The organism is Stenotrophomonas panacihumi, assembly GCF_001431645.1.
GTDB classification, from domain to species: Bacteria; Pseudomonadota; Gammaproteobacteria; order Xanthomonadales; family Xanthomonadaceae; genus Stenotrophomonas_A; species Stenotrophomonas_A panacihumi.
This window is the reverse complement of sequence record NZ_LLXU01000024.1, coordinates 1-55,744: the sequence shown is the minus strand read 5'-3', so window position 1 is coordinate 55,744 and position 55,744 is coordinate 1. Positions and strand designations below refer to the sequence as shown.

At 68.1% G+C, this 55,744-nt stretch carries 50 protein-coding genes and 1 pseudogene (1 of these 51 cut by a window edge); 18 read left to right on the top strand and 33 right to left on the bottom strand.

Annotated elements, in window-relative coordinates; genetic code table 11:
- From ARC20_RS01270 to ARC20_RS01260, 3 genes are all read right to left on the bottom strand, one after another.
- On the bottom strand, positions 1-2,049 hold the 5' portion of the coding sequence (locus tag ARC20_RS01270; RefSeq protein WP_057643140.1) for an arylsulfatase. 252 nt of this gene lie to the left of the window's left edge; the window shows 2,049 of its 2,301 coding nt (coding positions 1-2,049); the start codon lies at positions 2,047-2,049; its stop codon lies off the left edge, out of view.
- A 171-nt stretch (positions 2,050-2,220) separates the two neighbouring features.
- On the bottom strand, positions 2,221-4,596 hold the full coding sequence (locus ARC20_RS01265; protein ID WP_057643137.1) for a Tex family protein: 2,376 nt from the start codon (positions 4,594-4,596) through the stop codon (positions 2,221-2,223).
- Between the two features lie 99 nt (positions 4,597-4,695).
- Positions 4,696-4,917, bottom strand: coding sequence for a hypothetical protein (locus ARC20_RS01260; protein ID WP_057643134.1), 222 nt, complete (start codon positions 4,915-4,917; stop codon positions 4,696-4,698).
- Between the two features lie 184 nt (positions 4,918-5,101).
- Here ARC20_RS01260 and ARC20_RS01255 point away from each other — a divergent pair, with 184 nt between their 5' ends.
- Positions 5,102-6,313: an NAD(P)/FAD-dependent oxidoreductase gene (locus ARC20_RS01255; protein WP_057643130.1), complete on the top strand. Its 1,212-nt coding sequence runs from the start codon at positions 5,102-5,104 to the stop codon at positions 6,311-6,313.
- On the opposite strand, the gene ARC20_RS01250 is transcribed toward ARC20_RS01255, so the two are convergent.
- The 6 genes from ARC20_RS01250 to ARC20_RS01225 are packed head-to-tail and all read right to left on the bottom strand — an operon-like array spanning position 6,271 to position 10,254.
- Complete coding sequence (locus tag ARC20_RS01250) at positions 6,271-6,720, bottom strand: hypothetical protein (protein ID WP_057643201.1); 450 nt, start codon at positions 6,718-6,720, stop codon at positions 6,271-6,273. The two genes, ARC20_RS01255 and ARC20_RS01250, sit on opposite strands and share 43 nt — an antisense overlap.
- Before the next feature lie 47 nt (positions 6,721-6,767).
- Complete coding sequence (locus tag ARC20_RS01245) at positions 6,768-6,971, bottom strand: PspC domain-containing protein (RefSeq protein WP_057643127.1); 204 nt, start codon at positions 6,969-6,971, stop codon at positions 6,768-6,770.
- A 41-nt stretch (positions 6,972-7,012) separates the two neighbouring features.
- The gene (locus ARC20_RS01240) at positions 7,013-7,387 is read right to left on the bottom strand and encodes a DUF5329 family protein (RefSeq protein WP_057643125.1); all 375 of its coding nucleotides are present in this window, start codon (positions 7,385-7,387) and stop codon (positions 7,013-7,015) included.
- Positions 7,377-8,450, bottom strand: coding sequence for a class III poly(R)-hydroxyalkanoic acid synthase subunit PhaC (locus ARC20_RS01235; protein ID WP_057643121.1), 1,074 nt, complete (start codon positions 8,448-8,450; stop codon positions 7,377-7,379). The genes ARC20_RS01240 and ARC20_RS01235 overlap by 11 nt, the downstream gene beginning before the upstream one ends.
- Positions 8,447-9,598, bottom strand: coding sequence for a class III poly(R)-hydroxyalkanoic acid synthase subunit PhaE (gene phaE, locus ARC20_RS01230; RefSeq protein ID WP_057643119.1), 1,152 nt, complete (start codon positions 9,596-9,598; stop codon positions 8,447-8,449). Before phaE ends, ARC20_RS01235 begins: the two co-directional genes overlap by 4 nt.
- Before the next feature lie 41 nt (positions 9,599-9,639).
- A complete protein-coding gene (locus tag ARC20_RS01225; RefSeq protein ID WP_057643117.1) occupies positions 9,640-10,254 on the bottom strand; it encodes a CDP-alcohol phosphatidyltransferase family protein in 615 nt (204 codons plus the stop codon).
- A gap of 103 nt (positions 10,255-10,357) precedes the next feature.
- Here ARC20_RS01225 and ARC20_RS01220 point away from each other — a divergent pair, with 103 nt between their 5' ends.
- Positions 10,358-11,116 carry a 3-hydroxybutyrate dehydrogenase gene (locus ARC20_RS01220; RefSeq protein WP_057643113.1) on the top strand — a complete coding sequence of 253 codons (759 nt, stop codon included), beginning with the start codon at positions 10,358-10,360 and terminating at the stop codon, positions 11,114-11,116.
- A 169-nt stretch (positions 11,117-11,285) separates the two neighbouring features.
- Here ARC20_RS01220 and ARC20_RS01215 read toward each other — a convergent pair whose 3' ends face one another.
- The 3 genes from ARC20_RS01215 to ppsR form a co-directional block, all read right to left on the bottom strand.
- Entirely contained in the window at positions 11,286-11,771 is a 486-nt protein-coding gene (locus ARC20_RS01215) for an NUDIX hydrolase (protein ID WP_057643107.1), read from the bottom strand.
- Positions 11,772-11,840: 69 nt separating this feature from the next.
- On the bottom strand, positions 11,841-12,332 hold the full coding sequence (locus ARC20_RS01210; RefSeq protein WP_057643103.1) for a DUF1249 domain-containing protein: 492 nt from the start codon (positions 12,330-12,332) through the stop codon (positions 11,841-11,843).
- A 103-nt stretch (positions 12,333-12,435) separates the two neighbouring features.
- Positions 12,436-13,257 carry a posphoenolpyruvate synthetase regulatory kinase/phosphorylase PpsR gene (gene ppsR / locus ARC20_RS01205; protein WP_057643099.1) on the bottom strand — a complete coding sequence of 274 codons (822 nt, stop codon included), beginning with the start codon at positions 13,255-13,257 and terminating at the stop codon, positions 12,436-12,438.
- Between the two features lie 143 nt (positions 13,258-13,400).
- Here ppsR and ppsA point away from each other — a divergent pair, with 143 nt between their 5' ends.
- Together ppsA and ARC20_RS01195 are read left to right on the top strand one after the other, a co-directional pair.
- Positions 13,401-15,779, top strand: a complete 2,379-nt coding sequence (gene ppsA / locus ARC20_RS01200; RefSeq protein ID WP_057643095.1) for a phosphoenolpyruvate synthase — start codon at positions 13,401-13,403, stop codon at positions 15,777-15,779.
- A gap of 90 nt (positions 15,780-15,869) precedes the next feature.
- Positions 15,870-16,790, top strand: coding sequence for a mechanosensitive ion channel family protein (locus ARC20_RS01195; protein WP_057643092.1), 921 nt, complete (start codon positions 15,870-15,872; stop codon positions 16,788-16,790).
- A gap of 74 nt (positions 16,791-16,864) precedes the next feature.
- Here the strand turns inward: ARC20_RS01195 and orn are convergent, their stop codons facing one another.
- The 3 genes from orn to mntR are packed head-to-tail and all read right to left on the bottom strand — an operon-like array spanning position 16,865 to position 18,459.
- On the bottom strand, positions 16,865-17,440 hold the full coding sequence (orn, locus tag ARC20_RS01190) for an oligoribonuclease (RefSeq protein ID WP_057643089.1): 576 nt from the start codon (positions 17,438-17,440) through the stop codon (positions 16,865-16,867).
- 60 nt (positions 17,441-17,500) lie between these two features.
- Positions 17,501-17,950: a tRNA adenosine(34) deaminase TadA gene (gene tadA / locus ARC20_RS01185; RefSeq protein ID WP_057643200.1), complete on the bottom strand. Its 450-nt coding sequence runs from the start codon at positions 17,948-17,950 to the stop codon at positions 17,501-17,503.
- A gap of 47 nt (positions 17,951-17,997) precedes the next feature.
- Positions 17,998-18,459, bottom strand: coding sequence for a manganese-binding transcriptional regulator MntR (gene mntR / locus ARC20_RS01180; RefSeq protein WP_057643083.1), 462 nt, complete (start codon positions 18,457-18,459; stop codon positions 17,998-18,000).
- Between the two features lie 135 nt (positions 18,460-18,594).
- Here mntR and ARC20_RS01175 point away from each other — a divergent pair, with 135 nt between their 5' ends.
- Both ARC20_RS01175 and ARC20_RS01170 read left to right on the top strand, forming a co-directional pair.
- Positions 18,595-19,929: an Nramp family divalent metal transporter gene (locus tag ARC20_RS01175; protein WP_057643075.1), complete on the top strand. Its 1,335-nt coding sequence runs from the start codon at positions 18,595-18,597 to the stop codon at positions 19,927-19,929.
- Positions 19,930-19,983: 54 nt separating this feature from the next.
- Positions 19,984-21,171 (top strand): low temperature requirement protein A, encoded by a 1,188-nt coding sequence (locus ARC20_RS01170; RefSeq protein ID WP_108143326.1) that lies wholly within the window; start codon positions 19,984-19,986, stop codon positions 21,169-21,171.
- A 22-nt stretch (positions 21,172-21,193) separates the two neighbouring features.
- On the opposite strand, the gene ARC20_RS01165 is transcribed toward ARC20_RS01170, so the two are convergent.
- Genes ARC20_RS01165 through ARC20_RS01155 form a run of 3 tightly spaced genes read right to left on the bottom strand, consistent with a single transcriptional unit; the run spans position 21,194 to position 22,406 of the window.
- On the bottom strand, positions 21,194-21,610 hold the full coding sequence (locus ARC20_RS01165; RefSeq protein ID WP_057643070.1) for a GFA family protein: 417 nt from the start codon (positions 21,608-21,610) through the stop codon (positions 21,194-21,196).
- A 14-nt stretch (positions 21,611-21,624) separates the two neighbouring features.
- Positions 21,625-22,089 carry an SRPBCC family protein gene (locus ARC20_RS01160; RefSeq protein ID WP_057643068.1) on the bottom strand — a complete coding sequence of 155 codons (465 nt, stop codon included), beginning with the start codon at positions 22,087-22,089 and terminating at the stop codon, positions 21,625-21,627.
- Positions 22,090-22,091: 2 nt separating this feature from the next.
- Positions 22,092-22,406, bottom strand: a complete 315-nt coding sequence (locus ARC20_RS01155; protein WP_057643064.1) for an ArsR/SmtB family transcription factor — start codon at positions 22,404-22,406, stop codon at positions 22,092-22,094.
- A gap of 366 nt (positions 22,407-22,772) precedes the next feature.
- Between ARC20_RS01155 and ARC20_RS18105 the strand changes: the two genes are divergently transcribed.
- Positions 22,773-23,048 (top strand): hypothetical protein, encoded by a 276-nt coding sequence (locus ARC20_RS18105; RefSeq protein WP_146165799.1) that lies wholly within the window; start codon positions 22,773-22,775, stop codon positions 23,046-23,048.
- A gap of 154 nt (positions 23,049-23,202) precedes the next feature.
- On the top strand, positions 23,203-23,547 hold the full coding sequence (locus tag ARC20_RS01150) for a hypothetical protein (RefSeq protein WP_146165800.1): 345 nt from the start codon (positions 23,203-23,205) through the stop codon (positions 23,545-23,547).
- A gap of 230 nt (positions 23,548-23,777) precedes the next feature.
- Here ARC20_RS01150 and guaA read toward each other — a convergent pair whose 3' ends face one another.
- The 3 genes from guaA to folD all read right to left on the bottom strand — a co-directional run bounded on the left by guaA (position 23,778) and on the right by folD (position 27,993).
- Positions 23,778-25,343, bottom strand: a complete 1,566-nt coding sequence (gene guaA / locus ARC20_RS01145; protein WP_057643060.1) for a glutamine-hydrolyzing GMP synthase — start codon at positions 25,341-25,343, stop codon at positions 23,778-23,780.
- Positions 25,344-25,525: 182 nt separating this feature from the next.
- Positions 25,526-26,983, bottom strand: a complete 1,458-nt coding sequence (guaB, locus tag ARC20_RS01140) for an IMP dehydrogenase (RefSeq protein ID WP_057643059.1) — start codon at positions 26,981-26,983, stop codon at positions 25,526-25,528.
- Between the two features lie 125 nt (positions 26,984-27,108).
- Positions 27,109-27,993: a bifunctional methylenetetrahydrofolate dehydrogenase/methenyltetrahydrofolate cyclohydrolase FolD gene (folD, locus tag ARC20_RS01135; protein WP_057643055.1), complete on the bottom strand. Its 885-nt coding sequence runs from the start codon at positions 27,991-27,993 to the stop codon at positions 27,109-27,111.
- A 47-nt stretch (positions 27,994-28,040) separates the two neighbouring features.
- On the opposite strand from folD, the gene ARC20_RS01130 reads away from it, so the two are divergent.
- The gene (locus ARC20_RS01130; protein WP_057643051.1) at positions 28,041-28,343 is read left to right on the top strand and encodes a DUF1244 domain-containing protein; all 303 of its coding nucleotides are present in this window, start codon (positions 28,041-28,043) and stop codon (positions 28,341-28,343) included.
- Here ARC20_RS01130 and ARC20_RS01125 read toward each other — a convergent pair whose 3' ends face one another.
- The 9 genes from ARC20_RS01125 to cmk form a co-directional block, all read right to left on the bottom strand.
- The gene (locus ARC20_RS01125; protein WP_057643050.1) at positions 28,344-30,188 is read right to left on the bottom strand and encodes a monovalent cation:proton antiporter-2 (CPA2) family protein; all 1,845 of its coding nucleotides are present in this window, start codon (positions 30,186-30,188) and stop codon (positions 28,344-28,346) included. It abuts the gene before it with no gap.
- Positions 30,189-30,309: 121 nt separating this feature from the next.
- Positions 30,310-31,197, bottom strand: coding sequence for a UTP--glucose-1-phosphate uridylyltransferase GalU (gene galU, locus ARC20_RS01120; protein WP_057643047.1), 888 nt, complete (start codon positions 31,195-31,197; stop codon positions 30,310-30,312).
- On the bottom strand, positions 31,197-33,104 hold the full coding sequence (locus ARC20_RS01115) for a polysaccharide biosynthesis protein (RefSeq protein ID WP_057643044.1): 1,908 nt from the start codon (positions 33,102-33,104) through the stop codon (positions 31,197-31,199). Before ARC20_RS01115 ends, galU begins: the two co-directional genes overlap by 1 nt.
- An 11-nt stretch (positions 33,105-33,115) precedes the next feature.
- Complete coding sequence (locus ARC20_RS01110) at positions 33,116-34,084, bottom strand: MraY family glycosyltransferase (RefSeq protein ID WP_057643041.1); 969 nt, start codon at positions 34,082-34,084, stop codon at positions 33,116-33,118.
- Between the two features lie 107 nt (positions 34,085-34,191).
- Complete coding sequence (lapB, locus tag ARC20_RS01105) at positions 34,192-35,370, bottom strand: lipopolysaccharide assembly protein LapB (protein WP_057643039.1); 1,179 nt, start codon at positions 35,368-35,370, stop codon at positions 34,192-34,194.
- A 6-nt stretch (positions 35,371-35,376) separates the two neighbouring features.
- The gene (locus ARC20_RS01100) at positions 35,377-35,670 is read right to left on the bottom strand and encodes a lipopolysaccharide assembly protein LapA domain-containing protein (protein WP_057643037.1); all 294 of its coding nucleotides are present in this window, start codon (positions 35,668-35,670) and stop codon (positions 35,377-35,379) included.
- 36 nt (positions 35,671-35,706) lie between these two features.
- On the bottom strand, positions 35,707-36,018 hold the full coding sequence (locus ARC20_RS01095) for an integration host factor subunit beta (RefSeq protein WP_057643035.1): 312 nt from the start codon (positions 36,016-36,018) through the stop codon (positions 35,707-35,709).
- Positions 36,019-36,116: 98 nt separating this feature from the next.
- The gene (gene rpsA / locus ARC20_RS01090; RefSeq protein ID WP_057643034.1) at positions 36,117-37,796 is read right to left on the bottom strand and encodes a 30S ribosomal protein S1; all 1,680 of its coding nucleotides are present in this window, start codon (positions 37,794-37,796) and stop codon (positions 36,117-36,119) included.
- A 201-nt stretch (positions 37,797-37,997) separates the two neighbouring features.
- Positions 37,998-38,672, bottom strand: a complete 675-nt coding sequence (cmk, locus tag ARC20_RS01085; RefSeq protein WP_057643031.1) for a (d)CMP kinase — start codon at positions 38,670-38,672, stop codon at positions 37,998-38,000.
- A gap of 179 nt (positions 38,673-38,851) precedes the next feature.
- Here cmk and ykgO point away from each other — a divergent pair, with 179 nt between their 5' ends.
- The 9 genes from ykgO to ARC20_RS01040 all read left to right on the top strand — a co-directional run bounded on the left by ykgO (position 38,852) and on the right by ARC20_RS01040 (position 48,353).
- Complete coding sequence (gene ykgO, locus ARC20_RS01080; RefSeq protein ID WP_036206164.1) at positions 38,852-38,977, top strand: type B 50S ribosomal protein L36; 126 nt, start codon at positions 38,852-38,854, stop codon at positions 38,975-38,977.
- Positions 38,978-39,129: 152 nt separating this feature from the next.
- Complete coding sequence (locus tag ARC20_RS01075; protein ID WP_057643028.1) at positions 39,130-39,456, top strand: hypothetical protein; 327 nt, start codon at positions 39,130-39,132, stop codon at positions 39,454-39,456.
- 64 nt (positions 39,457-39,520) lie between these two features.
- Positions 39,521-40,558 carry an agmatine deiminase family protein gene (locus ARC20_RS01070; RefSeq protein WP_057643023.1) on the top strand — a complete coding sequence of 346 codons (1,038 nt, stop codon included), beginning with the start codon at positions 39,521-39,523 and terminating at the stop codon, positions 40,556-40,558.
- A gap of 72 nt (positions 40,559-40,630) precedes the next feature.
- On the top strand, positions 40,631-41,515 hold the full coding sequence (locus ARC20_RS01065; RefSeq protein ID WP_057643022.1) for a carbon-nitrogen hydrolase: 885 nt from the start codon (positions 40,631-40,633) through the stop codon (positions 41,513-41,515).
- 25 nt (positions 41,516-41,540) lie between these two features.
- Entirely contained in the window at positions 41,541-42,077 is a 537-nt protein-coding gene (locus tag ARC20_RS01060; protein WP_057643019.1) for a GNAT family N-acetyltransferase, read from the top strand.
- Positions 42,077-43,297, top strand: coding sequence for a TraB/GumN family protein (locus ARC20_RS01055; RefSeq protein WP_057643015.1), 1,221 nt, complete (start codon positions 42,077-42,079; stop codon positions 43,295-43,297). Before ARC20_RS01060 ends, ARC20_RS01055 begins: the two co-directional genes overlap by 1 nt.
- Before the next feature lie 186 nt (positions 43,298-43,483).
- The gene (locus ARC20_RS01050) at positions 43,484-45,637 is read left to right on the top strand and encodes a type I secretion system permease/ATPase (protein WP_057643013.1); all 2,154 of its coding nucleotides are present in this window, start codon (positions 43,484-43,486) and stop codon (positions 45,635-45,637) included.
- 3 nt (positions 45,638-45,640) lie between these two features.
- Positions 45,641-47,032, top strand: coding sequence for an HlyD family type I secretion periplasmic adaptor subunit (locus tag ARC20_RS01045; protein WP_057643010.1), 1,392 nt, complete (start codon positions 45,641-45,643; stop codon positions 47,030-47,032).
- 115 nt (positions 47,033-47,147) lie between these two features.
- On the top strand, positions 47,148-48,353 hold the full coding sequence (locus ARC20_RS01040; protein WP_057643007.1) for a calcium-binding protein: 1,206 nt from the start codon (positions 47,148-47,150) through the stop codon (positions 48,351-48,353).
- Between the two features lie 55 nt (positions 48,354-48,408).
- Here ARC20_RS01040 and ARC20_RS01035 read toward each other — a convergent pair whose 3' ends face one another.
- The 3 genes and pseudogenes from ARC20_RS01035 to ARC20_RS01025 form a co-directional block, all read right to left on the bottom strand.
- Entirely contained in the window at positions 48,409-51,504 is a 3,096-nt protein-coding gene (locus ARC20_RS01035) for an efflux RND transporter permease subunit (RefSeq protein ID WP_057643003.1), read from the bottom strand.
- The gene (locus ARC20_RS01030) at positions 51,501-55,025 is read right to left on the bottom strand and encodes an efflux RND transporter permease subunit (protein ID WP_057643001.1); all 3,525 of its coding nucleotides are present in this window, start codon (positions 55,023-55,025) and stop codon (positions 51,501-51,503) included. The genes ARC20_RS01035 and ARC20_RS01030 overlap by 4 nt, the downstream gene beginning before the upstream one ends.
- Positions 55,022-55,732, bottom strand: a pseudogene (locus ARC20_RS01025) (efflux RND transporter periplasmic adaptor subunit); the annotation flags it as partial. The pseudogene ARC20_RS01025 and the gene ARC20_RS01030, both read right to left, overlap by 4 nt.
- Between the last annotated feature and the right edge of the window lie 12 nt (positions 55,733-55,744).

The following is a 55,744-nucleotide window of genomic DNA, read 5'->3' as shown; positions in this document are numbered from 1 at the left end:
ACGGCCCTTGGGTATCGCGGCCTCCGCGGCGAACGTCGGCCGCTCCACGCCGAGGAAGTTGTAGACGAACGTGGGCTTGCCCTCGCGCAGGTACAGCCCGTAACCGCCTTCCGAACCACCCTGGGTAATCAACATGCCCTCGCCCTTCTCCGGCACTTCGATGTCGGCGGTGATCTTCCACGACTTGTTGAGCATCGGCAGGCAAGCCGCGTCCGGCAGGGCGAGCATCCCCTCGTGGTAGGTCACCTGCGTGCGCTTGCCCACCAGGCTGGGCCGCCCCATCGCTTCGGCATTCATGCGGATCGTGCCGCGCCAGTCCAGCGGCAGCACGCTGTACTTGGAGGCTTCGGCCCACCACAGGTCCTGCAGCTCGCGCAGCTTCTCCGGGTGCTCGGCGGCCACGTCGTGCGCCTGCGAGAAATCACCGTCCAGCTTGTAGAGCTCCCACACCTGCTTGTCCGGCGACCAGTCCTCCGGCCGGGTCGGAATCCACGGCGCGAACGACGGCGCCGAGGCCATCCAGCCATCGTGGTAGAGCCCACGGTTGCACGCCAGTTCGAAGTACTGCGTGCGCCGCCGGCTGTCGGCCTTCCCGTCCTCGAAGGTGAAGGCGAAGCTGATCCCTTCGATGTCTTTCTGCGGCACGCCATTGAGTTCGCGCGGCGCGGTGATGCCGCAGGCTTCGTACAGCGTCGGCACGATGTCGATCACGTGCAGGAACTGCTCCCGAAGCGCGCCCTTGTCCTTGATGCGCTCCGGCCAGCTGATGATCATCGGGTTGCGGGTGCCGCCGAAATGGCTGGCCACCTGCTTGGTCCACTGGAAGGGCGTGTTCATCGCATGCGCCCAGGACGAGGGGAAGTGGTTGAAGTGCTTCGGCCCGCCCAGCTCGTCGATGACTTTGAAGTTGTCCTCCCACTTTTCCGGGAAGCCATTGAAGAACAGGTTTTCGTTGAGCGACCCTTCCAGCCCGCCCTCGGCGCTGGAGCCGTTGTCGCCAGCGATATAGACGATGATCGTGTTGTCGGCATCAGGCAGCGCCTTCACCGCGTCGATCACCCGCCCCATCGCGGTATCGACCTGCGCGCCGTAAGCGGCGAAGACTTCCATCATCCGCGCGTACAACCGCTGCTGGTCCGGGGCCAGCCCTTCCCAGGCCGGCAGGCCCGGCGAACGTTCGGTAAGGTCGGTGCCTTGCGGCACCACGCCCAGCTTCTTCTGCCGTTCCAGGGTCTGTTCGCGATACGCGTCCCAGCCCATGTCGAACTGACCCTTGAACTTGTCGATCCACGACTGCGGCGCCTGGTGCGGCGCATGCGTGGCGCCCGGCGCGACATACAGGAAGTACGGACGGTCCGGCGCGATGCTCTTGACCTTGCGCACCCAGGCGATGGCCTTGTCGGCGAGGTCTTCGGTGAGGTGGTAATCCGGATCGTCCGAAGCCGGCACGAGGTCGCGGTTCTCGAACAGCAGCGGGTTCCAGTGGTTCATGTCGCCGGCATTGAACCCGTAGAAATAGTCGAAGCCCAGGCCATTGGCCCAGCGATCGTAGGGGCCAGCCGCGCTGAGCTCCCAGGTCGGCGTGTTGTGGTTCTTGCCGATCCACGCGGTCATGTAGCCGTTCTGGCGCAGCACCTCGCCCACCGTGCCGCAGTTGCGCGGCAGCACGCAGCTATAGCCGTCGTAGCCGGTGGCCAGCTCGGTGATGCCGGCAAAGGAGGCCGAATGGTGGTTGCGCCCGGTGATCAGCGCCGCGCGCGTGGGGCTGCACAGCGCGGTGGTGTGGAAATGGTTGTAGCGCAGGCCTTCCTCGGCGAGGCGATCCATCGTGGGTGAAGGCACGCCACCCCCGAAGGTGCTGAACTGGCCGAAGCCCACGTCATCGAGCAGGATCAGCACCACGTTGGGCGCCTTGGCCGGCGCCTGCACCGGCTGGGGGAACTGCGCGGGGTCCGAATCGGCGTAGGTGCGCCCTACTTCACCGCGGAAATGAAAGTCCGGACGGGGGAGGATGTCCGGGGTACCGCGCTTTTCGTCTTCGAGCGCCATGGCGTCGCCCTGCAGTTCGGGTCAGAGCCATGAGGGTAGGAGCCGGGTCGCTGCGAAGCGTCGGAAAAAGCACTGCCCGTGTCTGCGTAGTTTTACTGGCTTCCCGAGGCGACTCCCCGGAAAGCACGAAGGGGCCGCAGCCCCTTCGTGGTGAACGCTTTAACCCGTACCTCAGTTCTTGCGTGCGCGCGCGAAGGCGTCGGCCAACGCGCTGTTCGCCGGCGGCGGCGCGCTCACCTGGCGCGGCTTGCCCTGCCCACCGCCGCCATTCGGACCCCGGCCACCCGGGCCACGTCCGACATCACGCCCGCCCGGCTGCGCCGTGCGCATATCACGCGCGGCCGGTGCCGGCGCATCCTCCAGGCGACGGGTCAGCGCGATGCGCTTGCGCGCCACGTCCACCTCCAGCACCTTCACCTTGACGATGTCGCCGGCCTTGACCACGTCGCGCGGGTCCTTGACGTAGGTGTCGGACAGCGCGGAGATGTGGATCAGGCCGTCCTGGTGCACGCCGATGTCCACGAACGCACCGAACGCGGCCACGTTGCTCACCACGCCCTCCAGCACCATGCCCGGGCGCAGGTCCTTGATCTCCTCCACGCCTTCGGCGAAGCGCGCGGCCTTGAACTCCGGGCGCGGGTCGCGGCCGGGCTTTTCCAGCTCCTTGAGGATGTCGCGCACGGTCGGCACGCCGAACTGTTCGTCGGTGTACTGCTCGGCGCGCAGGCCGCGCAGGAAACTGCCATCGCCGAGCAGCGCTTTGATCGGCTTGCCGGTCGCCTCGACGATGCGCTCCACCACCGGGTAGGCCTCCGGGTGCACGGCCGAGACGTCCAGCGGCTCGTCGCCATCGGCGATGCGCAGGAAGCCGGCGCACTGTTCGAAGGTCTTGTCGCCCAGGCGCGCGACCTTCAGCAAGTCCTTGCGGCGCTTGAACGGGCCGTTGTCGTCGCGATGGCGCACGATGTTCTCGGCCACCGTGGACGAGAGACCCGACACGCGCGACAGCAGCGCGGCCGAGGCGGTGTTGACGTACACGCCGACCGCGTTCACGCAGTCCTCCACCTTCGCATCGAGCGCGCGCGCCAGGCGGAACTGGTCCACGTCGTGCTGGTACTGGCCCACGCCGATCGCCTTGGGCTCGATCTTCACCAGTTCAGCCAGCGGGTCCTGCAGGCGCCGCGCGATGGACACCGCGCCACGCAGCGAGACGTCCAGGTTCGGGAATTCCCTGGCTGCGAATTCGGACGCCGAATACACCGACGCGCCCGCCTCGCTCACCACGATCTTCTGCACCTTGGCCTCGGGCATCGCCTTGATGGCCTCGCCGGCCAGCTTGTCGGTCTCGCGGCTGGCGGTGCCGTTGCCGATGGCGATCAGCTCCACGTTGTGCTGCATGCACAGCTTGCGCAGGACCGCCAGCGACTGGTCCCACTGCCGCTTGGGTTCGTGCGGGTAGATGGTGTCGGTCGCCACCAGCTTGCCGGTTGCATCGACCACCGCCACCTTGCAGCCGGTGCGGATGCCCGGGTCCAGGCCGAGCACGGTCTTCGGGCCGGCCGGAGCCGCCAGCAGCAGGTCCTTGAGGTTGTCGCCGAACACGGCGATGGCCTCGGCCTCGGCCTTCTCGCGGGCCTGGTTGAACAGGTCCAGCAGCAGGTGCATGTGCAGCTTGGCGCGCCAGGTCAGGCGGCAGGCGGTGAGCAGCCACGCATCGGCGGCGCGGCCCTTGTCGGCGACGCCGGCGGCCAGGGCGACGCGACCCTCGCAATACTGGTGACCCGGCTCGGCTTCGTTGCCGGGGTCCAGGTCCAGGAACAGGATTTCCTCGCGGCGCGCGCGGAACAACGCCAGCAGGCGGTGCGAGGGAATCTTCGCCAGCGATTCGGCGTGCTCGAAATAATCGCGGTACTTGGCGCCGGCTTCTTCCTTGCCTTCGGCCACGCGCGCACGGATGACACCGTGCTCACCCAGCCACTGGCGCAGTTCGCCGACCAGCTTGGCGTCCTCGCCCCAGCGCTCCATCAGGATCGCGCGGGCGCCTTCCAGCGCGGCCTTGGTGTCGGCCACGCCCTTCTCCGCATCGACGAAACCGGCGGCGAAGGCCTCCGGCACCTGCGAAGGATCACCCAGCAGGCCGTCGGCCAGCGGCTCCAGCCCCGCCTCGCGGGCGATCTGCGCGCGCGTACGGCGCTTGGGCTTGTACGGCAGGTAGAGGTCTTCCAGGCGCGATTTGGTATCGGCGGCCACGATCTCCGCGCGGAGTTCGTCGCTGAGCTTGCCCTGCTCCTCGATGCTGGACAGCACCGCGGCGCGGCGCTCTTCCAGTTCGCGCAGGTAGGTCAGGCGCACTTCCAGGTTGCGCAGCTGCGTGTCGTCCAGCCCGCCGGTGACTTCCTTGCGGTAGCGCGCGATGAAGGGAACGCTGGCGCCTTCGTCGAGCAACGCGATGGCCGCGCGGGCCTGGGCGGTCTGGGCGCCGATCTCGTCGGCGATGGTCTGGGCGATCTGCTGGGCGAGCCGGGAATCGGACTTGACGTCGTGCATGCGGTCAACGGTACTGCGGCGGCAACGGGAGGCGGCATTCTGGCAGCGCCCGCCCGGCACGGAAACCCGTTGACAGCACCGGCCCGGGCGCGGTGCGTTTCAGGCCCGGGCGTAGTGGTCGGCCAGGCGCTCGGCCACCCAGGTGTCCTGCAGCGATTCCAACGCCATGACCCGCACCTTCCCGACGCGCTCCAGCGACAGCGTGCGTTCCACGTAGAACTCCGGGCCTTCCTCGGTCATCGCCATCGAGCGGCTGAAGCCGTAGGGCACCAGGCCCTTCTCGCCATCCTTGCTGCCACCGACATAGAGGAGGATCGACATGTTTCACCTTGTTGCGTGATGCTTGAACCGGCGCGCAGCTTACGCAGGTGCGTGTTAGGGCCTTCTCACCCAAGTTAACGCCAGCTGTTTGCGGTTCGATGACTTCACATGAAGGCTCCGCAACTCACTATTTCTTAACTCGCTGCTCGCTAGATCACCGGTTCGTTTCCGACAGCGGTGAGGCATGGATCTCAAAAGCGGCTATCCCTTCTGGTCGATCCGCAACGGGTTGATGCATGCGTTCCCGCGGCTGGAAGAAGACATCCGCTGCGACGTGGCGGTGATCGGCGGGGGCATCACCGGGGCGCTGATCGCCGACGAACTGGTCGCGCACGGGCACGAGGTGGCGGTGCTGGAGCAGCGCGAAATCGGCTGGGGCAGCACCTCGGCCAGCACGGCCCTGCTGCAATACGAGATCGATACGCCGCTGGTGGATCTGGCGCGACGCTACGGCAAGGAAAAAGCCGGCCTCGCCTACCTGGCCTGCGCCGAAGCCATCGACCTGCTGCACGAACGCGCCCGCACGCTCGGCCAGGTGGATTTCCGACGCAACGACAGCCTCTACTACGCCAGCCGCCGCCGCGACCTGCCGGCCTTGCGCGAGGAACTGCGCGCCCGCCGCGACATCGGCCTGGAACTCGAGTGGCTGGAGTCCGCGGCGCTATGGCAGGACTACGGCGTGCGCGCGCCCGGGGCCCTGCTCAGCCGGCAGGCGGCGCGGGTGGACCCCTACCGCATGACCTACCGCCTGCTCATGGCCTGCCAGCGCGCCGGCGCGGCGGTGCACGACCGCACCGCGGTGGTGGACGTCGCCCCCACCACCCGCGGCGTGGTGCTGCGCACCGAAGACGGCGCGCAGGTGCGGGCGGGCCATGTGGTGGTGGCCGCCGGCTACGCGGGGCAGCAATGGCTGCGCCAGCGCGTGGCGCGCAACCGCAGCAGCTACGCCTTCGTCACCGACCCGCTGCGCGACGAGGAAGCCGGCGCGCTACGCCACACGATGATGTGGGAGACCGCCCGCCCCTACCTTTACCTGCGTGGCACCGCGGATGGTCGGGTGATCGCCGGCGGCGAGGACGACGATATCGACCTGCCCGCCCGCCGCGACCGTCGCGTGCTCGCCAAGGCGAACACCCTCCAGCGCAAGATCGCCCGCGCCATGCCGGACCTGCGGCTGCGCCCGGTGTTCGCGTGGGGCGGCACGTTTGCCGAGACCGCCGACGGCCTGCCCTTCTTCGGCGCGCATGCCGAACACGGCGCGCGCGTGCTATTCGCGATGGCCTACGGTGGCAACGGCATCACCTACAGCATGCTCGGCGCGGGATTGCTGCGGGCGGTGATCGAGCGCCGCGCTCACCCGTTGGCGGCGCTGTTCGGCTTCGGCCGGCTCGACTGAGCGCGGCGCCGCCACGGGAACCAGCCGTGCCCGTGCAGCGCGTAGTGGTCGGCGGCGCGCTCGAACGGGTTGCGCACGCTGATGCCGCCGCACAGCAGGTATACCGGCAGGAACAGCGGGCCGAGCAGCAGGTACTGGTAGACGTGCGCGCGCTCGTGGTCGCCCAGCCGCACCGGCGGGTGATGCTCGCGGCCGGCCTGGTGCTCGTAGGTGAAGCAGGCCACGTCCAGCGATTCGCCCTTGAGCAGGATCACGTTGCCCAGCGTCATCGCCCCGCCCGGCCCCCAGGGCCAGTGTTCGACGACCAGCGCCAGTTCACGCGCGTGCCAGCGCGGGCGGGCGCCGGCGGCCATCCCGGCCAGGCCGGCGGACAGGCCGACCAGCGTATTGGGCAGCGTCCACGCCATGCCAAGCAGCTGCGCGAGGCGCAGCGCCGGCAGGGCGAGCCGCGCGGTCAATCGGCCTCGTTGGGGATCAGCAGCCACAGCAGCAGGTAGACCAGCAGGCCCGGGAAAGCGGCCGAGGCGATCGAGACGATCACGTAGATCACCCGCAGCAGGGTCGAGCTCCAGCCGAAACGATGCGCGATGCCGCCGATGACGCCGGCGATCATGCGGTCGTTGAGCGAACGGGACAGCGTGCGCGGCGGGGTGCTCATGCAACGGCTCCTGGATCGGGATGCCGCCAATATAGCCGGCTTCAGGTGCCCGCGCGGTGACGGCGCTGAGCCTGCAGTTGCTGCTGGAACCACGCGGCGGCGTCTTGTTCGGGTTGCCCCGGGCAGGCGACGCGATAGGCGCGCCCGCTGACGCTGCTGCGGCTGGCCGCGCGCTCGATGAACTGCTCCGGCGTACCGGCCTGGTCGCGCTGTCGCAGGTAGTCGTACTTGCGCTGCAGGTGGGCGGCGGCGCGTGCGCCGTCGTACCAGCTGCCGTTGCGCTGGAACTTGCACGGCGAAGTGGCCAGTGCGTCGATCAGTGCGTGGATGCCGGCATCGGCATCGGCAGGGGCTGCCGCGGCCACGGGGGCGATGCCGCCCAGCAGCAGGAAGAGCGCGAGCGCTTCAGCCCGCATCGCGCTCGCGCAGCCAGCGATGGATCGCCACCGGCACTTCGCGCTGCGCGCGGCCGGAGACGTAGATGCCGATGTGCCCGCCGCGAAAACCCAGTTCGCTGTAATCCTGGCTGCCGGTGCGTCCGGCCAGGGCACGCGAGGCCGCCGGCGGGACGAGGTGGTCCTGCTCGGCGTAGATGTTGAGCAGCGGCATGTCCACCGCCGCCAGGTCCACCGCTTCGCCGCCGATCTCGATGCCGCCCTCCACCAGCCCGTTGCGCTGGTAGAACTGCTTGACGAACTCGCGGAACGCCTCGCCGGCCAGGTCCGGTGAATCGAAGATCCACTTTTCCATGCGCAGGAAATCTTCCAGCGCCTGCTTGTCGTCGAGGATGTCGAGCAGCCCGACGTACTTCTGCAGGTTGAGCCGGAACGGCTTGAGCATCAGGTAACTGGCATTCATCAGGTCGGCGGGGATGTTGCCGACGGTGTCCACCAGCAGGTCCACGTCCAGCGTGCGTGCCCAGCTGGAGAGCATGTTGTCCGGGGTGTGGAAATCCACCGGCGTCACCATGGTCACCAGGTTGCGCAGCTTGTGCGGACGCAGCGCGGCGTAGCACAGCGAGAACGTGCCGCCCTGGCACACGCCGAGCACGTCGATGGCCGGCACGCCGGCCTCGCGCCGCAGCGCGTCCACGGCGCCGTCGAGGAAGCGCAGCAGGTAGTCCTCCAGCGTGAGGTAGCGCTCGGAGCGATCCGGGTAGCCCCAGTCGAGCACGTAGACGTCCTCGCCCTGCGCGAGCAGGCCGCGCACCAGCGAGCGGTCGGCCTGCAGGTCCACCATGTACGGGCGGTTGACCAGCGCGTAGACGATCAGCAGCGGCACGCGCGCGGTCGGCGGCTTGTCGCCGACGAAGCGGTAGAGCACCACGCGGCCGTCGCGCCACACTTCCTGGCGCGCGGTGGCGCCGTAGTCCACCGCCTCCACGCCCGGCAACACCTTCAGGCCCTCGGCGAGCTTGCGCTGGAAGGCGAGGCTTTCCTGCAGCAGGTCGTCGGCGCTGAAACCCAGCGGGCCTTTCATCGACGCGTCCTCTTCGCCGGCGCGGATTTGCGGGCGGCTGCTTTGGCGGGTGCCTTCTTCGCGGGTGCCTTCTTCGCGGGTGCTTTCTTCGCGGGCGCCTTCTTGGCGGCGGCCTTCTTGGCGGCGGCCTTCTTGACGGCGGCCTTCTTCGCAGGCGCCTTCTTCGTGGGCGCCGGCGATGCAGGCTTCCTCACCGACTCCGCGCGCGTCGGCGCGGCGCGCGAGGCGCCCTCGCCCATCGCCGCGACCAGCCGGCGCACCGTGCGCTCCAGTTCGGCGATGCGCTTGTGCGCGGCATCCATCTCCGAGCGGGTCGGCATGCCGTACTGGCTGGCGATCTGCTCCACCTCTTCCTGCAACGCGCCACGCAGGCGCATGTGCGCATTGGCGAACGCGCCGTAGATCTCGCGGAACTCGTCCGACAGCGCGATCGCGTTGTAGGCCTCCTCGGCCGCCTCGATCCACAGGTCGAACATCGCCCGCGCGCTGGTGAGCTGGCTGCCGAGCTGCTCGTGCTCGGCCAGCTTGGCTTCGAAGCGGTCGAACGCCTGCTCCAGCGCGGCACGCAGCTGCTGCAGGTACGCCTGCGACTGCGCCTGGTAGTCCTGCTGCAGCCGCACCAGCGCCTGCCAGCGCGACTGGTGGTTGCGGCCCAGTCCCATCGCCGGCATGTCCAGCCACGGCGCGCTGTCGCGGCGCCACTGCTCCAGCGTCTGCGCGGCCTGCTGCAGCCACGGGTCGAAGCCGCCGGCGGTGCCGCCGCGCATTGCGCCCAGCACCCACTGCAGCATGTCGTCGCCCTGGCCTTGCACGGCTTCGCGCCACGCGCCGGCCACTTCGGCACTGCTGGTGTCGCGGCCGGCGAAACGCGCGGCGACGTCGCGCATCATCCCGAGCCAATCGCCGGCCTGCTGGCTGGCGCGGTCCACCGGCCCCTGGGCGTCGGCCGGGACGCCTTCGCCCAGCAGCGTGCGCCACCAGCCCAGCGCCTGCGACCAGCCGGCGGCCGCCGGGTCTTCCCCGGCAGGCGCGGCACTGCCGCCGACGGGCGCGGCCGCACCGTGCTGCATGGCCTGCTGCCACGCCTCCCAGTAGCGGCGCGCCTGCGCCTCGGCATCGCGGGTGGGATCGTCACCGTGGGCGGTCATGCGGTTCTCCTCGTCGCGTGGCGGTCATCGTGCCGCACGCGTCACGGCTTGGGAATGTGCAGGGTCTTGCTGATCATCAGCGAGCCGGAGAGGGCGTACAGCAGCACCAGCGGGTGCAGCAGCCACGGCCCCAGGCGCCATTCGCCCCACCACAGCGCATCGCCGATGCGGCCGCTGGCGGCGGCCACCACCAGCACGATCACCAGCAGCAGGCTGGTCGGGATCGGCGTGCCCTCGAAGTACTTGACCTTGTCGTCCTCGCCGGAGAGTTCCACCGCGGTGACGTTGTAGCGCGCCAGGCGGCTCACGCCGCAGCACACGAAGTAGCTCAGCACCAGCCAGTCCCAGCCGCCCTGCAGGCCGCAGGCGTAGCCCAGCGCGGCCGGGGCCACGCCGAAGGAGATGACATCGGCCAGCGAGTCCAGCTCGCGGCCCAGCGTGGAAGAGGATTTGCGCCAGCGGGCCACGCGGCCGTCGAGCGCGTCGAAGATGAAGGCCAGCGGGATCAGCGCCATGCCGAACAGCAGGTCGCCGCGATGCCCGTCCTGCAGGAAGCGCATCGCCGCGAAGATCGCGCCGGTGCCGCAGAACGCGTTGGCCAGGGTGAACCAGTCGGCCAGCTGGAAGTCGCGCAACATCGAGAAATGGCGTTTCATGCAAACTCGGGACGGAGGCCGATGCACAGGTTAGCGCGACCGGCGCGCCGCGGCGACGGCTCTCCCCTTCCCCTCCCCAGCCCTTCCCCTACAGGAGACCCGCATGCACCACGTCCTGATCACCGGCGCCGGCAGCGGCATCGGCGCGGGCATCGCCGCCGAGCTGGCCGGCACCGGCCGCCACATCATCGCCAGCGACCTGGATCTCGCCGCCGCAGAGGCGGTCGCCGCGGCGATCCGCGCCGACGGCGGCTCGGCCCAGGCGCTGGCGCTGGACGTCACTTCCGAGGCCAGCGTGGCCGAGGCACTCGGCCGGCTCGCGCGCGGGCCCGACGTGCTGGTCAACAACGCCGGGCTGCAATATGTCTCGCCGCTGGAAACCTTCCCGATGGAGCGCTGGGACCTGCTCGTGCAGGTGATGCTCACCGGCGTGGCGCGGCTCACCCGGGCGGTGCTGCCGGGCATGCGCGAGCGCGGCTTCGGGCGCATCGTCAACATCGGCAGCATCCATTCGCTGGTGGCCAGCCCCTACAAGAGCGCCTACGTGGCGGCCAAGCACGGCCTGGTCGGTTTCTCCAAGGTGCTGGCGCTGGAGACCGCGCACGACGACATCACCATCAACACGCTGTGCCCCAGCTACGTCAAGACGCCGCTGGTGGACAGGCAGATCGCCGACCAGGCCAAGTCGCGCGGCATCCCGGAAGCGGAGGTGGTCGACAAGGTGATGCTGGCGCCGATGCCGAAGGGGCGCTTCATCGAGTACGACGAACTGGCCGGGACCATCGCGTTCCTGTCCTCGCCGTCGGCCCGCAACATCACCGGGCAGACGCTGGCGATCGACGGCGGATGGACCGCGCAATGACGTGAAAAAAAGTGAAAAAAGCGTGGCCAATTATTCGCCAAGCTACTTGACAGCCAGGCGGGCCGGGGGCTGCCGGCGATTATCCAAACAGTTGTCCACATCCCATGTGGATAGTCTGAACGGTTGACAAAACCCGCGGGGCGCGTCGTCCGGCGCCCGCCGCCCGCGCTCAGCGCGAGAACGACCAGGACTGCATGCGGCCATCGCGATACGGCATCACCCCGTGGAACGGACGCGGGTCGCCATCGAACACCAGCGGCAGGAAGTGGCGGTCGCCTTCCCACATCGGCAGCTCGTGCAGGCGGTCCAGCGGCACCCATTCCAGGGTGCCTTCCGGATTGGAGGCCAGGGTGTCGCCGCGGTAGCGGTCGATCACGAACACGAAGCCCAGCCAATCCTCGCCGTGCTTGCCGAAGCCCGGCCAGCTCACCGTGCCGCGCAGCTGCATCGACTCGCACTCGATGCCGGCCTCCTCGCGCAGCTCGCGGCGCATGCCGGCCATGACGTCCTCTTCCGGCTCGACCTTCCCGCCCAGGCCGTTGTACTTGCCCAGGTGGTGGTCACCGGGGCGGGCGTTGCGGTGGATCATCAGGACCTGGCGGCCATCGGCGGACAGCACATAGCCGAGGGTGGCGACGATGGGGGTGTAAGGCATGGGCGGTCGAACAGGCGAAAGGGCGGCAGTATGACCCAAGCCGCCGGGCCGGCGCCGCGCCGGGGTGGCTCAGCCGGCCTGCAGCGCGGCCAGGCCCGGTTCGACCGGGCGCAGGCGCGCCACGCCGTGGCCGCGTTCGGCCAGGTATTCCAGCCACTTGCCGAGGAAGGTGTTCATCCGCATGCGGTGGTTGATGAGCTCGTCCGGCGGCGGGTACAGGCCCATGACGTCCTGCCAGCGGCGGCCGACATAGCAATGCGTGGTCTCGGCCTGGCGGGCGTCGCGGTACACGCGCACGTACGCCGAAGGGTCCGGCTCGCCGGTGACCGGGTCGCACAGGTCGTAGGTCAGCCGCATCTCCACCGTGTAGGGGTGGCGCTCGAGCACTTCCAGGCGCAGGTCCAGGCCGTCGCCGACGCTGGAGAGGTAGCTGCCGGTGGCCAGGTCGGCCGGGGCGAACAGCCGGGTCAGGTGGACGTAGTTCTCCGCATACAGGCCCATCAGCCAGCCGAAACGGCTCAGCCGGGGGATGCGTTCGTGGCGGGCATGGACGTGCTGCATGGGGCCGATCCTACACGCTGCGCCGCAACAGCGGCAGCATTGAAAAGCGGCCGCCGCGACCCTATCTTGAAGGCTCCCCGACGCCCTCCCCGCCCGGCCCGCGCTAGAACATTTCGCGCTGCAGGCCGAAGGTCGTCAGCACCTTGCTGGAAATCTCCTCGATGGAGGTATGCGTGGTGCTCAGCGTGGGGATCCGCTCCATCTGGAACATCTGCTCGGCGGCGGCCACTTCGCGCCGGCAGGTCTCCGGCGCGCAATAGCGCGAGTTCGGGCGGCGCTCCTGGCGGATCTGCTGCAGGCGCTCCGGGTCGATGGTCAGGCCGAACAGCTTGCGCCGGTACGCGCGCAGCCGCGGCGGCAGGCGGTCCGATTCCAGGTCCTCGTCGGTGAGCGGGTAGTTCGCCGCCTTCACCCCGTAATGCAGCGCCAGGTAGATGCACGTCGGCGTCTTGCCGGCGCGCGACACCGCCACCAGGATCACATCGGCCTCGTCGTAATCCAGCGCCACGCCGTCGTCGTGGCTGAGCGCGAAGTTCATCGCGTTGATGCGGCGGTGGTAGGTCTCGAAATCGACCATGCCGTGCGCACGGCCCACGCGCGAATGGCGCGGGCTGTTGAGCTCGCGCTCCAGCGGCTCGATGAAGGGCGCGAACACGTCCAGCATCAACGCCCCGCTCTCGGCCAGGATCAGGCTCAGCTGCGGGTCCACGCAGGAGTTCACCACGATCGGGCGCACCTGGTAGCGCTCACCGGCGGTCACGATCCGCTGGCAGGCCTCGCGCGCCTTGTCTGGATCGTCGATGAACGAAAGACGGTCGGTGACGAAGCTGAAACCGGTGAACTGCGTGAGCAGGCTATGCCCAATGGTTTCAGCGGTGATACCGGTTCCATCGGACACATAGAACACCGGCCGGGACGTGGACATGGGCTTCACTCGCGGGTATGGAACGGGTTTATCGCAAATCTGCAACCTTGTGCGGGATTGCTTGCGCACTGCATCATAGTGGCTTCTTCCTACGGACGCGGCCATGCAGCCCGCTCGGGCGATGGCCATACGGAGCATCGCGCTTGAACGAGAATATCCTGTGGTTGCATGAGCTGCGCCTGGCCGACCTGGCCCGCGTGGGTGGCAAGAACTCTTCGCTGGGCGAAATGATCGGCAACCTCGCCGGCCTGGGCGTCTCCGTCCCGGGCGGTTACGCCACCACCGCGCAGGCCTTCAAGGCCTTCATCGCGCACAACGACCTCTCCAAGCGCATCTTCGACAAGCTGGCCACGCTGGACGTGGAAGACGTCAACGCCCTCACCGTGGCGGGCCGCGAGATCCGCGGCTGGGTCATCGACGCGCCGCTGCAGCCGGACCTGGACAAGGACATCCGCGACGCCTACGCCAAGCTGTGCGCCGAGAACGGCGGCGGTGAAGTGGCCGTGGCCGTGCGCTCCTCGGCCACCGCCGAGGACCTGCCGGATGCCTCCTTCGCCGGCCAGCAGGAAACCTTCCTCAACGTGACCGGCGCCGACGATGTCGTGCACAAGGTCAAGGAAGTCTTCGCCAGCCTCTACAACGACCGCGCCATCGCCTACCGCGTGCACCACGGCTTCAAGCACGAGGACGTGTTCCTCTCGGCCGGCGTGCAGCTGATGGTGCGTTCGGACGTCGGCGCCTCCGGTGTGCTGTTCACCCTGGACACCGAGTCCGGCTTCCGCGACGTGGTGTTCGTCACCGCCAGCCTGGGCCTGGGCGAGATGGTCGTGCAGGGCGCGGTGAACCCGGACGAATTCTATGTCTACAAGCCCACCCTGCAGGCCGGCAAGCCGGCGATCCTGCGTCGCACGCTCGGCAGCAAGGCCCTGCGCATGGTGTATTCGGACAAGCCGGGCGAGCGCGTGCGCACCGAGGACACGCCGGTCGAGCTGCGCGGCAAGTTCTCCATCAGCGACGCCGACGTGCAGGAACTGGCCAAGCAGTCGCTGGTGATCGAAAAGCACTACGGCCGCCCGATGGACATCGAGTGGGCCAAGGACGGTGTCAGCGGCAAGCTGTTCATCGTGCAGGCGCGCCCGGAAACGGTGAAGTCGCGCAGCCATGCCACGCAGATCGAGCGCTACGCGCTCTCGCAGCGCGGCGAGGTGCTGTCCGAAGGCCGCGCCATCGGCCAGAAGATCGGCGCCGGCGTGGCCCGCGTGGTGCGTTCGCTCGATGACATGAGCCGCGTGCAGCCGGGCGACGTGCTCGTGGCCGACATGACCGACCCGGACTGGGAGCCGGTGATGAAGCGCGCCAGCGCCATCGTCACCAACCGCGGCGGCCGCACCTGCCACGCGGCGATCATCGCGCGCGAGCTCGGCGTGCCCGCCGTGGTCGGCACCGGCAACGCGCTGGAGCTGATCAAGGACGGCACCGAGGTCACCGTGAGCTGCGCCGAAGGCGATACCGGCTACATCTACGCCGGCAAGCTGGACTTCGAGCGCACCACCACGGACCTGGGCAACATGCCGCCGGCGCCGCTGAAGATCATGATGAATGTCGCCAACCCGGAACGCGCGTTCGATTTCGGCCAGCTGCCCAACGCCGGCATCGGCCTGGCGCGCCTGGAGATGATCATCGCCAGCCACATCGGCATCCATCCGAACGCGCTGCTGGAATATGACAAGCAGGACGCCGAGACGAAGAAGAAGATCGACGCGAAGATCGCCGGCTACGGCGACCCGGTGGATTTCTACGTCAACCGCCTGGCCGAGGGCATCGCCACGCTGACCGCCTCGGTGGCGCCGAACACCGTGATCGTGCGCCTGTCGGACTTCAAGTCCAACGAATACGCCAACCTGGTCGGTGGCAACCGCTACGAGCCGCATGAAGAGAACCCGATGATCGGCTTCCGCGGCGCCAGCCGTTACGTCGACCCGTCGTTCTCGGCCGCGTTCGCGCTGGAGTGCCGCGCGGTGCTGAAGGTGCGCAACGAGATGGGCCTGGACAACCTCTGGGTGATGATCCCGTTCGTGCGCACGCTGGAAGAAGGCCGCAAGGTGCTGGAGGTGCTGGAGAAGAACGGCCTCAAGCAGGGCGAGAATGGCCTGAAGATCATCATGATGTGCGAGGTGCCGTCCAACGCGCTGCTCGCCGATGAGTTCCTGGAGATCTTCGACGGCTTCTCCATCGGCTCCAACGACCTCACCCAGCTTTCGCTCGGCCTGGATCGCGATTCGTCGATCGTCGCGCACCTGTTCGACGAGCGGAACCCGGCGGTGAAGAAGCTGCTCTCGATGGCGATCAAGGCCGCGCGCGCCAAGGGCAAGTACGTCGGCATCTGCGGCCAGGGCCCGTCCGATCACCCGGACCTGGCCGAATGGCTGATGCAGGAAGGCATCGAGTCGGTGTCGCTCAATCCCGATACCGTCGTCGATACGTGGCTGCGCCTGGCCAAGCTGAAAGCCGCCACGGCCTGACGTCACCTTGATCCATCGGCCGTTACATTGGCCTTACGCAAGCCCCGCCCTGCGGGGCTTGCTGTTTTCAGCGACAGGAGAACATGCACGATGACCCAGGCCGCCCCCGCTGCCCCGACTTTCCTCGAACCGCTCGCGCCCTCCTCATGGCTGCATGGCGTGAACTGGCAACACTTGCTGGAGACCTACGGCGTGCCCGCGCTTGCGGCGCTGGTCGTGCTGCTGGTCGGCCTGTGGCTCGCCAAGCGTGTCTCCAACCTCGTGCCGATCGCCACCGGGCGCGTCGGCGCCGACCCGATGCTGGGCAATTTCCTGCGCAACGTGGCCTACGTGGCGGCGCTGGTGATCGTGGTGGTGGTGGCGATCGCCACGCTGGGCGTGCCGGTCTCGCCGCTGCTCGCGGTACTGGGTACCGCCGGCCTGGCCGTGGGCCTGGCGCTGAAGGATTCGCTGTCCAACATCGCCGCGGGCGTGATGCTGGTGACGCTGCGGCCGTTCCATGTCGGTGACGTGGTGACGGTCGCCGGGCAAACCGGCACGGTGGAATCGGTGCGCATCTTCCAGACCGTGCTCAACGGCGCGGACCTGCAGCGCTTCACCATTCCCAACAACCTGATCACCGCCGCGCCGATCATCAACCTCACCGCGCAGCCGAACCGCCGCGTCGAACTGGTGGTGGGCATCGGCTACGAGGACGACATCGCGCACGCGCGCGAGATCGTGATGGGGCTGATCAAGGCCGAGCCGCGCGTGCTGCAGCAGCCGGCGGCCGACGTGGTGGTCTACGAGCTGGCTACGAATTCGGTGAACCTGGGCATCCGCTGCTTCGTGAAGGCCGGTGACTGGTTCGGCGTGAAGGTGACGCTGCTCGAGCAGATCAAGGGCGCCTTCGACAAGGCCGGCATCAACATCCCCTACCCGCAGCAGGACATGCACCTGTACCTGCATGGCGGCGACGGCAAGCAGATCGACTTGAAGGCGCTGGTGCGCGACGCGCCGCAGGGCAGCTGAAGGGTCAACGGGTCGCGGCTGACGCCGCGCCCGCGCGGGTCATCCCATCGCGACGACGGTGGGATGGCCGCGGCTTACGCCTCGCCCGGCAGGCCGGCCAGTTCGCCCATGAAGCGGCGGTAGTGGCGCAGTTCGTCGATCGAATCGTGCACGTCGCTCAGCGCGGTGTGGTTCGAAGTCTTGGCAACGCCGGCCAATACCTGCGGCGACCAGCGGCGCGCGAGTTCCTTGATCGTGGACACGTCGAGGTTGCGGTAGTGGAAGTAGCGCTCCAGGCGCGGCATCTGGCGATGCAGGAAGCGGCGGTCCTGGCAGATCGAGTTGCCGCACATCGGCGAAGCACCGGCGCCGATCCACTGCTGCAGGAACGCGATCGTCTGCGCCTCGGCCTGGCCGAGCGTGATGTCGCTGTCGAGCACGCGCTGCCACAGGCCCGAGCGGCGGTGCTGGTTGCGGTTCCACTCGTCCATCGCTTCCAGCGTGGCCAGCGGATGGGAGATGGCGTACTCGGGTCCCTCGGCAAGCACGTTGAGCTGGGCGTCGGTGACGACGGTGGCGATCTCGATGATGGAGTCGCGATCCGTATCCAGCCCGGTCATCTCCAGATCGATCCAGATCAACCGGTCATTGCCCGCCGTGATTGCCGCCATGTCCCTTCCGTGCAGTCCCATAGTGAGAACTGCATCATACCCCGCAACTTCCGCCCGCGGTCAGAGCGCCGGCTTGCCGCGCTTGGCGCGGAAGTAGTTGGTGAGCCGTCGGCTGGCTTCTTCGGCCATCACGCCGCTGTCCACCTGCACGCGATGGTTGTGGCGCGGGTCGGCGAGCAGGTCGAACACGCTGCCGGCGGCGCCGGTCTTCGGGTCGGGGGCGGCATACACCACGCGTGCCACGCGCGCATGCACGATCGCCATGGCGCACATCGCGCACGGCTCCAGGGTCACGTAGAGGGTGCAGCCGACCAGGCGATGGTTGCGCAGCCGCTGGCCGCCTTCGCGCAGCGCCATGATCTCGGCATGCGCGCTGGGGTCGTGGCTGGCGATGTTGTAGTTCCAGCCCTCGCCCAGCCGCTCGCCGCCGGGGCCGACCAGGATCGCGCCGACCGGGATTTCGTCGAACTCGCGCTCCGCGCGTTCGGCCAGCGCCAGGGCCTCGCCCATCCAGTAGGCATCGGCCTGCGGGCCGGGCGGCGGCGCGGGCGCCGCGCTCACTGGCCTTCCTGGCGGCGCACGAACGCTTCGAACGCCGCCAGCGTGGCTTCGCTCACGTGGTGCTCGATGCCCTCGGCGTCGCGCCGCGCGGTGTCGATGTCGATGCCCAGCGCCAGCAGGAAGCGCTCGACCGTCTGGTGGCGCTGCCGGCATTCGGCCGCCAGCTGCTCGCCGGCCGGGGTGAGGAACACGCCGCGATACGGGCGCTGGACCACCCAGCCGTCGCGAACCAGCCGCTTGAGCATCTTGGCTACCGTCGGCTGGGCCACGCCCATGCGCGCGGCGATGTCGACCTGCCGCGCCTCGCCGCCATCGACCAGCAGGTCGGAGATCAGCTCGACGTAGTCCTCCACCAGCTCGGTGCGATGCGCTTCGCGGACCTGGCGGAAACGGTCCAGGTGCACGTGCGCGTCGACCAGCGCGGGCGCGGGGTCGGCGGGTTTGTCGGTCTTGCCCATTCATCGGTCCTGCGCGCGGCGATGCGCCGCCCCGCTATTTTGCGGCACGGCGCCTATGAAGACGATCCAAATTGCCAATGCTCAACAATATAGCGAATGCTATATGATGCGGCCGTACCCATCCCGGGCTGCCCGATGTCCCATGACGCCACCCCGCTGAAGACCCGTTGGCCGGCCTCCGCGCCGAGCCTGGGCGAGATGCACCGCAGCGTGCCCGTGCCCAACGGGGGGCGCTGGTGGCATCGGCTGTTCGCGTTCCTGGGGCCGGGCTACATGGTGTCGGTCGGCTACATGGACCCGGGCAACTGGGCCACCGACATCGCCGGCGGCGCGCATTTCGGTTACCTGCTGCTTTCGGTGATCCTGCTCTCCAACGTGATGGCCATCGTGCTGCAGGCCCTCTCGGCGCGGCTGGGCATCGGCAGTGGCCTGGACCTGGCGCAGGCCTGCCGCGCGAACTACTCGCGCCCGGTGAATCTCGGGCTGTGGGGCATCTGCGAGGCGGCGATCATCGCCTGCGACCTGGCCGAAGTGATCGGCACCGCGATCGCCTTGAAGCTGCTGTTCGGCATCCCGCTGCTGTGGGGTGCGGTGATCACCGCGGTGGACGTGGTGCTCGTGCTCTTCCTGATGAACCGCGGCTTCCGCGCGCTGGAGGCGTTCGTCATCGCGCTGCTGGCGATCATCTTCGCGTGCTTCGCGGTGCAGATCGCGCTGGCCGCCCCGCCGGTGGCCGAGGTACTCGGCGGCTTCATCCCGCGCGCGCAGGTGGTGACGGACCCGACCGCGCTGTACATCGCCATCGGCATCCTCGGCGCCACGGTGATGCCGCACAACCTCTACCTGCATTCGTCCATCGTGCAGACGCGCGCCTTCCCGCGCACGGATGAAGGCCGCCGCTCGGCGCTGCGCTGGGCGGTCACCGACAGCACGCTCGCGCTGATGCTGGCGCTGTGCATCAACGCGGCGATCCTGATCCTGGCGGCGGCGGTCTTCCATGCCAACGGCCGCTTCGACGTGCAGGAGATCGAGCAGGCTTACGAGCTGCTCGCCCCGATGCTCGGTGTCGGCCTGGCGTCTACCCTGTTCGCCGTCGCGCTGCTCGCCTCGGGCATCAACTCGACCGTCACCGCCACGCTGGCCGGGCAGATCGTGATGGAAGGCTTCCTGCACCTGCGGCTCAAGCCGTGGATGCGTCGGCTGCTGACGCGCGGCATCGCCATCGTGCCGGTGGTCATCGTGGCCGCGCTGTACGGCGATGCGGGCACCGCGCGGCTGCTGGTGCTGAGCCAGGTGATCCTGTCGATGCAGCTGCCGTTCGCCGTGGTGCCGCTGGTGCGCTTCGTGTCGGACCGCAAGCTGATGGGCGTGCTGGTCGCCCCGCGCTGGCTGGTGCGCATCGCGTGGGGCATGGCCGCGCTGATCATCGCGCTCAACCTCAAGCTGCTGACCGATACGTTCCTGCACTGAATCGCGACGTCCGGCTAGAGTAGGCCGGCCTTCTCGATGGCCGGAGTGACCCGGATGCCCGCCCCGCTGCCCGCCGACGCCCTGCTGCGCCACCGTGACGGGCACCATGCCCGGGTGACCTACGTCGAGCTGTTCTTCGACCTGGTCTACGTGTTCGCGGTGACGCAGGTCAGCCACCTGCTGCTGCACCATCTCGACGCGCTCGGCGCGCTGCAGACGCTGATCGTCTGGTTCGCGGTCTGGCTCGGCTGGCAGTACACCTGCTGGGCGAGCAACTGGTTCGACCCGGACAAGCCCGCGATCCGCGGCCTGATGTTCACCATGATGCTGCTGGCCATGTTGATGGCCGCGGCGATTCCCGAGGCGTTCGGCGAACGCGCGCTGGTGTTCGCCGGCAGCTATGTGGCGATCCAGTTCGGGCGCACCGTCTACTTGCGCTGGCTGCTGCGCGGCGGGCACGCGCTGGCCCCGAACTACAGCCGCATGGTCGGCTGGCTGGGGATTGCGGCCGTGTTCTGGATCGCCGGTGCGCTGGCGCCATCGCTGCCGTGGCGGATGGGGCTGTGGATCGTGGCGATCCTGTGCGAATACGGCTCGCCGATGTTCGGCTTCGCCCTGCCCGGCCTGGGACGCTCGCGCACCGCGGAGTGGACGATCGAAGGCGGCCACCTGGCCGAACGCTGCCAGCTGTTCGTGATCGTCGCGCTGGGCGAAACCCTGCTCGCCAGCGGCGCCACGCTGGCCGACAGCACGCAGTGGCGGCCGGACGTCCTCTCCGCGTTGGCGGCGACCTTCTTCGGCACGCTCGCCTTGTGGTGGCTGTACTTCGGTACGTCCAGTGACGCCGCGACGCGCCGCATCACGCATTCCGATGACCCGGGCCGGCTGGGCGCGCAGTTCCACTACGTCCACGCGATCCTGGTGGCCGGCATCATCGTCAACGCGGTCGGCAACGACCTCGTGCTGGCGCACCCGCATGGGCATCCGGAGGCTGGGCAAATCGGCGCGCTGCTGGCGGGGCCGGCGATCTACCTGCTGGGCAGCGCGGTGTACAAGCGCGTGGTGTACGGCAGGTGGCCGCGCTCGCACCTGCTTGCCGCGCTGCTGCTGGTGGTCATCGCGCCGTGGGCGTCGCGTTTCGAGTTGCTGACGCTGGGCTGGTTCACCACCGTGCTGCTGGCGATGACCGGGCTATGGGAGATGCGGGCCGCGCGCACGCACGCCCCGCCAACGCGTGCATGAGTGCTTGAAACGGCCGACCGCTTCAGCCCGGCGGCATGTGTTCGAACACCGTCAGCGATGCCGACTGGGCATCCCAACTCGGCGCGGCGGCGTGGTAGGTCAGCACCTGCGGCGCGAAGCGCTCCGGCATGTCCAGGCTGCCCGCGTGCACCGCGATGAGATCGGGCATCGCGACGAAGCGAAGGAACACCGGACAGCCGCAGGCTGGGCAGAAACCGTGACGCTTGATCCGGCCGCTATCGCCCGCGACATCCCACCACGTCGCTTCGCCGGCAAGCGTCATCCCTGCGCGACCGGCGAAGGTCAGGTAAGACCCATGACCGGTGCCGCTGCGTCGTTGGCAATCGCGACACTGGCAGTGGTTCTGGAAGATCGGCGCCTGCGGGGTCTCGTAACGCAGCGCGCCGCATGCGCAGCCGCCGCTATAGAGCGTGCTCATCGCAATCTCCCGCGTCAGGCGGCCTTGGGCTTGGCGAACACATCCATGCCCTGCCCGGTTTCCAGCAGCGACTTCAGGCTCGACAGCACGATCGGCCAGCCCTGCTGGATGCCCTTTGCCATGCCGCTGCCGGCTTCCAGCTCACTGTGGGTGACCGTGAGCCGCACCATGTCTTCATACGGCACGATGTCGAAGGCGACGCGGCTGTAGGCCTGCGGATCCTCCGCCTGCGATGCGTTGGCCCAGGTGATGACCAGCCGCGACGGCGGCGAATGCTCCACCACCTTGCCGACGAGCTGCACCGTGCGCTGCGCGTCGTCGCGCACATGTTGCCATTGGGCGCCAGGCTGCCAGTCGGACACGTTCTCGTGGCCCCAGTAGCGGCGCGCGATCTCCGGACGGGTAATGGCGTCGAACACCTTCTCCGGCGTGGAACGGATATAGGTGACGTAGACGAAACTGATCTTCTCGGGGTTCATGGTCACGTTCCTTCGAGTTCCTGTTTCAGGTCATGCAGCAGGCTCAGGCGCTGCTGTTCGAATTTACGCACCCACCGTTCGTAGACCTCGTGCAGCGGCACGGGGTTGATGAAATGCAGCTTCTCGCGGCCGCGGCGCACCGTGCTCACCAGGTGGGCGTCTTCGAGAATCCCGATGTGCTGGGTCACTGATTGCCGCGCCATGTCCAGGTGCTCGCACAACTGGCCGAGGGTCTGGCCGTTGCGCTCGCACAGCAGGTCCAGCACGCGGCGGCGGGTGGGATCTCCCAGTGCCTTGAAAACCTTGTCGGCGTCCATTCGATGCGGTGGTGGGTGGGATGGACTATAGGCAGGTAAATGCCTGCATGTCAAGCAGGCCATTTCCACGAGCCATGGCGGTGCCGGACAGGCTGACCCACGCTCGCTCCTGGCGTAGAGCGGACGCCGAGATCGATCGGGCGCATGCTCGAGTGCTAACGTCGGCTTCCCGACCCGTAGCGGACATGCGTATGTCCCGGTCACCGAGTCCAATTGGCGCTAGGGGAATAGATGCCGTCATGCATACTTCGAGTTTCAGGATCGACAAGAAAGGTCCGCAAATTTCTTGCCGCCTCGTCAATTAAGCCAATCCGAGTATTTTGGAAAGGCGAGCCGAGCAGCCCGAAGAGTCGCGGCCTCATTAAAATGTCTGGCTTCAATATGAGATTGTCGGCTGCTGAAGGTTTGGTTGCTCAATCAACACAAGTCGTCAAATTCATCCGAAAGCACAAGGACGACATACTTCTTATTAGAAGCCTTAGTTTCTCTTCGGTCACCATAGATTTCGGCTTGTATGACCTTGCTAATGAGGACCGACCTTGGCCGTCCTATCGGCTTCCCGCCGCCATCGTCAAGCTGGCTGCTGATTTGGGTGGCGACATTGAGCTTTCTTTCTATGGGGCGCAGCCGGATGCTCCCTAACAGCTCGTTCAAGCCGAACCCGCTTCGCGGCTCAGCGTAAACGCCCGCTTGTGGCCGGGAGCAGTCGTGGGGTTGATCGAGCCGCCAGGCCGGTCACCGGCGTCCTGTTACGCCTCACTGTGGGCTTAACTCAGGAATTGGGAGCGATATGACAGTGTCGAAGAGTCTCACGTCCTACCTTCTGCTCGTTGGCGCCTGCCAGATCATTGTCGGTGTGCTTGCACTCTACTGGGCTTTGCCGTTGTTCGGAGATCCACCATTCCTTGGAAACGGCCTGGTAAAGGAGTACATCCCGATCAGGGCCGCATTGTCGGATAACGCCTCATTACGTGAAGCACTACCAGCACTCCGGTCAAAGCTTGAATGGCTTTTCGCCCGGCACACCGAGGGCGTTTTGGTCGCCATGTTCCTTGGCGCCACGTCGCTTGCTCTGGGTGTGATCTCGGTCTTAATCGGCATTCGTCCGCACGTTGCGATGGTCAATCGCCGTGACGAGTAATGTCCGCGTCCGAACCTGACCCTTGCTCCCGGCGCAGTAGCCGGCGCACCGTCCTCCATCCACGAGATCAATAGGATCGGCGGAGCTGTGTCAGGCACAGGAGCAACATCGCCGTTTCCAGCGAAAAAAAATCGGGCCCAGCATCCCGGGCCCGATTCCTTGAAAGTAAGCCACGTACCGACCACCCAACATCCCGGGGTCATTCCATCACGGCGCCCTTCCCTATCAACTCACTCCCACTCGATCGTCGCCGGCGGCTTGCCGGAGATGTCGTACACCACGCGCGACACGCCACGCAGTTCGTTGATGATGCGGTTGCTCACCGTACCCAGGAACTCGTACGGCAGGTGCGCCCAGTGCGCGGTCATGAAGTCGATGGTCTCCACCGCGCGCAGCGCGATCACCCACTCGTAGGCACGCGCGTCGCCCACCACGCCCACCGACTTCACCGGCAGGAACACCGCGAACGCCTGGCTGGTCTTGTCGTACAGGTCGGCCTTGCGCAGTTCGTCGATGAAGATCGCATCGGCGCGCGCCAGCAGTTCGGCGTACTCCGGCTTCACTTCGCCCAGGATGCGCACGCCCAGGCCCGGGCCCGGGAACGGATGGCGATACACCATCGTGCGCGGCAGGCCCAGCTCGACACCCAGGCGGCGCACCTCGTCCTTGAACAGCTCGCGCAGCGGCTCGACCAGGCCGAGCTTCATGTGCTCCGGCAAGCCGCCCACGTTGTGGTGGCTCTTGATGACGTGCGCCTTGCCGGTCTTGCTGCCGGCCGATTCGATCACGTCCGGGTAGATCGTGCCCTGCGCCAGCCACTTGGCGTTCTTCAGCTTGTTTGACTCTTCCTCGAAGATCTCGACGAACAGGTTGCCGATGATCTTGCGCTTGGCTTCCGGGTCGCTGACGCCTTCCAGCGCCTTGAAATAACGATTGGCCGCGTTGACGCGCACGACCTTCACGCCCATGTGCTCGGCGAACATCGCCATCACCTGGTCGCCTTCCTGCCAGCGCAGCAGGCCGGTGTCGACGAACACGCAGGTCAGCTGCTCGCCGATCGCCTTGTGCAGCAGCGCGGCGACCACCGAGGAATCCACGCCGCCGGACAGGCCGAGGATCACCTCGTCGCTGCCGACCTGCTCGCGCACGCGGGCGATCTGGTCGTCGATGATGTTGGCCGCGGTCCACAGCGTGGCGCAGCCGCACACGTCCACCACGAAGCGACGCAGCAGCGCCTGGCCTTGCAGCGTGTGGGTCACCTCCGGATGGAACTGCACGCCGTACCAGCGCTTGTCCTCGTTGGCGAAGGCGGCCACCGGGATGCGGTCGGTGACGGCGGTGATGGTGAAGCCCGGGGGCGCCTGGGAGACGTGGTCGCCGTGGCTCATCCACACGTTCAAACGCGGCGCGCCGCCGTGATCGCTCAAGCCGGAGAACAGCGCATCGGCGTGCACCACCTCGACCTCGGCGTGGCCGAACTCGCGCTGATCCGCCGCTTCGGTCGCGCCGCCCAACTGCGCGGCCATGGTCTGCATGCCGTAGCAGATGCCCAGCAGCGGCAGGCCCGAATCGAAGACCTGCTGCGGCGCGGCGGGCGCGCCCGGCAGCGTGGTCGATTCCGGGCCGCCGGACAGGATGATGCCCTTGGCGCCATAGGCGGCGATCTCGGCCGGATCGTGGTCCCATGCCCAGATCTCGCAGTAAACGCCCAGCTCGCGGATGCGGCGGGCGATCAGCTGCGTGTACTGCGCACCGAAATCGAGGATGAGGATCTTGTCGTTGTGGATGTTGGTCATGGGGCCGGCCACCTTCGGGTTCCTGATACGGAAACGCGCGCCATCTCCAGATCGCGCGCGTCACTTCGATTACTCAACGTCTGCCATCCTGGCGCCACATTTCCGGCTTCGGAAACTCCGGCCCGGCCATCCATGGCCGGGCGTGCGGCGACGCGCGAGGCATGCCTCGCAAACGCGTCGCCTTACCCCGCGCGGTAGTTCGGCGGTTCCTTGGTGATCTGCACGTCGTGGACGTGGCTCTCACGCTGGCCGGCGCCGGTGATCTTCACGAACTTCGGCTTGCTGCGCATGTCCTCGATGGTGGCGCAGCCGACATAGCCCATGGTCGCGCGCAGGCCACCGATGAGCTGGTGGACGATGCTGCTGACCGGGCCGCGGTACGGCACGCGGCCTTCGATGCCTTCCGGCACCAGCTTGTCGGCGTCGGAGGCGTCCTGGAAGTAGCGGTCCTTGGACCCCTTCTCCATCGCCGCCAGCGAGCCCATGCCGCGGTAGCTCTTGTAGCTGCGGCCCTGGAACAGTTCGACTTCGCCCGGCGCTTCCTCGGTGCCGGCGAACAGGCCGCCGATCATCACCGTCGACGCGCCGGCGGCCAGCGCCTTGCCGATGTCGCCCGAATAACGGATGCCGCCATCGGCGATCAGCGGGATGCGGTCCTGCAGCGCCTCGGCCACCATGTCCACGGCGGTGATCTGCGGCACGCCGACACCGGCGACCACGCGGGTGGTGCAGATCGAGCCCGGACCCACGCCGACCTTCACCGCGTCGGCACCGGCGTCCATCAGCGCCAGCGCGGCGTCGCCGGTGACGATGTTGCCGCCGATGACCTGCAGCTGCGGGAACTGCTTCTTGGCCCAGGCCACGCGGTCGAGCACGCCCTGCGAATGGCCGTGCGCGGTGTCGACGATGATCACGTCCACGCCGGCGGCGGCCAGCGCCTCGATGCGGCGCTCGGTGTCGCCACCCACGCCGACCGCGGCGCCGACCAGCAGGCGGGTCGCGGCGTCCTTGGCGGCGTTCGGGTAGTCGGACTTCTTCTGGATGTCCTTCACCGTGATCAGCCCGCGCAGCGCGAAGTCGTCATTGACGACCAGCACCTTCTCGATGCGGTTCTTGTGCAGGAGCTTGAGCACTTCCTCGGAGGCTTCGCCTTCCTTGACCGTGATCAGGCGATCCTTCTTGGTCATGATGTGGCGGACCGGATCGTCCAGCTCGGTCTCGAAGCGCATGTCGCGGTGGGTAACGATGCCGACCAGCTGGCCGCCATCCACTACCGGCACGCCGGAGATGTTGCGCGCGCGGGTCAGCGCAAGCACGTCGCGGATGGTGGTTTCCGGGCCGACGGTGATCGGGTCGCGGATCACGCCCGATTCGTACTTCTTGACCGAGGCGACTTCCGCCGCCTGCTGCTCCACCGTCAGGTTCTTGTGGATGATGCCGATGCCGCCCATCTGGGCCATGGCGATGGCCAGGCGGGCTTCGGTCACCGTGTCCATGGCGGCCGAGACGATCGGCAGCTTCAGCCGAAGATTGCGCGTCAGCCGGGTTTCCAGGCTGACGTCCTTCGGCAGGACGGTCGAGTGGGCGGGGACGAGCGAAACGTCGTCGTACGTGAGAGCTTCAGCCTGGATGCGCAGCATCGGCGGACCCGAGTGTTCTAGGAGAAGCGCGACATTTTACCCTGAAACACGCGCCGTTGACACCCGTCCACGACACGCCGCGTGCAATGCAGCGTTACGTCGCAACGCCGCCGGGCGGATGCCGTTCAGCCGGCGGCGTCGGCCGCCTCGAGGGTGTTCTGCATCAGCGTGGCCACGGTCATCGGGCCCACGCCGCCCGGGACGGGCGTGATCCAGCTGGCCCGGGCAGCCGCGGCCTCGAAGCCGACATCGCCGACCAGGCGGCCGTCGTCCAGGCGGTTGATGCCCACGTCGATAACCACCGCGCCCGGCTTGACCCACTCGCCCGGGATCAACCCCGGCCGGCCCACCGCCACCACCAGGATGTCGGCATTGCGCACCGAGGCCTCCAGCACCTCCGGCGGGGTGAACTTGTGGCAGCTGGTCACCGTGCAGCCGGCGATCAGCAGCTCCAGGCCCATCGGCCGGCCCACGTGGTTGCTGACGCCCACGATGGTGGCGTTGCGGCCCCGCACCGGCTGGTCGGTATGGCTGAGCAGGGTCACGATGCCGCGCGGCGTGCACGGGCGCAGGCCGAACTCGCGCAGCGCCAGGTGGCCCACGTTCTGCGGATGGAAGCCATCCACGTCCTTGCGCGGGTCGATGCGCTGGATCAGCCGGTTGGCGTCCGGGATGCCCGGCAGCGGCAGCTGGATCAGGATGCCGTGGATCTTCGGGTCGGCATTGAGCTGGTCGATCAGGCGGCTCAGCTCGGCCTCGGTGGTGCCGGCCGGCAGGTCGTAGTCGAACGCTTCGATGCCGACCTTCTCGGCGGCGCGGCGCTTGTTGCGCACGTACACCGCCGATGCCGGATCACCGCCCACCAGCACCACCGCCAGGCCGGGCCGGGACTTGCCGGCGGCCAGGCGTGCATCCACCCTCGCCTGCAGCTGGTCCAGCAGCTCCTCGGCAATGCGGCGTCCATCGAGGATGCGGGCCGGGGCGGCAGTGGCGGGCACGAAGGCGGTCATGGGCGGCGGTGTAAAGTCGGGGGCCGCCTATTGTCCCCGATTCCGCCATGAACGACACCACCGCGCTTGAGGCCGCCGCCTTCCGCCGCCTGCTCCAGCACCTCAACCAGGACCGCGCGGACGTGCAGAACATCGACCTGATGATCCTGGCCGGCTTCTGCCGCAACTGCCTGGCCGACTGGTACCGCGAAGCGGCCGACGAGGCCGGCGTGCCAATGGACAAGGCGCAGGCCCGCGAGGCGATCTACGGCATGCCGTTCGAGGATTGGAAGCGCCTGCACCAGCGCGACGCCACGCCGGAGCAGCTGGCCGCGTTCGCCCAGGCGCAGGCGGCCCACCCGAAGGCGTGATCAGCCGGCGTCGTCGTCCACGGTATCGGCCGGCACTTCTTCCGGGTTGAGCGTGCGGCTGCGCCGCTTGGGCGGCGTGAACGGCGTCGGCCGCGGCACGCCGGGCTGGTTGCCGAACACCATCTTCGCGCCGGCCATCAGGTTGCCGCCGGCCATCTCCAGCTCGAAGCGTTCCGCATCGCGCTTGCGGATTTCCTCGGCGATGGTCGCCGCCTCGTCTTCGTCCACGCCCAGCTCGATCAGTGCGGCGCTGCCGAACTGCACGGCCGATTCGAAGGTTTCGCGGATCTGGAAATCGACGCCGGCGTGGATCAGGCCCAGCGAGTGCTCGCGGTCGTACGAGCGCACCAGCAGCCGGGCCTGCGGGAATTCGTCACGCACCAGCTCGACGATGCGATCGGTGGCTTCCTTGCGGTCGGTGCACACGGCGATCGCCCGCGCGGTGCCGGCGCCGGAGGCACGCAGCACGTCCAGCCGCGTGCCGTCGCCGTAGTAGATCTTGAAACCGAATTCCTCGGCGCTGCGGATCATCTCGATGTCGTTGTCGATGATGGTCACGTCCACGTCGCGCGCCAGCAGCGACTGGCTGGCCACCTGGCCGAAACGGCCGAAGCCGATCACCAGCACGCTGGCGCTCTGCCCGGACACGGCTTCGATGCCCTCCAGCGAAGGCTTCGCCGCCGGCGTCAGGCGCCGCTGCAGCAGCACGAACAGCGGCGTCAGCGCCATCGACAGCACCACGATGGCGGTGAGGCTCGCATTGACCCGCGCTTCGATCACCCCGACCGCCGCGGCGGCGCCGAACAGCACGAAGGCGAACTCGCCGCCCTGCGCCATCAGCACGCCGCGGTCGATCGCCTGGTGGTGGTCGCTGCCGGTGAGGCGCGCGACGACGTAGATGCACACCGCCTTGCCCACCATCAACGTGAGCACGCCCATCGCGATGAAGCGCCAATCCTGCAGCACCACCGACACGTCCAGCGCCATGCCCACGCCGAGGAAGAACAGCCCGAGCAGGATGCCGCGGAAGGGTTCGATGTCGGCCTCGATCTGGTGGCGGAACGTCGATTCGGACAGCAGCACGCCGGCCAGGAACGCGCCCATCGCCATCGACAGCCCGCCCAGCTGCATCAGCAGCGCCGCGCCGAGCACCACCAGCAGCGCGGCGGCGGTCATCACCTCGCGCGCGCCGGCCTGGGCCAGGATGCGGAACAGCGGATTGAGCAACCAGCGCCCCGCCGCGAGCAGGCCGATGATGCAGCCAGCGCCAATGGCGATCGCCTTCCAGCGTTCGGCCGGCGAGACCTCCATGCCGGCCGGCGCCATCAGCGCGACGATCGCCAGCAGCGGCACGATGAGCAGGTCCTCGAACAGCAGGATCGAGACGATCTTCTGGCCCGAAGGCAGCGTCAGGTCACCGCGTTCGGACAGCAGCTGCATCACCACGGCGGTCGAGGTCAGCACGAAACCGGCCGCGCCGATGAACGCCACCGGCGCGCGCAGGCCCAGCACGTACATGCCCAGCAGCGTCAGGCCGGCGGCGCACACGGCGATCTGCAGCGTGCCCAGCCCGAAGATCTCGCGGCGCAGGCTCCACAGGTGCGAGGGCCGCATCTCCAGGCCGATGACGAACAGGAACATCACCACGCCCAATTCGGCGACGTGGAGGATGGACTGCGGGTCGTTGAACCAGCCGAAGCCGAACGGGCCGATGACCAGGCCGGCGGCCAGGTAGCCGAGCACGGAACCCAGGCCCAGCTTGCGAAAAATGGGAATGACCACCACCGCCGCGCCGAGCAGCGCGACGACGTTGACCAACTGGTGGGTATCGGCAGGGGCGCTCATGCCCGGATTCTAGCCTGCCCTCGCCCGCGCCTCGCCGGATTGCGCACACCCGTGCCATCGGCGGAAATGAAAAGGCGGCGCTCGCGCGCCGCCTTCCCGGTCAAGCCATGGCGGAGCGACCTCAGGCGGTCGCGCCCTCCAGCGCCGCGCGCAGGACGTCGCGGGCCGGGCCACGCAGCTTCTCGTGCTCGAGCGCGAAGTGGATCGTCGCCTCGATCAGGCCCAGGTGCGCGCCGCAGTCGAAACGACGGCCCTGGAAGCGATAGGCGTCGACCTGCTCGGTCTTGAGCAGCTCGGCGATGGCGTCCGTCAGCTGGATCTCGCCGCCGGCGCCCGGCTTGACGTTCTCCAGCAGGTCGAAAATGCGCGGGCTGAGCACGTAGCGGCCGACGACGGCCAGGTTGCTCGGCGCCACTTCCGGCTTGGGCTTCTCGACGATGGCATTGATGCGGCCGCGGCTGCCGTCGAAGGCATCGGTGGCCACGATGCCGTAGCTGGCGGTCTTCTCGTGCGGCACGTCTTCCACGGCGATCACGCTGCCGCCGGTCTGTTCGGCGACATCGGCCATCTGCTTCAGCGCGCCGGGACCCCGGTTCCACATCAGGTCGTCCGGCAGCAGCACCGCGAACGGCTCGTCACCGACGATCGGCTTGGCACACAGCACCGCATGGCCCAGGCCCAGCGCTTCGGCCTGGGTCACGAACACGGCGCGAACGCCGTTGGGCAGCACGTGGCGCACCAGTTCCAGCTGCTCGTTCTTGCCGGCGCGCTCGAGCTTCTGCTCCAGCTCGTAGGCCTTGTCGAAGTAATCGGCCACCGCATGCTTGTAGCGGTTGGTGACGAAGATCAGGGTATCGCAACCGGCCTCGATGGCCTCGTCGACCGCGTACTGGATCAACGGCCGATCGATGATCGGCAGCATCTCCTTGGGAACCGTCTTGGTCGCCGGCAGGAACCGGGTGCCAAGACCTGCCACCGGGAACACGGCCTTGCGGATGCGCTTGTTCATCAAATTCTTCTGACCTCGCGTGCGGGGAAAGGAACCACGGTGGCCGAGCGCTCGCTTTGGCTATCGCGCGCGGCCGAGAAATCGGGCAGGAAATTGCCGAGGATCGCCTCCATGGCGTCCATGTCGTAGCGGTCCACCGCCTCGCGCAGGCGCGCGACATGCTGCAGCACCTGCTCTTGCGGGAACTGCCGGGCGTCGGCTTCCAGGATCTTGGGGTGCAACGTCGGGCGGTAGTTCTCGTCGGCGTAGAACAGCGTCTCGTGCAGCTTCTCGCCGGGGCGCAGGCCGGTGTAAACGATCGCCACTTCCTGGCCCGGCTGCTTGCCGGCCAGGCGGATCATCTGCTCGGCCAGCAGGCGGATCGGCACCGGCTCGCCCATGTCCAGCGTGTAGATCGCGCCATGCGACGCCGAGGCGGCCGCCTGCACGATCAGCTGGCAGGCCTCGGGGATGGTCATGAAGTAGCGCGTCACTTCCGGGTGGGTCACGGTGACCGGCCCGCCCTGGCGGATCTGCTCGCGGAACAGCGGCACGACGCTGCCCGCCGAATCGAGCACGTTGCCGAAGCGCACGGTGACGAAGCGCGTGGTGGCGTTCCGCGCATCCAGGCTCTGGCAGATCATCTCGGCGTAGCGCTTGGTCGCGCCCAGTACGTTGACCGGCTCGACCGCCTTGTCGGTGGAAATGAAGAGGAACGTGCCCACGCCGGCCTGCACGCAGCTGGTGGCCACGTTGTGGGTGGCGAGCACGTTGTTGCGCACGGCCTCGCGCAGCTGGCCTTCCAGCAACGGCACCTGCTTGTAGGCGGCGGCATGGAACACCGCGTCCGGGCTGGCGCTTTCCAGCGCATAGCGCATCACCGCCGGGTCGCCGCAGTCGCCGAGCACGCGCACGACTTCCACCTCCGGGAACAGGCGGCGCAGGTCCGAGTCGATGGTGAGCAGTGCCAGTTCGTCCACTTCCAGCAGCACGACGCGCCGCGCACCGTGGCGCGACACCTGGCGGCAGACTTCCGAACCGATCGAGCCACCGGCGCCGGTGACCAGCACGGTCTTGCCGGTCAGCCAGCTGCGCACGAGCTTCCAGTCCGGCGTCACCGGCTTGCGGTTGAGCAGGTCCTCGATGGCCACCTCGCGCAGCTCGCCGGGCAGCGAACGGCCTTCGAGCACGTTCGTCAGCTTGGGCACCATGCGGAACGGCAGGCCGGTGCTCTCGCAGATCGCCACGACGCGCTGCAGGCCCGGGGCGTCCAGCGAAGGAATGGCGATGATGATCAGCTTGGCCGCGGTCTCGCGCGCGATGGACGGCGCGTTGGCGATCGACCCCAGCACCGGCAGGCCCTGGATGTTGGCGCCGTGCAGCTGGCTGGCATCGTCCAGAAAGCCGACCGGCAGGAATGCGCCAGTGCGGCGCAGGTCGCGCACCAGGGCTTCGGCCGCGCGGCCGGCGCCCAGGATCAGCACGCGCTGGTTGACGTCGGCCGAGTGGGCAATCTGGTAGTCGCGCCAGGCGCGGTACAGCAGGCGCGGCGTGCCCAGCAGCGCCGACAGCGCGAACGGATACACCACCAGCACCGACATCGGTACGCCCTGGAAGCGATCCACCGCCAGCGCCAGCACGATGGCAACCATGCCCAGGAAGCTGGCCTTGAAGATGTTCCAGAGGTCGGGAACGCTGGCGAAGCGCCACAGGCCGCGATACAGGCCCACGCGCCAGAACACCAGGCCCTGGGCGATCAGCACGACGGCGGTACGCCAGTCCCACATCGGCAGGTCCGGGGCGTCGCGCAGCATCGAATAGCGGCCGGCGTGCAGAAGCTGCCAGCAGATCCACACCATCAGCAGGTCGTGGAAGACGACCGCGACTTTGGGCATGGAGCGGGTGAAACGGTCACGCCAAGATGTCATGTATCGATCCGTCAATGGTCGCGTAATCCTTTACGCAGGAGGAGCCAGATCGTCGATGCCACAACCAGCCAGACGATCGATCCAACAGCCTCCCACCTCGGCTGCAGTGCTTGCAGGCGGAAGAATAAGGCAATCGCGATACCGCTGAAAACTGCATACCCCAACGTGACCGGGGCGTGACCGAACCGACGTGCCAGCCGCTGGTAGACATGCTGCGCATGCGGCTCCCACCAACGCTGACCGGAGAGCATGCGGGCAGCCAACGTGAAGCCTGCGTCTACGAGAAAGGTGCCCAGCGGCAGCCACAACGACCAGGGGCCGAGTCCTGCCACCAGCCCCAGCCCGAACAGCACGGCCAGCGCGAACCCCAGGCCACCACTGCCGCCATCGCCGAGGAAGATGCGTGCGCGCGGGAAGTTGAAGGGCAGGAAACCCAGGCATGCCGCGGCCAATGCCCAGCCCAGCCAGGACAGCGGGACGGGCAGCACCCACGCATAGGCCACCGCGGCCAGCATGGCCTGCGTCACGGCCAGCCCGTTGATGCCGTCCATGAAGTTCCAGACGTTGACCAGGCCCACCGCGAACAGCCCTGCCAGCACGCCCATCCACACCTGCCCACCCAGATGCCAAACGAGCAGGCTCCATCCGGCCGCGGCCAGCAGGTGCACCAGCAGGCGCCAACGGGCCGACAGCGGGCGATGGTCATCCCACCAGCCGATCCCCGCGACGAGCGCGAAGCCGGCGGCAGCCCCTGCCATGGGCAAGCGCTGCACCGGCCATTGCCACAGTGCCCATGCCACGGCGACCAGCAAGGCACCCACGATGGCCATGCCGCCGCCACGCGGCGTGGCGACCTGGTGGCTGCGCCGCTCGCCCGGCTGGTCCACCAACTGGCGACGCAGCGCATAGCCGCGCGCGGCCCAGGTGCCCAGCGCGGACAAGGCGCACACGATGGCGCAACCGCCCCACAGATCGATCATCGAGTCCTCATGCTTTCGGGCCCGCGCGAGCGGGCACGCGTGGCGCGCCCGTCACCCCCCTGCCCTCCACGCACAAAGGTAGCGCGAGGCCATCGAACCGTGCCCGGTCAGACGACGGCGTAATTCAGCAGCGGTTTGACCGTGCCCCATTCCTTGCAGCTAGGGCACTGCCAGTGGTGGGTCTTGGCGCCGAAGCCGCAACGCGTGCAGCGATAGCTCGGGTTGCGCACCAGCAACTGGTCGGTGATGTGCTTGAGGTCGTGCAGCGTGGACTGCGGGTCGCTGCCTTCGGCCAGGGTCAGGTCGATCAGCGCCGCCTCGCCACGCACCGACGGCCGGTCCTTGAGCTGGCGGCCCAGGTAGGTGCGCGCCGGGCCGGGGCCGTCCTGCGCTTCCATCAGCTGGGTGAGCGCCAGCACCGGGGCGATGCCGCGATAGTGCTCGGTCATTTCCGAAAGGAAATTGCGCGCGCCGGCGATGTCGCCGACCCGGCGATACGCCGCCAGCAGCGCCGGAATGATTTCCGGCAGGTAATCCGGGTCGTGGCGCGCGGCGCGCTCCCAGGCGCGCACGGCGGCCTCGTCGTTGCCGCGATCCACCTCGATGCGGCCTTCCAGGATGCCCGCGCGCACGGACGTGGCGTCGGCCTGGTAGGCACGCGCGACCGCTTCCAGGGCGAGGTCCGGCTTGCCGGCGCCGCGATGGCGGTCGGCCAGTTCGCACTCGAACTGCGAGATCAGCTTGCCCATCGGCTCGCCGGTGACCTGCTCGTAGCGGGTGGCGTTGTCGATGGCCTTTTCCCAGTCGCGCTCGGCCTGGTAGATGCCGATCAGGTGCTTGAGCGCCTGCGGGGCGCGCTGGTCGATCTGCGCCAGTTCGGTGAACACCGTTTCGGCGCGGTCCAGCAGGCCGGACTTCATGTAGTCCTCGCCCAGTGCCAGCAGGGCCTGCACGCGCTGCTGGTCGGTCAGGTCACTGCGCTGCACCAGGCCCTGGTGCAGGCGGATGGCGCGATCGACCTCGCCACGGCGGCGGAACAGGTGGCCCAGCGCGACCTGGGTCTCGAAGGTTTCCTTGTCCAGCTCGGCGATGTGCAGGAACAGCTCGATCGCCTTGTCCGGCTGCTCGTTTAGCAGGTAGTTCAGGCCGCGGAAGTAAGTGCTCGACAACCGGCTGACCTGGGTATCGCCGTGGCGCTGTCCGCCACGTCGGCCGATCACCCAGCCGCCCAGCGCCGCCAAGGGCAGGAACAGGAAAAACCAGAACCACTCGGTCAGGAAGTCCATCGTCGGTCAAATTCCATCAATGGGGCGCGGCTCGACCACCGGAGGGGCGGCGACACGCGCGGCGGCGACCTGCTTGTTGGCCAGCCGCAGTTTCGAATAGAGAGGAAGCACCATCACCGCCAGCACCAGGGCGCCGCCAATCAGCACGCCCGCCAGGAGGGACACGATGATGGCCACGCCGGAGGTCGTGGCGATGCTGGAGAAGGCGAAGTCGATCAGGATGGGCTGCGAGTTGAGCGCACCAATGATCAGGCCGACCAGCAGGAAGGCCAGCATCAACAACAACTGGAAGACTTTCATGGCGCGACTCCTGTCAGGGTGCGCCTAGCTTAACCGTCACTCGGCCGTATCGGCCATGTCGACCGGCACCACCGAACTGACGCGCTCGCGCAGTTCCTTGCCGGGCTTGAAGTGCGGCACATGCTTGCCGGGCAGCGCGACCGACTCGCCCGTCTTCGGGTTGCGACCCAGGCGCGGCGGACGGTAATGCAGCGAAAAACTGCCGAAGCCCCGGATCTCGATGCGGTCGCCCTGCGAGAGCGACTCGCCCATCATTTCCAGCAGCGACTTGACCGCGAGGTCGACGTCGTCCGCTTTCAGGTGGCCCTGACGGCGCGCCAGGATTTCGATCAGTTCCGACTTGGTCATGGGCAGCGTGCGCGGGGACGGGATCGCATCATGTGATCGGCCCGGACATGCGTCCGGGCCGATCGCTTACTACACAGGGCTTGCGCCCCTTCAACCCATTACTCGGACTTGTTGCCGTTCAGCTGCGCGCGCAGCAGCGCACCCAGCTGGGTCGTGCCGCCCGACGCGGACTGGTATTCCTCCAGCACTTCGCGCATTTCGGCATCGTCCTTCGCCTTGATCGACAGCTGCAGGGTGCGGCCCTTGCGGTCCATGCCCACGAACTTGGCTTCGACCTTGTCGCCGACCTTCAGGTGCTGGGTGGCGTCGTCCACGCGCTCGTTGGCGATGTCGCGCGCCGAGACGTAGCCCTCGATGCCGTCGGCCAGTTCGATGGTGGCGCCCTTGGCGTCCACTTCCTTCACCGTGCCTTCGACCTTCGAACCCTTCGGATGCGACGCCATGTACTGGCCGAACGGATCCTGCTCCAGCTGCTTCACGCCCAGGCTGATGCGCTCGCGCTCCGGATCGACCGCCAGGACGACGGCGTCCAGGGTGTCGCCCTTCTTGAAGTTGCGAACGACGTCTTCGCCGGTGGTGTTCCAGCTGATGTCCGACAGGTGGACCAGGCCGTCGATGCCGCCGTCCAGGCCGATGAAGATGCCGAAGTCGGTGATCGACTTGATCTGGCCCGACACCTTGTCGCCCTTCTTGTGGATGGCCGCGAAGGTCTCCCACGGATTGGCGGCAACCTGCTTCATGCCCAGCGAGATGCGGCGACGCTCTTCATCGACGTCCAGCACCATCACTTCGACTTCGTCACCGACCTGCACGACCTTGGACGGGTTGACGTTCTTGTTGGTCCAGTCCATCTCCGAGACGTGCACCAGGCCTTCGACGCCCGGCTCGATCTCGACGAACGCGCCGTAATCGGTGACGTTGGAGACCTTGCCGTACACGCGGCTGTTGGCCGGGTAACGACGGGCGATGTTGTCCCACGGATCCTCGCCCAGCTGCTTCAGGCCCAGCGAGACGCGGTTGCGCTCACGGTCGAACTTCAGCACGCGCACGTCCAGCTCGTCGCCGACGTTCACGACTTCGGACGGATGGCGCACGCGCTTCCAGGCCATGTCGGTGATGTGCAGCAGGCCGTCGATGCCGCCCAGGTCCACGAACGCGCCGTAATCGGTCAGGTTCTTGACGACACCCTTCAGGATCGCGCCTTCCTGCAGCTTGTCCATCAGCTGCTCGCGCTCTTCCGAGTGCTCGCTCTCGACGACAGCGCGGCGCGAAACCACGACGTTGTTGCGCTTGCGGTCCAGCTTGATGAGCTTGAACTCAAGCTCCTTGCCTTCCAGGTAGGCCGGGTCGCGCACCGGGCGCACATCCACCAGCGAACCGGGCAGGAACGCGCGGACATCCTTGATGTCCACGGTGAAACCACCCTTGACCTTGCCGCTGATGCGGCCGGTGATGGTCTCGTTCTTCTCCAACGCTTCTTCCAGCTCGTCCCACACCATCGCGCGCTTGGCCTTCTCGCGCGACAGGACGGTTTCGCCGAAGCCGTTTTCGATGGAGTCCAGCGCGACCTTGACCTGGTCGCCCACGCCCACATCGATCTCGCCAGCGTCGTTACGGAACTGCTCGATCGGCACAATGCCTTCGGACTTCAGGCCGGCGTTGATCACCACCACGTCGCCGCGGACTTCCACGACGGTACCGGTGACGATGGCGCCCGGCTTCAGCTTGGCCAGGTTGGCTTGGCTGGCTTCGAACAGTTCGGCAAAAGATTCGGTCATTTGAAATTACTCAGTTGAACACACGGACAGCCAGCCGCTCAGCGGTTGCACTGCCCACCCAGTTAGTCGACCCCGGGAAAGCAGGTCGGGTGTGAAGTGGAAATACCGTCGCGCACCTTGCGCGACGGAGCCTGTTGCTTACGACGATTTGAAACAACGCATTGCAATGCCGCGAAGGACATCCACTGCCCGCCACCTGCCTCAGGCGGCGCCTGCCAGCTTGATCACGCGCTCGACGACTTCCTCGATGCCGATGCCCGTGGTGTCGATGAGCACGGCGTCTTCGGCCGGCCGCAAGGGCGCCACGGTGCGCTGGGCATCCCGGGCGTCCCGGGCCATGATCTCGCGCAGCAGGTCATCGAATATAACCGAAACACCCTTTTCCATCAACTGCTTATGGCGCCTGTCCGCGCGCTCCTCGGCGCTGGCCGTCAGGAACACCTTGTGGGCGGCGTCCGGGAAGATCACCGTCCCCATGTCGCGGCCGTCGGCCACCAGCCCCGGGGCGCGACGGAACGAGCGCTGGCGCTCCTTCAGGGCCGAACGCACCTCCGGGATGGCGGCAATCGCCGAGGCCAGGGCGCCGGCGGTCTCCAGGCGCAGCTCGTCGGTGGCGTCCACCCCGTTGAGGATCACCCGCAGGCCGGCCGGCCCCTGCTCGATGAACTCCACGTGGGTATCGAAGGTGCAGCGGACCAGCGCCGCGGCGTCGGAGACGTCAATGTCGGCCCAGCTGGCGGCCACGCCCACCGCGCGGTACAGGGCGCCGGAATCCAGGTAGTGCCAACCCAGGCGGGCGGCGACGATACGGCTTACCGTCCCCTTGCCGGCGCCGGAGGGGCCATCGATGGTCAGGACGGGCGACAGGTCGGTCATTCAGCTTCCAGGGCACGGGGAATCCGGCATTGTATGCGCCCGCCGCCCCTCGCGGATGCAAGCAGTTGAAAGGCCGGGGAAAAGCAGGATAGAATGCGCGGCTTACTGACCCGTGGGCACGCCGCTTAGTGGAAACGGCGCGCCCCTTCCCGAATTCCACGTTTACGCCGAGGTGTGCCATGAAAGTCCTGTCCTCCCTGAAGTCGGCGAAGAACCGTCACCGCGACTGCAAGGTGGTCCGCCGCCGCGGCAAGGTCTTCGTGATCTGCAAGTCCAACCCGCGTTTCAAGGCTCGCCAGCGCTAAGCCGGCGGCCGGCCCGCCTTCGTGCGTGGCCCGCGCATCAGAAAGCCGCCTTCGGGCGGTTTTTTGTTTCTGCTTTGCTGTCATCATGGGGTGTCTGCTGTAATCGCATCCCGCATCCCGCCCATTTCTTTCGTCCGCTGGGGAGTAGTCGAATGAAGACCCGCCTTTCCGTGTTGCCCCTGCTCGCCGTGCTCGTCGCCGGCAGCGCCTGTGCCGAGACCCTGCTGGTCGACCGCGCCAACGAAAAACCCGCCGTCGCCATGCCGGTGCGCGGCCAGTCGATGGCCCAGGTCGAATCGCAGTACGGCGCCCCGCAGCAGAAGCTCGACCCGCGCGGCGGCCAGAAGCGCCAGTGGCCGACCATCAACCGCTGGGTGTACCCGGCTTTCACCGTCTACTTCGAAAAGCAGAAGGTGATCGACGTGGTCGCCAACCAGGCCGGTGCCGACGAGATCGGCCCGAAGCCGCCGATCCGCTGATTCCCGCCCCACCCCGCTCCCGGCACCGCGCCGGGGGCGACGCACCACAGAGCCAGACCCCGCGATGACCGAACAACTCCGCTTCCCGGCCGAATGGGAAGGCCAGTCCGCCGTGCTGATCGCATGGCCCCACGCCGAGACCGACTGGGCGCAGCGCCTGGGGGAAGTGGAGGAGACCTACATCGCGCTGGTCGCGGCGATCACCCGCTTCGAACGCGCGGTGATCTGCGTGGCCGACGAAGACCTGCAGACCTACGCCGAAGCCCGCCTGCGCTCGGCGCGCATCGACATGGACCAGGTTCGCTTCGTCGCCGCCGAATACGACGACACCTGGCTGCGCGACTCCGGCCCGATCACGTTGCGCCGCGCCGATGGCGGCTTCCGCCTGCTGGATTTCCGCTTCACCGGCTGGGGCGGCAAGTTCGAGGCCAGCCGTGACGACCAACTGGTCGGCGTGCTGCACGATGCCGGCCTGTTCCATGACGCCGAGGTCCAGAGCATCGATTTCGCGCTGGAAGGCGGCGCCATCGACACCGACGGCGCCGGCACCCTGCTGACCACCTGGCAGTGCCTGCACGAGCGCCATCCGCAGCGCTCGCGCGAATCGCTCACCACCGACCTGGCCACCTGGCTGGCCCAGGACCGCGTGCTGTGGCTGGACCACGGCTACCTGGAAGGCGACGACACCGACGCCCATGTCGACACCCTGGCCCGCTTCGCCGGCCCGGATGCCATCGTGTTCCAGTCCTGCGACGACCCGACCGACTCGCACTACGCCGAACTGCAGGCGATGGGCGCCGAAATCGCCGCGCTGCGCCAGGCCAACGGCCAGCCGTACCGGCTGTTCCCGCTGCCGTGGGCCGAGCCGATCCTCGACGAAGGCCGCCGCCTGGCCGCCTCCTACGCCAATTTCCTCATCGTCAACGGCGCGGTGCTGATGCCGGCCTACGGCGATGCGGCCGACGCGAAGGCCCAGGCCGTGCTGGCCGAGGCCTTCCCCGACCGCGAGATCGTGCCGGTGCCGTGCCGTGCGCTGATCTGGCAGAACGGCAGCCTGCACTGCATCACCATGCAGTTGCCCGCCGGCCTGCAGGCCGACTGAACCGCCCGGCCGCGTCGCGGCCGGCCTCGCTCCCGGCGCGCTACCCTGTGCGCCCCCCAGCGGATCGATCCCATGACCCGTCACACCCTTCCCGTCGCGCTCATCCAGGAGCGCAACCATGGCGATGCGCAGGCCAACCTGGCCGTGATCGAGGCGCGCGTGGCCGAGGCCGCCGCGCAGGGCGCCAAACTGGTCCTGCTGCAGGAACTGCATAACGGCCCCTACTTCTGCCAGCACGAGTCGGTGGGCGAATTCGACCTGGCCGAATCGATCCCCGGCCCCAGCACCGAGCGCCTCGGCGCGCTGGCCAAGCAGCACGGCGTGGTGATCGTCGGTTCGCTGTTCGAGCGCCGCGCCGCCGGCCTGTACCACAACACCGCCGTGGTGCTGGAGAAGGACGGCACGCTGCTGGGCAAGTATCGCAAGATGCACATCCCGGACGACCCGGGCTTCTACGAGAAGTTTTACTTCACCCCGGGCGACATCGGCTTCAAGCCGATCGACACCTCGGTCGGCCGCCTCGGCGTGCTGGTGTGCTGGGACCAGTGGTATCCGGAAGCCGCGCGCCTGATGGCGCTGGCCGGCGCGGAGCTGCTGCTCTACCCGACCGCGATCGGCTGGGACCCGGAAGACGCGCAGGACGAGAAGAACCGCCAGCGCGACGCCTGGGTGCTGAGCCATCGCGGCCACGCCGTGGCCAACGGCCTGCCGGTGCTCTCGTGCAACCGCGTCGGCCACGAGCCCTCGCCGCTGGGCGCCTCCGGCATCCAGTTCTGGGGCAACAGCCACGTGCTCGGCCCGCAGGGCGAGTTCATCGCCGAAGCCGGGACCGAGGCCACCGTGCTGACCTGCGAGATCGACCTGCAGCGCAGCGAGCACGTGCGCCGCATCTGGCCGTTCCTGCGCGACCGCCGCATCGACGCCTATGGCGACCTGCTCAAGCGCTACATCGACTGACCCGGACCCGAGGGAAGCCGCGCCCGTGACCGTGCAACTGCGTGAGGCCCTGGCCTCGGACATCCCGGCCATCACCGCGATCTACGCGGTCGAGGTCACCGACTACGTCAACACCTACGAGTACGAGGTGCCCGACGAGGCGGAAATGCACCGCCGCATGGACGACATCAAGGGCCGCGGCTTTCCCTACCTCGTGGCCGAACTCGACGGAAAGGTCGTCGGCTACGCCTACGCCAACACCTACCGCACCCGCGTCGCCTACCAGTGGACCGTGGAGAACTCGGTCTACGTCGACTACGGCTGCCAGGGCCGCGGCGTCGGCAGCGCGCTGATGCAGGGCCTGATCGACGCCTGCGTGGCGCGCGGCTACCGGCAGATGGTGGCGGTGATCGGCGAGCCCACCAACACCGCCTCGATCAAGCTGCACGAGCGCTTCGGTTTCCACCTGGTCGGCATCTTCAAGGGCCTGGGCCGCAAGCACGGCCGCTGGCTGGACACGGTGCAGATGCAACGCCCGCTCGGCCCCGGCGCCGACCAACCTCCCGCGGAAGAAGTGAAGTAATGGAACATTCGTTCAACGCCGAGCACGACGACCTGCTGTCGGGCCAGCCGCACCGCATCGTCGAACGCGACGGCGTGCGCTACACCCTGCTGGGCACCGCGCACGTTTCCCAGGCCAGCGTGGCCGCCGTGGAGAAGGCCATCGACAGCGGCCGCTTCGACGCCGTGGCCGTGGAGCTGGACACCCAGCGCCTGCAGGCCATGACCGACCCGGACGCGCTGTCCAAGCTCGACCTGGTGCAGGTGATCCGCAAGGGCCGCGTGGCGCTGTTCGCCGCCAACCTGGCGCTGGCCGCCTACCAGCGGCGCCTGGCCAAGCAGCTGGGCATCGAGCCGGGGGCTGAGCTCAAGCAGGCCGTCGGCCTGGCCAAGGCGCAGCACCTGCCGGTCTACCTGATCGACCGCGAAGTGGGCACTACCTTCAAGCGCGCCTCGGCGCGGCTGGGCCTGTTCGGCAAGCTCAAGCTCGCAGGCGGGCTGCTGACCGGCCTGTTCGCCAGCGACGATGTCGGCGAGGAGGAGATCGAGAAGCTCAAGCAGGGCGACATGCTGGAAGCCAGCTTCGGCGATTTCGCCAGCGAAAGCCCCGAGCTGTACGACACCATCATCGCCGAGCGCGACCGCTACATGGCCACGCGCCTGCGCGAGGAAGCCGGCCAGGGCCCGCGCGAAGTGCTCGCGGTGGTGGGCGCCGGCCATCTCGCCGGCCTGGCGCGCCACCTCGGCGAAGACACCGAGGACCCGGGCGTACTGCGCGAGCAGCTGGAATTCGTGCAGCAACGCCGGCGCATCCCGTGGATCACGCTGGGCATCCTGGCGGTGATCATCGCCGGCATTGGCCTGGGCTTCTGGCGCGGCGGCCTGTCGATGGGTACCGACCTGCTGCTGCAGTGGGCGATGTACACCGGCGGCCTGGCCGCGCTGGGCGCGTTGATCGCCGGCAGCCATCCGCTGAGCATCCTCACCGCCGCGGTGGTCGCCCCCTTCAAGCCGTTCCGGCTGAGCGTGCCGACGGGCGCGTTCGCCGCGCTGGTGGAAGTGCACATGCGCAAGCCGGCCTATGGCGATTTCCTCACCCTGCGCGACGACGCCCAGACGCTTCGTGGCTGGTACCGCAACCGCGTCTCGCGCGTCGTGCTGACCTTCCTGCTGACCAACCTGGGAAGCATGACCGGCGTCTGGTTGGCGGGTTTGCAGATCCTGCATCGCCTGCAAGGCTGAGCGTCAACGAAAGCCCTCCGGAAAAGGCCCGCGATCGAAAAATCGCGGGCCTTTTCCTTTCCTTGCGCGATGTTCGCCGCGCCATGCCCGGTGCGTCGTCGCCCCGGCCGCGCGGCTGAGAAATATCCAATATCGGTGAACACACTACGTTCCTAGCATGCGAGCTCTCCTCCTGGCCGCATCCCCGTGAACGCCCCCGCTGCATCTACTCCCTCGCCTTCCGATGCCCGCCTGCTTTCCGGCGCGGCGAGTTTGGCGACGCTGGCGCAGCTGCACGGCGTGACCACCTCCTACGAAGCACTGCTGCGCGAACTGGACGTCGCCGCAAGCCGGGACGGCCTACCCGCCGCGGAACTCGTCCTCGCCGCACGCCGCCTGGGCATGAAGTGCCGGGCGGTCGATATCCTGCCCGAACGCCTCCCCCACACCCCGCTGCCGGCAATCGGCCTGGACCGGCACGGCCGATACTTCGTACTGGCCAAAGCGGCCGGCTCGCGCACGCTGCTGCACGACCCGCTCGATGGCCGCACCTGGACGGCCGATACGGCCGAGCTGCAGGCCTACTGGAGCGGCCGTGTGCTGCTCGTGCAGTCGCAGGCCTCGCTGACCGGCGCGTTGGCCCGCTTCGACCTGTCCTGGTTCATCCCCGCCATCGTGCGCCACCGCCGCGTGCTGGGCGAGGTGCTGGTCGCCTCGCTGGCGCTGCAGCTGTTCGCGCTGGTCACGCCGCTGTTCTTCCAGGTCGTCATGGACAAGGTGCTGGTCAACCGCGGCCTGTCCACGCTGGACGTGGTGTCGGTCGGGCTGCTCGGCGTGATGCTGTTCGAAAGCGCGCTCTCGGCACTGCGCGCCTACCTGCTCGCCCATACCGCCAGCCGGCTCGACGTGGAACTCGGTTCGCGGCTGTTCCGCCACCTGGTGGCGCTGCCACTGGCGTATTTCCAGTCGCGTCGCGTCGGCGACTCGGTCGCCCGCGCGCGTGAGCTGGAGAACATCCGCGCCTTCCTGACGGGCAGCACGCTGACGCTGCTGCTCGACGTCCTGTTCTCCGTCTGCTTCCTCGGCGTGATGTTGTTCTACAGCGGCTGGCTCACGTTGCTGGTACTGGCGTCGATCCCGGTGTACGTCCTGATCTCGCTCGGCATCACGCCGGTGCTGCGCCGCCGGCTGGAGCGCAGCTTCGAGCGCAACGCCGAAACCCAGGCCTTGCTGGTGGAAACGGTCAGCGGCATCGACACGGTCAAGGCGATGGCGGTGGAACCGCAGTTCACCCGCCGCTGGGACGAACGGCTGGCCGCCTACGTCGCGGCGAACTTCCGCGCGCAGAACCTGGCCAATCTCGCGGGCGAGTCGGTCTCGCTGGTCGGCAAGCTGGTGACGGTCGGCACGCTGTGGCTGGGTGCGCGCCTGGTCATCGAAGGGCAACTGAGCGTGGGCCAGCTGATCGCCTTCAACATGCTGGCCGGGCGCATCGGCCAGCCGATCATGCGCCTGGCCCAGTCCTGGACGCAGTTCCAGCAGACCGGCGTGTCGATGGAACGGCTCGGCGACATCCTCAACACCGTGCCCGAGGGCGGCCGCGCCGACCGCACGGTGCTGCCCGCGTTGCAGGGCGCGGTGGAATTCCAGCAGGTGCGCTTCCGTTACCGTCCGGAGGGCGAGGACATCCTGCACGGCGTCGACCTGGCCATCGCGCCCGGCGAGATGATCGGCATCGTCGGTCCCTCCGGCTCCGGCAAGAGCACGCTGACCCGGCTGGTGCAGCGACTGTACTCACCGCACCACGGCCGCGTGCTGGTGGACGGCATCGACCTGGCCAACGTCGATGTCGCCTCGCTGCGCGCGCAGATCGGCGTGGTGCTGCAGGAAAACCTGCTCTTCCGCCGCAGCGTGCGCGACAACATCGCCCTGGCCGCGCCAAACGCCTCGATGGAACGCGTGATGCACGCCGCGGCAACTGCCGGCGCGCACGAGTTCATCGCCGCGCTGCCGCAGGGCTACGACACGCTGGTCGAGGAACATGGCACCTCTTTGTCTGGCGGGCAGCGCCAGCGCATCGCCATCGCCCGCGCGCTGATCGGCGACCCCCGCATCCTGATCTTCGACGAGGCCACCAGCGCGCTCGACTACGAATCCGAGCGCGTGATCCACGACAACATGCGGACCATCCGCCAAGGCCGCACGGTCATCGTGATCGCCCATCGCCTGAGCGCGGTGCGCGACGCGGACCGCATCGTGGTCATGGACCAGGGCCGCATCGTCGAACAGGGCGACCACCACAGCCTGCGCGCGCTGCCTGGCGGCCATTACGCGCGCCTCCAGCAACTGCAGCAGGGCTGAGCCATGTCCCTGCCCGCCACGCTGCAACGGATGTCCGACGCCTGGCGCGAAAGCTGGCGCCAGCGCCGCGAATTGGAAGGGCCGCGCCTGCTGGCGCATGAGCGCGATTTCTTGCCCGCCGCGGACGCCCTGCGCGAGACCCCGCCGCATCCGGCGCCGCGCTGGCTGCTGGGCGCGATCCTCCTGCTGGCCGCCAGCACGCTGCTGTGGGCGACGCTTGGCCGCCTGGACGTGGTCTCCGTGGCCGAGGGAATGGTCCTGGCGGTGGGGCGCAGCAAGCCGATCCAGACCGACGTGACCGCCGTGGTGAGCCAGGTCCACGTGCAGGAGGGCCAGCGCGTCCGCGCCGGCCAGCTGCTGGTCGAATTCGACCCCAGCGCGACGGCGTCGGAACTGGCCAAGGTGGAGGAGCAGCGGGAAGTCGCCGCGCTGGACGAGGCGCGCGCGCGTGCGCTGTTGCAGGCCAGCGAGGGCGGCGCGCCCGGGCCGCCGGTGCTTCCGGACATGCCGGCCGACGCGCGCCAACAGTGGCAATCGCGCCTGCAGGCGCAGCAGGCCGAACTGCAGGCGGCGCGCGCGGGCGCGGCGTCAACCGTCGCCGAGCGCCAGGCCGAGGTCGTCGCCACGCGCGCCAGCATCGATGCCCTGCGCCAGAGCCTGCCGATCAGCCGCGAGATGGCCGCCGACTACAAGCGCCTGCTGGCCGGCAAGTATGTCGCGCGCCATGCCTGGCTTGAACGCGAGCGCGTGGCGCTGGAGCAGGCGCAACAACTGGCCGCGCAGCAGGCCAGGCTTGCCCAGGCGCAGGCCGCCCAGGCGCAGGCGCTGCAGCAGCTCCAGCAGTTCGACGCGCAGCGCCGCGCCGAACTGCTCGCGCAGGCGCAGGAGGCCGCGCAACGCCTGTCCGCCCATGAGCAGGATCTGCGCCGCCTGCGGCAGCGCGATGCCCCCACCCGCCTGGCCGCGCCGGTCGACGGCATCGTCCATCAGCTGGCGGTGACCGCGCCAGGCGCCGTCGTGACGCCGGCCCAGCCAATCATGCAGATCGTGCCGGCCGATGCGCCGTCGGAGATCGAGGCCTTTCTCGCCAATCGCGACGTCGGCTTCGTCCAGGTCGGCCAGCCGGTGAACATCAAGGTGGACACCTTCGACTTCACCCGATTCGGCATGTTGACCGGGCGCGTCACCGCGCGGTCGCCGGATGCGATCAACGACCCGCAACGCGGCCCCGTCTACGCGGTTCGAATTCGGCTCGACGCACGGCAGGGCACCCCCTTGGCACTCGCGCCCGGGATGAGCGTGCGCGCGGAAATCCGCACGGGTCGCCGCCGCATCCTCCAGTACTTCCTCTCGCCCCTGCAACGACGCATCAGCGAGAGCGCGCGCGAGCGCTGACGCCCGCTTCCAGGAACGCCCCTTCATCCAGGAGATCTCCCCGACCCCAAAGACGCAACGTCCGCACGGTCACTGCGGCCGGCGGTTCAACCTCCCAGTCCAAAGGAAAAACACCATGTTCAACTTCCTCTCCCAGTTCCAGGCGCAGCTGCGCCAGTTCAATGCGCGTCTCGCCCAGCGGACCCGCAGCCTCACCGCGAACATCCCGCAGGGTGAATCCGGCGTGTGGTTCAACGGCCAGAAAGTGAGCTCGCTGCCGGCCCTGCCAGCGCTGCCGACTCTGCCGACTCTGCCGATCGTCCCGACCCTGCCGGCGGATGCGGCGATTGCGCCGCCACTGCCCGCAGTGGCCACGCCCCCGGTGCCGTCCGTTCCCCTGCCGCCCCCGTTCGATATCCCCGCGAGCACCGCGCAGCCGCCGGCCATCACGCCGAAGACGGCGGGCCGGAATTTCGTGGGCGGGCTCGGCCGCGACGTGCTGACCACCGGTGCCGGAGACGACGTGCTCAACGGCGGGATGGGCAATGACACGCTCGATGCCGGCGCGGGCAACAACATCGTCCAGGGCGGCATGGGCAACGACATGCTCACCGTCGGCCAGGGCGACAACAACGTGGACGGTGGCATGGGTGACGACATCGTCCGTGCCGGCGATGGTCGCAACCGCCTGTACGGTGGCATGGGCAACGACAGCATCAGCGCCGGCAACGGCGGGAACCTGGTCGATGCCGGCATGGGCGACGACCGCGTGGTCACCGGCAGCGGCAACGACACCCTGACCGGCGGCATGGGCAACGACCGGTTGTCCGCGGGCGGTGGCAGCGATACCTATCGATTCGACAACGCCTTCGGCGCTGACGTGATCGACAATCGCGATGCCAGCGCCAGCACTGATCGGGTCGAGTTCTCCACCGCGTCGGGGATCCAGGCCCAGCAACTGTGGTTCCGCCGCGACGGGGCGGACCTGGTCGTGGACGCGGTGGCCTCCGAGGACAAGTCGGTCTTCGGGTGGTCCTCGGGCATCAGCGGCGTGAACTTCGGCAGCGGCAACGTTTTCGGCAACATCTTCAACGGAAGTGTCGCCGGCAAGGCCGCCCCGCAGCGCGAAGGCTCCATCACCCTGCGCAACTGGTACAGCGACCCGGCCAGCCAGGTCGACCTGTTCCAGGATGCGTCGGGTCGCACGCTGCAGAAGGGCCAGGTAGATGGCCTGGTGTCGGCGATGGCGGGGTTCGGCGGCGTGCCGGCAAGCCTGTCCAGCCTGAGCGATGCCCAGCGCCAGCAGCTCGACGTGGTGATCGCCCGCAACTGGGCAGCCTGATCCGGCGGGGATCCAGGCAACGGCCGCTTCCCCCGGGAAGCGGCCGTTCCTGTTCCTAGCCGGCGATCGCCGAGGCCACCGCTTCGCGCGCGGACCTGCCGCGTGCACGGCGCACCAGCCGCGCCGCGCCGCTGCTCATGTCATCGAGCATGGCGTAGATCGTCGGCAGGAACAGCAGGCTGACCACGGTCGAGAACGCCAGGCCACCGGCGATGGCGCGCGCCATCGGGTAGTACGGCGGGCCGTCGCCGAACATCTGCGTGGTGGTCAGCGAGATCGGCACCATCGCCAGGATTGCCGTGCCCATGGTCATCATGATCGGGCGCAGGCGCTCGCGTGAACCTTCCACCAGCGCATCGGTGCGACTCTTGCCGCGCCGGCGCAGGTTGTTGATGTGCTCGATCATCACGATGCCGTTGTTCACCACCACGCCCATCAGCACCAGGATGCCGATGAAGGACATGATGCCGAACGTGGTGCCGGTCAGCGCGAACAACCAGAACACGCCGAAGATCGAGAACAGCACGCCGCTCATGATCGCCGCCGGGAACAGCAGCGACTCGAACACCGCCGCCATCACCACGTAGATCAACAACAGCGCGATCACCAGGTTGAACAGCATCTGCTGCATCGCCTCGCCGTCGTCCTGGTAGTCGGCACCGTCGAAGGTGTAGCTGTAGCCGGCCGGGAAGCTCATGTTCTTGAGCACCGCCTCCATGGCCTTGCGGCCATCGGGCTGGGTCACCTTCTCGCCCAGGTTGGCCTTGATGGTCAGGGTGGTCTGGCGGTTGGTGCGGCCGATCTGCGTGGCCGAGGGGCGCATCTGCACGTCCACCAGGCTCAGCAGCGGCACGGTGCGGCCATCCTTGGTGCGCACGGTGAAGCTGTCCAGGTCCTCCGGCTTGGTGTTCTCCGCACCGGCGAAGCGCACCCACACCGGCACTTCGTTGTCGCCGCGGCGGAACTCGCGGATCGGAGAGCCACGCAGCGCCAGGCCGACGAACTTGGCCACCTCGTCGGCACTGAAGCCGAACGCCGCCGCGCGCTCGCGGTCGACGCGGATCGCCAGCTCGCTGGTGCGGTCGCCGTTGTCGATGTGCACGTCGCGCAGTTCCTTGCGCTGGGCCAGCAGCGGCAGCACTTCCTCGCCGATCTCCTGCAGCGCCTGGGTCGAATCGCCCACGAGCTGCACCTGCACGCCGTTGCCACCGCCGTTGTTGTTGCCGCCGTTGTTGCCGATGCTGTAGTCGGCACGCGCCGAGCGTGGCATCTCCTTGCGGATCGTCTCCAGGATCGCGGCGGTGTCCTTGGCCTTGACCTTGTCGGTATCGAAGGTGATGACGGTGCTGCCGCTTTCCTGCTCGCTGTACCACGAGTACAGCTGGGCGATGTGGAAGCGCTCGCGGTTCTTCTCCAGGTAGCCCTCCACGCGGGCGACCTCCTGGCTCAGCTGCTCGCGGGTGTAGGAGCCCTTCCACTGGTAGCCGATGAAGGCTTCCTTGCCGCCGTCGCCGCCGAACATGTCCACCTTGGTCAGCTTCATCGGCACCAGGCTGACCAGCACCACCATGATGATGCCGAACACGCTCCAGCCCCGGTGCTCCAGCGTCCAGCGCAGCAGGCGGGCGTAGTGCCCCTGCAGGCGGGCGATCATGCCCTTGTTGGAGTTCACCAGCGCCGGGGTCTTCATGCGCGCCGAGAGCATCGGGATCAGGCTGATGGCCACCAGCCACGACGCCAGCAGCGACACCGAGATGGTGATGGCGATCTGCGCCATGAAGATGCTGATGTTGTTGGTCTCGCCGAACAGGTTCGGCAGGAACACGATGCAGTGGCACAGGGTGCCGGCGCTCAGCGCGATGGAGACGTTGCGGGTACCGACCAGCGAGGCGCCGATCGGGTTGTCGGGCATGCGCTCGCGTTCCTGGTAGATGCTCTCCACCACCACCACCGCGTTGTCCACCAGCATGCCGACGGCCAGCAGCAGGCCCATCATGGTCAGGATGTTCAGCGTGACGCCGACGAAGTACATGAAGCCCAGGGTGATCGCGAAGCAGATCGGGATCGCCAGGGTCACCATCAGCGTCGAGGGCCAGTGGCGCAGGAAGAAGAACAGCACGGTGATCGACAGCAGCAGGCCGATCGCGCCGGCCTCGGCCAGTTCGGCCAGCGAGGAGGTCACGTCCTTGCCCTGGTTGGCGATGACCTTGATCTGCACGTCGCTCATCGCCGGTTGCTTGCGGATCGCCTCGACCTCCTTCAGGGCCAGGCGCGAGACTTCCACCAGGTTGGCGTTGCGCTCCTTGAAGATGTCCAGGCCGATGGCCGGGCGCCCGTCCAGGCGCCGGCCGTAGACCATGCGCGTGGGCTTCAGGCGCACGTCGGCGATGTCGCCCAGGCGCAGGCCCTTGTTGTTGAGCACCAGGTCGCGCAGCTCCTGCAGGTCGCGCAGCTCGCCCACCGGCTGCACGCGGATGCGCTGGCCGTTGTCGTCGATCTGCCCGGCCGAGACCGAGAAGTTGAGCTTGCCGAGCTTCTCGCTCAGGTCATTGAGGCTCAGGTCGTGCGCGCTCAGGCGGTCGGGCTTGATCGCGATCTCGACCTCGTTCGGCGGCGCGCCGGAAATCTCCACGCGCGCCACGCCCGGCAGGCGCTCGATGCGCTGCTTGAACTCGCGGTCGAGCATGTCGTACGCGCCGGTCAGGTCGGCCTGGCTGGCCAGGCGCACACGCAGGATCGCCTCGTCGCTGCTGGACCACTTGTAGACGTGGTAGCGCTGCAGGTCGTCGGGCAGGTCGTCGCGGATCGCATCCAGGCGCTGGCGCGCGTCGGAGGCGGCGATGGCGATGTCGCGGTCCCAGTCGGAGAACTCGATGTAGATGTTGGCGCCATCGGCGGTGGCCACCGAGCGCATGCGCTTGATGCCGGTCATCGTGGCCAGCGCTTCTTCCGCCGGCCGCACCAGGTTGCGTTCCACCTCGTCCGGGGTCGAGCCGGTGTACGGCAGCTCGACGAACAGGAACGGCGCGGAGATGTCCGGCAGCGCCTCGAGCGGCAGCCGGAACGAGGCGATCAGGCCCACCACGACCAGCGACACGAAGCACATGATCGTGGTGACCGGCCGGCGGATGGAGAACTCGGCGATGCTCATGCCGTCTCCAGTGCGCCGCCGGCGCCTTCGCCCGTCGTGCCCGGCCCGCCGTGGCGGGCGCGCATGCGCCGGCCACGTTCCAGGTAGTAGGCATCGCCGCGGCGATCCATCAGGTCATACACCACCGGGATGACCAGCAGGGTCAGCAGCGTGGACACCAGCAGGCCGCCGATCACGGTGATCGCCATCGGCGCGCGTACCTCGGCGCCTTCGCCCAGCGCCAGGGCCAGCGGCGCGAAGCCGAACAGCGTGCACAGCGTGGTCATCACGATCGGGCGCAGGCGCGAGCGTGCGCCTTCCACCAGCGCCTCGTGCTTGGCCACGCCTTCCTCGCGCAGCTGGTTGACCTTGTCGATCAGGATGATCGCGTTCTTGGTCACCAGGCCCACCAGCAGGATCAGGCCGATGAACACCACCACCGAGATCGGCTTGCCGGTCAGCAGCAGGGCGAGCACCGCGCCCACCAGCGCCAGCGGGATGGTGAACAGGATGACGAACGGATGCAGCAGCGATTCGAACTGCGAGGCCATCACCAGGTAGACCAGGAAGATCGCCAGGCCGAAGGCGAACACCAGCGCGCGCACCGATTCGGCCAGCTCTTCGCCCTGCCCGCCGATGTGCATGCCGATGCCGGCGGCCAGCGGGTCGGCCTTCACCATCTGCTCGACCTCGCGCACCGCACCGCCCAGGTCGATGTCGCGCAGGTTGGCCGAAACGATCGCCACGCGGGTCTGGTCGGCGCGATGGATCTCGCTCGGGCCGGTGGTGGCCACGACCTCGGCCACCGAGGCCAGCGTCACCGGACGGCTGCTGCCCGGGTTGACGATCAGCCGGCGGATGTCCTCCACGCTGGCGCGGTCGCTCTGCTGGGCCCGCACGAGCACGTCGATCTTGCGGTCGCGGAAGCTGTAGCGCGTGGCGACGTCGCCGCGCACCTTCTTCACCACCACGTCGGCGATCTGCCGGGTGGTCAGGCCGAGCGCACCGGCGCGTTCCTGGTCGAAGCGGATCTGGATTTCCGGGAAGCCCTCCTCCACCGTCGACTTCACGTCGGCGTAGTGGCGGTTGTTGCGCAGCATCGCCGCCAGCTTCTGGCCGGCATGCTCCAGCTCGGCGAGGTCCTGCCCGCGCAGCTCCACTTCCAGCGGCGTGGAGAAGGAGAACAGCGCCGGGCGGGCGAAGTCCACCTGCACGCCCGGGCGACCGGCCATGGTCGCGCGCAGCTTCTCGGTCTCGGAAGCTTCCAGCTTCTGGCTGCCGCCGCCGGCCATCACCACGGTGAGCTTGCCGATGTTCTCGCCGCTCTCGGTGGGGTTGGCATCCAGGCGGGTACCGCTGCCGGACACGCCATACAGCGCGGAGATGCCGTCATCCTTGCCATGCTTGAGCTGCAGCTCGCGCACCAGGGCGTCGGTCTGCGCCAGCGGGGTACCGGCGGGCAGCTTGACGGTCATGTCGAAGCGGTCCTGCGCCAGCTGCGGGATCAGGTCCGCGCCCAGCATCGGCACCGCGAACACGGTCGCCACGAAGATCGCGGTCGCCATGCCCAGCACGCGCCACGGATGCGCCAGGGCACCGGGCAGCAGGCGCAGGTAGCCGCGCTCGGCGTACTGGTAGGGCCACATCGCCGCATCGCTGAAGCGGCGCATCACCGGGGCGACGAAGAACACCACGCCGCGCCATGCGCGCACCACCAGCCAGGCGATGCCGAAGAAGCCGTAGCGGAACGCGGCGGCGAACAGCCAGCGGATCGCCGCGAACGGCTTCATCCAGCCGCGCGCCGGCTTCCACTGCGGATGCGGCGGCTCTTCCGGGAAGGCCATCGGCGGACGGCCCTTCAACGAGCTCAGCATCGGGATCAGCGTCATCGACACCACCAGCGAGATCGCGATGGCGATCGCCACGGTCAGCGCCTGGTCGCGGAACAGCTGGCCGGCGATGCCCTCGACGAACACCAGCGGCAGGAACACCGCGATGGTGGTCAGCGTGGAGGCCATCACCGCCATGCTCACCTCGCGGGTGCCGACGATCGCCGCCTCCAGCACGCCCAGCCCGCGTTCGCGCGCCTTGGCGATGCTTTCCAGCACGACGATGGAGTCGTCCACCACCAGGCCGGTGGCCAATGCCAGGCCGCCGAGCGACATCACGTTCAGGCTCAGGCCCATCTGGCCCATGAAGAAGAACGTGGTGATGATCGACACCGGCAGCGACAGGCTGATCACGAACGTGCTCCAGCCATCGCGCAGGAACAGGAAGATGATCAGGATCGCCAGCACGCCGCCGATCATGCCGTCGTGCTTGACCGAGGTGATCGCCTCCTCGATGAAGTGCGACTGGTCCTCGATGGTGGTGATTTCCACGTCCACCGGCACGGTCGACTTGATCTGCTCCAGGCGCTTGCGCAGCGCCGCGGCCGTGGCCACGGTGTTGGCGTCGCCTTCCTTGTAGATCGCCAGCTCGACGGCTTCCTTGCCGCCCAGGCGGATGATCGCCTCGCGTTCCTTGTAGCCCTGGCGCACGTCGGCCACGTCCTTCAGCCGCACCGGCAGGCCGCCGGCGATGCTGCTGGTGTTGGCGCTCGACGAGCTCTGCACCTCGGCCGCCGCCGCCATCGCCGCCTGCGAGCCGGTCGCCGCGGCGATCGCGTACATCTGCTGCATGGCCGCGTCGGCGCCGCCACCGCTGGTGCTGGTGGTGGTGACGAGCAGGTTGCGGATTTCCTCCAGGTTGGCGAACTGGTTGACGGTGCGCACCAGGTAACGCTGCGAACCCTCCTCCAGGCGGCCGCCGGAGATGTTGATGTTCTCTTCCTTGAGGCGGGTGATGACGTTGTCGATCGGCAGGTTGAGCTGGGCCAGCTTCTGCTGGTCGATATCGACCTGGATTTCATCCTCCAGGCCGCCGCCCACCTTCACCGCCGCCACGCCGGACACCGGTTCGAGCTTCTTCTTCAGGTCCTCGTCGGCGTAGCGGCGCAGCATGGTCAGCTGGCGGATCGCCTCGGCGTCGTCGCGCGCATCGCCCTTGGGCGAGAGCACCAGGCGCATGATCGGCTCGGTGGACGGATTGAAGCGCAGCAGCACCGGGGCCTTGGCCTCCAGCGGCAGGTTGAGCGCTTCCATCTTGTCGCGCACTTCCAGCGTGGCCTGGTCCATGTTGGTGCCCCAGGCGAACTCCAGCACCACGTCGCTCTGGCCGGTCCGCGAGACCGACTTGAGCTTGCGCAGGTTCTTCACCACGCCGACGGCTTCTTCCACCGGCTCGGTCACCAGGGTCTCGATTTCCGCCGGCGCAGCGCCGGTGTACTCGGTGCGCACGGTGAGCGTGGGATAGCTCAGGTCGGGCAGCAGGTTGACCTTCAGCCCGTTCAGCGCGATCACGCCGAACAGCAGCATGGTCACGGTGATCATCGCGATGGTGACGCGGCGGCGGGTGGCGAATTCCACCAGGCCGCCACCGCTCGCGCCCGGGGGCGCGTGCGAGGCCGGATCACGGCCGTGATCGGAGCCTGCGCTGGTCATGAACGCTTGCCTTCATCGCCCTGGGCGATCGCGGTGGCGGCTTCGACCTTGGCCTGCGGCTCGCCGATGACCTGCACCTGCGTGCCGTCGCGCAGCGCGACCTTGCCGGCGGTGACGACCTGGTCGCCCTCCTTCAGGCCTTCGCGCACTTCCACCCACTGGCCTTCGGCGTAGCCCAGCTTCACCGGCACGCGCGCCACCTTGCCCTCGCGCACGCGGAACACCGCCGGGTCGCCGTCTTCCAGCAGCGCCAGGCGCGGCACCACCAGGGCGTCGGCGCGCTGGTCGTAATCGATGCGGATGCGGCCGAACATGCCCGGCTGCAGCGCCTCGGCTTCGTCGCCGAAGGCGCAGATCACGCGGAACGTACCGCTGCCCGAATCGACCACCGGCGCCACGCGGTCCACCTTGCCGGTGAAGCGCTTGCCCGGCAGCGCGTCGGCCAGCAGCGTGACCGGCTGGCCGGCCTTGAGCGTGGCCAGTTCGCGCTCGGGCACGTTGAGCGTGGCTTCCAGCTTGGAATCATCGACGATGCGGAAGATCGGCGTGTTGATCTGCACGAAGTTGCCGTCCTTGATCGAACGCGAGGCAATCACGCCGCTGATCGGCGCCACCACCGTCGTGTAGGACAGCTCCAGCGCCGCCATGCGGTATTGCGCGCGGGCGTTCTCCACGTCGAACTTGAGCTGGTCCACCTCGGCGGCGCTGGAGTTGTCCTA

What these genes read in the sequence shown, in the direction of transcription:
- ARC20_RS01265 (WP_057643137.1), bottom strand. Translation starts at nt 4,596, where the DNA reads ATGCACGACGTCAAGTCCGATTCCCGGCTCGCCCAGCAGATCGCCCAG.
- ARC20_RS01260 (WP_057643134.1), bottom strand. Translation starts at nt 4,917, where the DNA reads ATGTCGATCCTCCTCTATGTCGGTGGCAGCAAGGATGGCGAGAAGGGC.
- ARC20_RS01255 (WP_057643130.1), top strand. Translation starts at nt 5,102, where the DNA reads ATGGATCTCAAAAGCGGCTATCCCTTCTGGTCGATCCGCAACGGGTTG.
- ARC20_RS01250 (WP_057643201.1), bottom strand. Translation starts at nt 6,720, where the DNA reads ATGGCGTGGACGCTGCCCAATACGCTGGTCGGCCTGTCCGCCGGCCTG.
- ARC20_RS01245 (WP_057643127.1), bottom strand. Translation starts at nt 6,971, where the DNA reads ATGAGCACCCCGCCGCGCACGCTGTCCCGTTCGCTCAACGACCGCATG.
- ARC20_RS01240 (WP_057643125.1), bottom strand. Translation starts at nt 7,387, where the DNA reads ATGCGGGCTGAAGCGCTCGCGCTCTTCCTGCTGCTGGGCGGCATCGCC.
- ARC20_RS01235 (WP_057643121.1), bottom strand. Translation starts at nt 8,450, where the DNA reads ATGAAAGGCCCGCTGGGTTTCAGCGCCGACGACCTGCTGCAGGAAAGC.
- phaE (WP_057643119.1), bottom strand. Translation starts at nt 9,598, where the DNA reads ATGACCGCCCACGGTGACGATCCCACCCGCGATGCCGAGGCGCAGGCG.
- ARC20_RS01225 (WP_057643117.1), bottom strand. Translation starts at nt 10,254, where the DNA reads ATGAAACGCCATTTCTCGATGTTGCGCGACTTCCAGCTGGCCGACTGG.
- ARC20_RS01220 (WP_057643113.1), top strand. Translation starts at nt 10,358, where the DNA reads ATGCACCACGTCCTGATCACCGGCGCCGGCAGCGGCATCGGCGCGGGC.
- ARC20_RS01215 (WP_057643107.1), bottom strand. Translation starts at nt 11,771, where the DNA reads ATGCCTTACACCCCCATCGTCGCCACCCTCGGCTATGTGCTGTCCGCC.
- ARC20_RS01210 (WP_057643103.1), bottom strand. Translation starts at nt 12,332, where the DNA reads ATGCAGCACGTCCATGCCCGCCACGAACGCATCCCCCGGCTGAGCCGT.
- ppsR (WP_057643099.1), bottom strand. Translation starts at nt 13,257, where the DNA reads ATGTCCACGTCCCGGCCGGTGTTCTATGTGTCCGATGGAACCGGTATC.
- ARC20_RS01195 (WP_057643092.1), top strand. Translation starts at nt 15,870, where the DNA reads ATGACCCAGGCCGCCCCCGCTGCCCCGACTTTCCTCGAACCGCTCGCG.
- orn (WP_057643089.1), bottom strand. Translation starts at nt 17,440, where the DNA reads ATGGCGGCAATCACGGCGGGCAATGACCGGTTGATCTGGATCGATCTG.
- tadA (WP_057643200.1), bottom strand. Translation starts at nt 17,950, where the DNA reads ATGGGCGAGGCCCTGGCGCTGGCCGAACGCGCGGAGCGCGAGTTCGAC.
- mntR (WP_057643083.1), bottom strand. Translation starts at nt 18,459, where the DNA reads ATGGGCAAGACCGACAAACCCGCCGACCCCGCGCCCGCGCTGGTCGAC.
- ARC20_RS01175 (WP_057643075.1), top strand. Translation starts at nt 18,595, where the DNA reads ATGTCCCATGACGCCACCCCGCTGAAGACCCGTTGGCCGGCCTCCGCG.
- ARC20_RS01170 (WP_108143326.1), top strand. Translation starts at nt 19,984, where the DNA reads ATGCCCGCCCCGCTGCCCGCCGACGCCCTGCTGCGCCACCGTGACGGG.
- ARC20_RS01165 (WP_057643070.1), bottom strand. Translation starts at nt 21,610, where the DNA reads ATGAGCACGCTCTATAGCGGCGGCTGCGCATGCGGCGCGCTGCGTTAC.
- ARC20_RS01160 (WP_057643068.1), bottom strand. Translation starts at nt 22,089, where the DNA reads ATGAACCCCGAGAAGATCAGTTTCGTCTACGTCACCTATATCCGTTCC.
- ARC20_RS01155 (WP_057643064.1), bottom strand. Translation starts at nt 22,406, where the DNA reads ATGGACGCCGACAAGGTTTTCAAGGCACTGGGAGATCCCACCCGCCGC.
- ARC20_RS18105 (WP_146165799.1), top strand. Translation starts at nt 22,773, where the DNA reads ATGTCTGGCTTCAATATGAGATTGTCGGCTGCTGAAGGTTTGGTTGCT.
- guaA (WP_057643060.1), bottom strand. Translation starts at nt 25,343, where the DNA reads ATGACCAACATCCACAACGACAAGATCCTCATCCTCGATTTCGGTGCG.
- guaB (WP_057643059.1), bottom strand. Translation starts at nt 26,983, where the DNA reads ATGCTGCGCATCCAGGCTGAAGCTCTCACGTACGACGACGTTTCGCTC.
- folD (WP_057643055.1), bottom strand. Translation starts at nt 27,993, where the DNA reads ATGACCGCCTTCGTGCCCGCCACTGCCGCCCCGGCCCGCATCCTCGAT.
- ARC20_RS01130 (WP_057643051.1), top strand. Translation starts at nt 28,041, where the DNA reads ATGAACGACACCACCGCGCTTGAGGCCGCCGCCTTCCGCCGCCTGCTC.
- ARC20_RS01125 (WP_057643050.1), bottom strand. Translation starts at nt 30,188, where the DNA reads ATGAGCGCCCCTGCCGATACCCACCAGTTGGTCAACGTCGTCGCGCTG.
- galU (WP_057643047.1), bottom strand. Translation starts at nt 31,197, where the DNA reads ATGAACAAGCGCATCCGCAAGGCCGTGTTCCCGGTGGCAGGTCTTGGC.
- ARC20_RS01115 (WP_057643044.1), bottom strand. Translation starts at nt 33,104, where the DNA reads ATGACATCTTGGCGTGACCGTTTCACCCGCTCCATGCCCAAAGTCGCG.
- ARC20_RS01110 (WP_057643041.1), bottom strand. Translation starts at nt 34,084, where the DNA reads ATGATCGATCTGTGGGGCGGTTGCGCCATCGTGTGCGCCTTGTCCGCG.
- lapB (WP_057643039.1), bottom strand. Translation starts at nt 35,370, where the DNA reads ATGGACTTCCTGACCGAGTGGTTCTGGTTTTTCCTGTTCCTGCCCTTG.
- ARC20_RS01100 (WP_057643037.1), bottom strand. Translation starts at nt 35,670, where the DNA reads ATGAAAGTCTTCCAGTTGTTGTTGATGCTGGCCTTCCTGCTGGTCGGC.
- ARC20_RS01095 (WP_057643035.1), bottom strand. Translation starts at nt 36,018, where the DNA reads ATGACCAAGTCGGAACTGATCGAAATCCTGGCGCGCCGTCAGGGCCAC.
- rpsA (WP_057643034.1), bottom strand. Translation starts at nt 37,796, where the DNA reads ATGACCGAATCTTTTGCCGAACTGTTCGAAGCCAGCCAAGCCAACCTG.
- cmk (WP_057643031.1), bottom strand. Translation starts at nt 38,672, where the DNA reads ATGACCGACCTGTCGCCCGTCCTGACCATCGATGGCCCCTCCGGCGCC.
- ykgO (WP_036206164.1), top strand. Translation starts at nt 38,852, where the DNA reads ATGAAAGTCCTGTCCTCCCTGAAGTCGGCGAAGAACCGTCACCGCGAC.
- ARC20_RS01075 (WP_057643028.1), top strand. Translation starts at nt 39,130, where the DNA reads ATGAAGACCCGCCTTTCCGTGTTGCCCCTGCTCGCCGTGCTCGTCGCC.
- ARC20_RS01070 (WP_057643023.1), top strand. Translation starts at nt 39,521, where the DNA reads ATGACCGAACAACTCCGCTTCCCGGCCGAATGGGAAGGCCAGTCCGCC.
- ARC20_RS01065 (WP_057643022.1), top strand. Translation starts at nt 40,631, where the DNA reads ATGACCCGTCACACCCTTCCCGTCGCGCTCATCCAGGAGCGCAACCAT.
- ARC20_RS01055 (WP_057643015.1), top strand. Translation starts at nt 42,077, where the DNA reads ATGGAACATTCGTTCAACGCCGAGCACGACGACCTGCTGTCGGGCCAG.
- ARC20_RS01045 (WP_057643010.1), top strand. Translation starts at nt 45,641, where the DNA reads ATGTCCCTGCCCGCCACGCTGCAACGGATGTCCGACGCCTGGCGCGAA.
- ARC20_RS01040 (WP_057643007.1), top strand. Translation starts at nt 47,148, where the DNA reads ATGTTCAACTTCCTCTCCCAGTTCCAGGCGCAGCTGCGCCAGTTCAAT.
- ARC20_RS01035 (WP_057643003.1), bottom strand. Translation starts at nt 51,504, where the DNA reads ATGAGCATCGCCGAGTTCTCCATCCGCCGGCCGGTCACCACGATCATG.
- ARC20_RS01030 (WP_057643001.1), bottom strand. Translation starts at nt 55,025, where the DNA reads ATGACCAGCGCAGGCTCCGATCACGGCCGTGATCCGGCCTCGCACGCG.